Genomic DNA, 57,671 nt, shown 5'->3' with positions numbered 1-57,671 from the left:
CTTTCCACTTGCGATATCTTCTTCTGGTATAATAATATTAAATTCTTTTTTTATATCAAAATAAATATAAAGAAGATCTCTTGCAGACAGTTGAAAATCTTTACCTAGAATACTTTTTTCAAAATACTCCTCTCCTAATTCATTTAAATTAATATTAAACCTATCTTTAAATATTCTAAAAAGACCTGCCTTTACTTGACTTTCTAATAGATTATCCATAATACAATTCCCCCTAATAATACATAATGAGCCTCTATACAATTTCTACATCACCATATTTGCTAAGCTTTTCAATTAATAGTTTTGCTATTTTATCAGAATCATTTTCGTCTAAAATATTTAAAACAGGTATATTACTCTGACTATAACCCTTGTTCTTTTCACTTATAGCTTTATAATCCAAAGATATATGAGATATTCTTTTTTCCTCATAGGCTCTAACCCAATCAAACTGTGCATTCGCAATGTTAAATATGTCTATATTAAACCCAAGCTTATATTTTAATGAATTATTATAAAACTCAAAACCATCTACCTTATAATCTTCATAAAACATGCTAAAAATTACAAAGTCGGGGAGAACCGCTTGAGAAACTTCAAAAGCAAGTATACCAAACTTATTAGTATATGTACTGTTATACGGCATTATACCTCCAGGCACACCAATGATAATGATATCTGGGTTTTCAGTATCCTCAATTTTCTTTATAAATCTATTAAACATCAATATCTTATTGACCTCTGAGATGTTACTTTCAAGCATAAATGATGGAAAAGAATGAAATCCCATCATATCGCAATAGGTTCTTGTTCCTACCTGACTTATTTTATAGCCTAATTCATGAATTTTTTCTCTTAGTGCTAGTTGTATTTCAAACTTATTCGTTCTTTCAGCTAAACCAATTACAAAAACAATAGGAGTATTAATCTCTTCTATATTTTCATTTTCAATATATATATTATCAGCTAGTACATCTTGAGACCTGCCGTAGTATTTAAAGTAAACTCCTTCATATCTGCAAATGCACTCTAATTCTGTAATAATATTAGTTTCCAGCTGTAAAAAACATATAATATTTTTTTTTGATTTTATAGCCATTTTAATTTTATTATAAATATTTTTTTTAAAATCAAGCGGAAAATATGAATCAATAAATACAACTGTATCACATAAGCCCAAGGAATCTTCAAAATCCGATGATACAGTCATACCAATATCAGGACCATTGTCTGCAATACCAGCATCTTTCCCTGTATACCCCCACCCATTTGGAGATACAAGGCAAGATATTTCATATCCTTTTAGCAAGTCTTTATGTCGCAAAATTGGACTAAATTGTATATTATATGGATATATCAAAAGTCTTTCGTTTTTTACCATTTATTATGTCCTCCTCGTATTATATTTTCCAATCTGCCACATCCATAATATTTGAATTTAATTCTTCTCCAAATTCTCTTAATGTACAAATATCTTTTAATAAATTTTCAACAGAATACCTTACTGCATTACAATTTGTAATCTTCTTTTTCATTGTTAGTTTATCAAGTTCGTCTGCTGCTGCTGCACAAAGGTTACAAAATCTAAGAGCCCAGCAGTTAACGCACTGTTTCTCACTTATCTTTCCAATATTAAGTAAAGTTTCTACTTTATCAACATCAAATCCTGTATCTACATTACCTATTCTCATTTGTGTTGACGTTTCGCTAACCCTTTCGCATGGGTAAAAATCACCATTCACATCCATGAATAATCTCTGCACTCCTGGGATACATGGTCCCCCATGGTGAATTTTATCAGGCAATTCTTTCGTCATTTCCAACCTAGTATATGTGTCTATTAATTTTCCGTAATACCTCCATATTAGCTTTGAAGTATACTTTTTATCTAAGCACCCAACCTTCGATAAAAACAACTTAAAATACTCATATCTAAGGTTACTAATATATGCATCCGATGCTTTCTTTTGATCTTTTGAATAAATATCAGATATTTCTGTTGACATTAGCTGAGATTCCTTAATCATATCAAAATCCGCAAAGAAATTATTAACACAACTAAAGTCATTTTCTGGATCTAATACTGCATTAAAAGATACGCAGTCTTTTAAATAATCTGGAAATTTAATCATTATCATTTCCATGTTTTCCATTACCTTTTCAAATGTTCCTTTACCTCCATGACTGAAAATCCTGTTTTTATTATGTACTTCTGAAGGTCCATCAAGGCTGATAAGGAGATATACCCCATACTTTTGAAAATAATCAATAATCTCCTCCGTTAAAAGAGTTGCATTTGTAGTAATTGTTATATGGGTTTCTTTTCCTTCTCCTTTTTCCTCATAATATTCAATACATTTTTTTATAAAATCAAATTCAAGTAGTGGTTCTCCACCATAAAATGCAAGAAAGATTCTTTCATTATCTTTTGAGTGTTCAATAAGGAAATCTATGCCTTTTTTTGCTGTTTCAAAACTCATTTTAGCATTTTCATGCCCTCTATTTTCGTAGTTTCCAGAGTAAACACAATATTTGCACCTTAGATTACATTGGCGCGTTATTTGCAATGTAATCATTTTAATTTTATTATTTAGGTGATATTTTAAAGTCTCACTTATAGGATTATACATTTCCTTAGGCCTCTTCGGAGATAAAAAACCAAGTTCACGCAAATGATTAATTGACTCAATAGCTTGCTTATTATAAGTCAAATCATCTTGATCAGATTTTTGAGTGTCTTCGATAATCTTATATTGGTCTTCTGTCAATCTAAGAATTGCATTTTTATTTATGTCGTATAAATAATATCCTCCTGGAGTGGTAAATAAGTGTATAAATGGATCAAGCATAATATATTCCTCCTAAAAATTATAAGATAACCGGAATATATAGAACTATATTCCGGTTAAAGTTCTTACTAAGCATAGACCCAATTAGTATTTCTAGTACTAGATGATACAGAAGAACTATTATATCCAATACTTGATGAACCTGTTGTAGCTATCGCTGAAGTATTTCCACCACAAGTTGTTGGGTTACAGTTACATCCGCAATAGCAAGTACAAGTCGTAGTACAACTATATGACTCTAAAGTCTCTTTCACTTCATGAAATTTTTTACCTAATTTTTTCATACTTTCACCTCCTTATTTTTGTTTTTGGCATAAAGTTCGCGAATCCTTTTAGCCTTTTTTTACTTTTGTATCCTAACTATGTATCCATCCATGGAATATAGGAACAAAACTTATCTACAATATTAAATAGAGTTCCTCTTATTAGACCTATTCTTTTAAACCAGACACCTTAAGTTCTCTGCAATTATGTTCCAAATCACTAAGATTTCTATATTCTTTGATATTTCCATATTCCACCATCCAAATCTTATCCACCTTCGATAAAATATCAGGCTTATGGCTTATCACCAGAACAGTACTGTCTTTAAAATCAGTAGCCAATAATTGATTAACATATGCTTCTGATTCCATATCATAATTTGCAGTTGCCTCGTCAAGTATAAGAATTTTTGATTTTCTCGCAAAAGCTCTCGCCATTGCTATTTTTTGGCGTTGTCCCCCAGAAAGATTTGAGCCGTTTCTGCCAACTTCACTTTTATACTTTAATGGCATCTCTTTAATAAAATCATAAGCACCACTTTTTACAGCAGCCTTTGTAATTGTTGCTTCATCAGACTTAGTTCCAATAGAAATGTTTTTTTCTATAGTTGTATTAAAAAGATATAAATCCTGACTAACCACAGATATTAAACCTCTATAATCCCGTAGTCTTATATCATCTATATCAATTCCGTCAATTAATATTTTTCCTTCATGTGGCTTATAAAATCTTAGCAAAAGATTAATAAGAGTACTCTTCCCAGAGCCATTTGCTCCAATAATTGCAACTTTTTCTCCAGAATTTATTTTTAGATTAATATTATTGAGAATTTTTTCATCATCATTATATGAAAAGCTTACATTTTCGAATTTTATATTTCCTTCTACTTCGTTCTCATCCAATCTTAATATCTTTTTCTTACTATCATCAACCTCTGTTTTCATATCAAGAAAATCAAAAAAGCGTTTAGCAGAAGGAACTACATTTGAGAAGTTGTATCCAATATTTAAAATCGCTGAGATTGGCCCTATAACATAAACACTATATGTTAGAAAAGCAAATAAACCTCCTATAGTAAGTTCATTCTTAAATACCATATAAGCACCAAATATACTCAAAACACAATTGATACCTTGAAACACTATGCTTTCTGAACATTCATTAAATTTATCCATAAATGCAATTTTTATATTTATTTTTACAATATTTCTTTGTTTTTTAATAAATTCTCCTGTTTTTATCCTATCTAATCCCCATAGCTTAACTTCTTTTATTCCGCTTATTATATCACCAAACCAAGATGCATAATCACGACTGTATTCCATAAAATCATTAAACATTGATTCTCGTTTTTTTGCAAATTTCTTTACTGTAAAGTATCTTACAGGAACAACAAGCAATACAATAAAAGTAAGCTTCCAATCAATTATCAGAAGTCCTATCATACCACCAATAATCCTAAATACCTGTGATAATATAATAAATGTACCTTTATCACATATTCTGGATATATTTCCAACATCCATTCCAATATTGCTCATAGTCTCAGAAAAATTGGTATTATTAAAATACTGTATTTTGAGTTTTTGAAGATGTTTAAAAGCCATTTTTGTAAGAGAATACTGAAAAATAGAGTTGACATAGGAATAATATTTTGTTTCTAGTAATCCAATGGTTTGCTCGAGCAAAGCAATGGCTAAGGTAATCAATGATACCTTAACTACAATGCTAAAATCCTTTACAAGTAATCCATTATCCATAACTTGCTTGCTTAATAATGGATAAAGCATGCTAATTCCAGTAGAAGTAAGTATACATATAAAAACAACACTGATCTTTTTAATATATGGCTTTAATAGTTTTAAAAGTCTTTTTATAATAACTCTGCTTTCGTTACTAATCAGTATCATCAATGTACTCTCCAAATTACCCTTACCAGCACTTTATAAATATTTTGTATAATATGGTATAGCAAAATGATCCAAGAATTAAACATTACCAAAGGATCATAAGATAGTAGCTTAGCCCAATAGGTCTATCTTATGGGCTTCTACATTTTTTTACTTTTTTATTATATCACTCGTATTATTCTTGTCAACCATTTATTTACTTTTTAACATTATAATTAATATTATAGGTTTTTTTATATTTTATTGAAAATTATAGCAAATTTAATTTCAGATTAATTATAATATATTTTAATTATTACTAGATATCTTCTTGGAATAACTTCAATGCTTAATATGCATACTACTATTCTGAAATATTATTCTTTTATTGAATTCAGATTCTGACACGACTCCCTCTCATTTTTAATATAATTTAAAATATTATTGAATGTATTAAACTTTCCTTCTATAATAAAGCTTTCAGAAATTTTTATGTTAAACTCTTTTTCTACATCAACAAATATGTACAGTAAATCTCTTGGAGCAAGCTTAATGTTTGAACCTAGTAAATAATCATTTTTTGCTTCCATTTTAGTAAAATCCAGTCCAAATCTATTAATAAAAATATTTTCAAGTTCTTTTTCAATATTTCTTTTACATGTTAGCACAATGCTACCTCCCCAAAAGTAATTTGAGAAATTTAAAATCCTTCATTATTATTATTCTATACTTACAGAAGAACTCAAAACACCTCATATGTCTTAACATTTTCAACCTAATTATTAAATTAATCGAAGCTTAACACTAATTTTTACAAAACGAATTTTTATAGTTCTATTTTGTTAAGAACATATATCGCAGATTTTATAACTACAAAAGTCTTCCTTATGTTATTACAAAGATACAACCAAACTGCATTGCCATATAAACATTAATGCCTTTTTGAAATACCAAGTTGCATTACAAGTTTGCTATATCAGCAATTATTTATTCTCCTAGAGACACAATATCAAATAAATATATCTCAAAACAGCGAACCAAACCATTCTACCCTGCACAAAATATCATATAGCAGGTACAATATCAGCATTTCCCGTTAGTTTTCTGATTACATTGGCTGAAAGAGTTTTTGCATCCTCCCTATTCAATATATTTGTAACAGGTATATTATTATTTTTGAAGTTTTGCTTTTTTAAATCAACTAATTCAGATTCTACAGTAAGATACTGCATAGACTTCAACATTTTCGAACCATTAAAGTCAAAAATATTGTTAGATAAATTGAAAAAGTCTGTCTCAAAGCCAAGTTTATAACGAATAGATAAAGAAATCTTCTCAAAATAAACTGGCAGATAGTCTCCGTATAGAGTACTAAATATAGCAATATCAGGTAATATAGCTTGAGAAATCTCATATGCAAAAATACCAAAGTTATTATTAAATTCTTTATTAAACGGCATTAACCCACCTGGAATGCCTATGACTATAATGTCTGGCTGTTCATCAAGTTCAATCTTTTTAATATAATTATTAAATAAAATTATTTTTTTCGTTTCTGATAAACATGTACTATACATAAAATCAGGAAATGAATGTATTCCTAGCATCTCACAATAGTGTCTTGACCCTACCTGTGAAACTTTATACCCTGCCTCTATAAGATTTTCACGAAGAGAGAGTTGTATTTCAAATTTTTGTGTTCTCTCAGCTGCCCCCAAAACAAAAACTACAGGTACAGTAATTTCCAAAAGACTATCTAAGTTGCTCATATCTGAACTCTTATTTAATCCTTTAAAAGGACTAAAGTATTTTAAATACTTACCTTTACTCATACACTTTTCATTTATCTCATTAAAAAATTCGTCTTCAAGATTTAAAGTACAAATGATATTTTTACCCTTATCTGCTGCTACTTGTATTTTAGAATAAACTAATTTTTTAATATCTAATTTGTTATATGACTCCATAAAAAGCACGGTATCTACTGAGTCAATCAATTCATTAAAATTACTATTCACATTTAAGCCAATATCTTCTCCACCATCTACATACCCTGCATCCTTTGAACTAAATCCCCATCCATTAGGAGATGCAAGCGCTGTAAGTTCGTATTGGCCCATTAAATTAATATGTCGGACAATAGGGCTAGATTGAATATCAAATGGATAAATTAATAGTTTCTCTTTACTGTTCATGTGCTTTCCCCCAAAAATAAATTCATTAAATGTACTAAATAGACACCATGTCTAAAACAGGAATATTATTCTCATCAAAGTTATGTCCTAATTCTCTTAATACACAATAATCCTTCAACTCGTTCTCCAGAGCTAATTTTACACCTGTGCATCCAGACAATTTCTTTTCTTTAGAGAGCCCTGTTATATTATCTGCTGAAACAGCACATAACTGACAACGCCTAAAAGCCCAACAATTTTTGCAGTTTTCTTTACTTAACTGGCCAATATTCATAATATTCCTAACTCTATCTATATCAAAGCCATAATCAACATGTCCTATTTTCATTACATCGGAAGTTTCGCTACACTTTTCACAAGGAAGCATATTTCCGTCAACATCAATAAATAATCTCTGTGCTCCTGCAATACATGGTCCACTCGGATGTGCCTTATCAGGCAACTCTTTTATTTTTTCCCAATCATCCTGCATTTTTGCCTTTAAAACATAATACTGACCTGAAACAAGTTTAGAAACATATTTTTCATCAAGCCTTTTAATTTTTGATAGATACATTTTAAAGGTCTCATATTGACGTTTTAAAACAAAATCCTCCTCAGGAATATTGGAATCTTTTATATAATTTTCATTAACATATGTTGACATCATAATTGTGTCGTTAAGAATTTCAGAGTTAAAAAAGAATTGGTTAATGCATTCAAAATCATTTTCAGTATCCATTACAATATTAATTAACATGTTTTTCATGTAATCAGGATATTTTAACTTTATCATTTCTATATTTTTGATGATTACATCAAAGGTACCTTTTCCATTAGCTGAAAATTTCCTGTTTTTATCATGTGCTTTTTTATCACCATCAAGACTTACAGTAAGAACCAAGTTATGCTTTACAAAGTAATCAACAATTTCTTCTGTGAGAAGCGTTCCATTTGTAGTCATAGTGAAACTGATGTTTTTACCTTCTGCCATTTCTTCTGCATATTCTATACACTTTCTAATCAGATCAAATTCAAGTAAAGGCTCTCCTCCATAAAATCCTAAATTTATACGTTCACTTTCAGTTGAATGATTTATCAAAAATTCAATAGCTTTTTTGGCAGTTTCAAAAGTCATAGTTTTATTTTCATGGATACGATTAAAGTATTTACCTGAATAAGCACAATAAGAACACCTTAGGTTACAATTTCTTGTTACCTGTAACGTAGCCATCCCAACTTTTCTGTCCAGATAATACTTTAATGTATCATTTACAGGATGAGATATCTCAGATACACGTTTATTTAATAAAAAGCCATTATTCCTTAAATAAATAATATCCTTATCCTGCTCAATATTCGCAAAGTCCTGTTTATCCTTTAATACTCCCCAAAGCTTTTCATATATTCTTCTGCCAATTTTCAAAATATAGTTTGTATTGACATCAAATAAATAATATCCTCCTGGTGTCTGAAATAGATGAATAAAAGGTTTATCTGAGTTCATAGTTCCTCCTTAAAGTCATTTGTGTTGAGATATATTCATCTATAGAGAAAGTTACTTGTTATTATATAGATATCATCCGTTGAAAAGTAAATCTTCTAACGGATGATATCTTATTCCACAAATCATTACTGCTAGTCAGTACTTTCAGTAGATTCACACTCTCATACTCAGCAATTACTATTGCTAATGCTTCTATGTATTCATTACTAATATTGGAGTTATTTTGAGTAATAATTGTTACTGTTGTACTCTGCAGTATAACCAGCAGTTACATGAGAGTGACATGGACCAGAGCAATTATAATAACATGTTGAGTAACAATTTGCTGCATATGCCTCTAAAGTTTCTGTTTCTGTAATCATTTTTTTACGTAACTTATTCATACAATAACCTCCTCTCAAATTATTTTCCATTTCAAATGTAAATCATGGCCATAATCACTTTAAATGGTTCTATATGAATTCTAAGTAACATTAATTGTTATTTAGAAAATCATTAGTGTATTTTTAATTTAGTAAAGTGTTTTGAAGCATATGAGATTTGTAAGAAAAGCGTTTTGTCTTAAACAAGTCTACTACTTGCTCAAATAAAATAAAGAACAATAGTAACTGAAAAAATTTGATTACAGTATCAAAATCCCTATTAATTAGTCCAAAGTACACCATTTGTTTATATTTATCCATTTGCCATAATAATCCTAAAATTTTTTAATTTATTTTATATTTCTTAATTTTTATACTAGTATTATAACTTTTGTTACAAATACTTTCAACCTTTTCCTTACATTTTTTTAAAATTTTAACATTTACATGTAATACAAACTCTATATATAGCATTAAAAATAGAATTGAAGCAATATTATTGCTTTAATTTTGCTCTATATCATTTGATAACATGTTTACAGTGTTGGTAATTTATCGTATCTGAAAAACACACTTCAGAAGCCCAAATGCATTATTGATTTCTTTCGATTTGCATTTAATAGCTAAACTCGTACACTGTCAATTATATCTACGTTTAGATTCTTACTCTATTCATTAAGGTATATAATGCATCTATCATCTATAGATTTGGCACATTGTTCAGCCGTTATTTCCCCTCCAATTACTTCTTTAAGTCATCCTTAACAATCCTTCTAATTCCAACAAATGTAAATTCACATTTATGCATATTAGCTATTGTACTCTTTAATTGATTAGAGAGTTTTTCAGGTATTGCTATTATTTCGAAAGGTCCTTTTTCACTGCTAAAAGTACCAAAACCTTTTGAGTTGTCAGAATAATATGATAATTCCTCTTCAAAGGCCGCATTATTTACAGTTGCATAGTGATTATAATTATAGTATTGTTTATAAAATTCTTCTGATAAAAGCTTCTTTATATACTCAAAAGCAGCTTTTTTATATTTACATTTAGAATTTATACCAAAAGCATCATATGGAATAGAATTTACAGCTTTTTTCGTTTTAAAAGCTGGTATTGGATACACCTCCATATCCTCACCCAAAAATTTCTTATTAAAATGAATTATTTAGACATAGTTCCTGTACGTTCCCATAGCCAAAAGCACCACTATTCTTCATTATTACTTTACCACTTTCTAACAAATCCGTCCTAGTAACATCAAAATTTTTTTGAAGCTCTGCAGGACATATAGCAGGATATATTTTTTCTTTATATACCTTTAGTAATTCAGTGAAATCTGCAGAATTGAAATTTGATTTTTTGCTGTTGATGTCATAAAACTTAACTTCGCTTCCCTGCACGAATTGATTAAAATATGGAGCAGCATCCAAATCTGATTCAAACAAATATATCTCTGTTCCTTTGTTTCTATCAATGAATTTGCTTGACACCTCTATCATGGTATCCCAGTTCCAATTATCCTTATCAATTTGTATACCATTTTTATATAAAACACTTTTAGTAGTGTAAAAAATCAACAAAGTATAATCAATAGGAAGTAAATATCTCTTTCCATCATAAATACTTATAGTTGAGAAAAATACTCTTCATCACTCATTCAAATAAAGCATTACCTTATCCTGAATAATCTTTGCAGTCTGTTCTGCGCTATACTTCCCATCAATAAAAGCTTTTACCTCACTGTCCATAATATTGTAGATTTGAGCATCTACAGTATCACATATGCTAATACTATCTATTTCCTTTAGCTGTGCTTCTACTTGCAGCTTTCTTTTTTCTCGGTCATAAATCTCCTCAACTGCTTGGTCACCTAGATTGCTTATAAAACAATTTACGTTATTTAAATAAGCCTTTGTATTAACCGGAATGTATGGAAAATCTCTTTTCATAATGCTGATACTTTGATACTCATCTGACAGTAATAATTTAATAAATTCATACGCTTCGTCCTTATGTATACATTTTGAATTAATAGCTAAAGACACCATAGGTTCTAGCAAAATGGTTTTCTTACTTGTATATTGAGGGAACAAATATAAATTGGTTTTTTGGTTAATAAAGTCCCTAAACCACATGGGGGAAGCTACACTGTTATCCATTATTAGGGCAGTACCATTCTCAAATTCAGGGCAGACTGTACTTATCTCAAGGAGATCCTCACTTCCTGTGTAACTAGCAGAAACATCTTTTGCTAATATCACTGTAGAATTTAGCTTTTTATAAATATTTATTAACTCTATAAATTCTGAAGAATCAAACTTCGCATCCTTCTTTACATAGTCAATAAAGTTTATTCCACTAATTTTAACTATATCGCTTAAAGCAAAATCCCAAGTTACAATAAACCCTTTTCCCTTATTTTTCTGCGTATACGAATATGCCTCATCTGCAAAGTTTGCTAGTGTCCAGTTAGGACCTTCCGTAGTAAAGCCATTCTCTTTTAATGTCCCTCCCTTTACAAAAAAAGTACTAAAGTCATACCCTAAAGGTATATAAAACCTTTTGCCGTTAAATACCCCGCTCTCCAGTACCTTTTGGTTATAATCTGAAAGCTTGAAGTCCTTATCTTTATCAATTAACTTATTCAAATCATAAAATATTCCTGAATTAACCATCTTATTAACTGCAACAAATAATCGAGGCTCAATTCTTAGTATGTCTGGTCCTTCACCTACAGCTAAACTGGTGATGTACTTATTTCTATATTCCTCATTAAAATTAATTAAATCATCATAACTAATGCGTACATTATCGTGAGTCTCATTAAATTCCGAAATTGCTGCAAGCAAATAATGTTCATTTTTCATAACATCTATTTTTATTTCTGCCTTTGATTCTTTAGCTTTGCTTTCATCACGTACAGCCTCTTCATTTGAACAAGATGTAATTGGCACAAATGCTATTATTAATAATAAAACGGCTATATAATTTTTTACTTTATAATTTATTATTTTCATTGCTGCATTCCTTTCTTTCAATTTTTCAATATTATCAGTGTTTTAGTTATAGGGGGCTCTCACATTTTATTCATTTAAACAAATTGATACTCGTCCATCAATAATTTTAGCTGTTTCTTCTGCGGTTCTGCTTCCCTTTATAAATTTGGGCAACTCAGTTTCAATTGATAAACAAGTCTTTAACGTCTAAATCACTCATTCAAATACAATGAAACCTTCTCATCAATTACTTTAGCTATCTGCTCAGCTGACTTTTTCCCGTTTAAATAGTCAGGAAGCTCTTTATTAATTATATCTAGCACACTTGCATCAAGAAATGAACAGCTATTTACAGTTTTAAAAAGTTCCTCAATCTGAGAATCTGGTCTTATAATTTTAACAAGCTCAAGCTGCTCTTTAAATGCGGCATTATTTACTGGCACATTCAATTTATCACTCATTTGATTTTCTTTTGATAATATGCCCTCTATATAATCAAAAGCTTCTTGTTTATATCTGCACTTAGAGGTAATGGCCAATATTCTGTCAACCCATGCATTAGTATCTCCTTTACCATCTAAAGTGGGATATGGCAAAATTATTGCATCCTCGCCAAACGCTTTATTATAGTCATTGAAGCCAAGGCTGTCTCCTACTCCAGTACAAAAACTAGATTGAAGCACACTCAGCATTTCCATTTTTTCAAATTCATTTTGACTTGTGTATTCTTCAATGGGACAAACAAGTGGAGCAATAGTTTTGTAAATTTTCAGCAGTTTAATAAATTCAGGTGTATTAAATTCTGATATTTTACGCTCGTAATTTACATAAGGTTTTGAATCAATTAATAAAACACTAAAATCAAAAGAAGGTGAAATGAAATATTTACTTGCTCCTGTTCCTTTTTTAAAATACTCCTTTTCAGCATTTATCAGTTCATCCCAGGTCCAGTTTATTGTATTTAGCTTAAAATCACCCAAAACTGCCTTATAGGTATAAAAATAGAAAAAAGTATAGTCAATGGGCATCATATACCTTTTCCCATTATAGGTACATGAATCCATTACTATTTGGTTGTAATCTTCAATTTTAAAGGATTTATCTTGAGCAATTAGTGGATTGAGGTCGCATAGAACTCCACTGTCAAATAATTTGCTAATAGGCGGCAATAAATACATAGGCATAAATAGAATATCTGCGCCTGTCCCAGCAGCAAGCTGTGCCTTAAATTTTAAAGCAAAGTCTTCAATTTCTGAATTCTGTATAGACTTTTCAATTACTTTAATATCATTATGTTCTTTCTTAAATTCATTTAATGCCCTATCATTAATAGACTTATCCTGCTCAAGATAATAGACCTCAAGAACATTGTCTGGAGCACTTATATGTTTAGGTGTCCCTCTTTTTTCACAACCAGTGTTTAGAATAAGCAATGTTACAACCAATACTAAATAAATATATTTTTTATACATGTAATTCCCATCCTCATTTGATTATACAATAAAGCTTCACCAGCATTGAATACCTTTAATAAGCAGCATTATCAAGAATTGTGTTCTCTCTTTGTCTTATATAGCTATTTCATATTATAACTATTCCGTTAAGATTTTATTGTTATTATTTGCAACATTTTGTATGTAATGTAATTATCAATTACTAACTCAACTCTAATACCACAAAATCTTTATGTGTTCAAGCAAATCGCTGTTTTGTTACCAAAGATTCCTTGTCAGTATTGTAGTATTTGTTTAGCCTTTTTCAAACTAATCAATGTTATTTGTTACCCGATACAAATCTAAATTATAGCTAGTGCGTACATGGTCACTCTCGAGTCTTTAATTAGTCATTGATTTAGTGACCTTTTCATCTCACCAACCATGATTTATTGAGATTGTGGTTAAAAACACTTAAAGCAAGCAGAAATATCTTTCCCCGCAACTGAAGTCTAAAAATGCCTATAACAACTCCCTCTCCTTAAAACTCATATATCTGTTGCCTGCTGTAATAATATGATCAACAACTGAAACTGATATAGGCTCAAGAGCTGCTTTTATTTTTTTTGTCAATTCAACATCTTCTTTCGAGGGATTTAGGCTTCCGCCAGGATGGTTGTGTGCAAGTATTACGCTGTTAGCTTGATGCCTCAGAACCAATTCAACTACCAATCTAGGATATACAGGCACTTCATTTAATGTGCCCTCATGCAGCAGGCAAGCATAATTTACCCTGTTCTGCGAATCCAAACAAATTACGTAAAACACTTCATATGTCCTTCCAGCAAATAAGGCTATTGCATATTCGCCTGCCTTGGTTGTGCTGCATAAAGAAGGCTTTTCTCCCCATTTACCTTTGAGGTATCTTCTTGATAATGAGGGTATCATTGAAATAAGAATAGCAGTATTTTCACTAACTCCACATCTTTTACATATATCCTTTGTATCAGCTTCAAACAAACCTGCCAAAGAACCATATTGGCTTATCATTTTATGCGCCAGTTCATTTGTATCCCTCATAGGTATACAGTAAAAAAGCAACAGTTCAAGCACTTGATAGTCCTCAAAGGCATCTATCCCCTCTGCTAAATATCTCTTTTTAAGTCTTTTTCGATGTCCTTCATGTAGTTTCTTTTCCATAGATTCCTCTTAACTTTAAATATTTTATATTTTTAAGTTTTAAACAAGATAAAACAAACTGAAACAAGCTTATTGCAATACTTTAGTGCATAAATATCTGTTCGCAAAGCGCTTATCAAATTTGTCAAAATTATATTTTAATCTCTCAAAATCTTTATAAGGTACTTGTAATCACTGAATGGTCAGACTTCTGTCAATTAGAATTGAATTTCTTTTAAATGTATTTCTTTACTTTCTTGAAAATAGGATATTTAAGTTATGATATAACTACTTGTCCTTAATAAAAAGTAGTAATTGTATGAATATAATAATAGCTATAACACTTGATACTGTAATGGATTATGCAGCATTTCTAAATGAGAAGTTTGAGTTAATTACTAATTGAACCTTTTGATTTGAATATTTGACGAGGAACAGACAAATACAAATAGTTTAAATTAGATATATTTTTAAAACTACTATTTTGTTCCTTAGACAATTATACCTTATATTTTTGTAAAATAAAAGGCCAAGTTAAAAGTATATTTATCAACAAAGTTGACAGTATATTTACCAACACGATATTAATTCCAGCACACTAATAACTATGTACGGGCAATGCTGAAAGACAGCTTAAGCATTGAGATAAACCATCACTAAATAATATATTTATCTAGGCAGCAAACATTTGATAATCCTCTCTCATCTATAAAATTCTAATTAGCGAAAGTTGATTTATTTTTATTATTTTGTAATGTTTGTCCCTATAAATCATATTAATAATAATGGGGGATGATTTTATGGAAATAATGAATCAGGAATATTTACATAATTTAGAATTAAAAACTGAGGTGCAAGTATCAGAGTATATGCTTGAACTTGCAAAAGCTAAGGCAAGAATTGATGCTGAACTATATTATAAGAACTCCATAGCACTTCGAAAATCCAATTCACATATTTCATTTATTTACTCTTTTCTTTTAGGAACAGTCGGAATTTGTATAGGTTTTTGGTTAAGCCATTTTACGAAATAATTTATGTAATATTTCTTGTTTTGTAACAACGCCTAGCACACTATAAACCATGGATGGTGATTGTGGAAAATATCTTAAAGCATTGATGGGCTCAAAATTCAAAAGTACACCATGCAAGCACTAACCATTTTTTAGAATTATATTGTTTGCAAATCATTAGTAATTCTAGTGCAGCTATAAATTATAATTGCTAAGTTTGAGTAAATTAATCAAGAGACAATTTCTACTTTAAAGAGAAAGAAACCAACTATAACAATCAAATGCTATAATTGGTTTCCATTCTTATAACTTAAAATTTATTAATGTGATTACTACTTTCATTTATACTGCTTTTTAGCCTCTTCCAAGAAGCTTGTATTACTTATTCTTAGCAGCAAAGCGCTGTATAGCTTTAACTATTTCAACAATCGGAATAACAGAAGCTGCTATAAGGACAGAATACATAAATTCTATGCTGCTTATGTGCTCAAATTTAAATGCATTTGCCAGAAAAGGTACGTAGATAACAAGCATTGTCATAATAAGACTGGCAATACCCGCTCCCCATAAAAACAAGTTCTGATTGTTAATCTTAAATATACTTCCTCTATGGCTGCGCATATTAAAGCTATGGAAAATTTCTGCAAAGCTTAATGTTAAGAACGCCATTGTTATACCATCGGCGCTCTGCGCTACTTCCCATACACCTGATTCAATACGATGTCCAACAAAATACGCAATAATTGTTAATGCTGCCACTAGTATTCCCTGATAAACTACATCCACACCAAGTCCATTAGCAAAAATCCCCTCTTTTGATGAACGAGGCTTTCTCTTCATAATATCAGCTTCGCCCTTCTCCATACCAAGAGCAAGAGCAGGGAAGGTATCAGTTATGAGATTAATCCATAGTAAATGTATAGGCTGTAAAATAACAAACCCACATAAGGTTGCAAAGAAAATACTTAATACCTCACTCATATTTGATCCTAATAAGAACTGTATTGTTTTTCTGATATTATCATAAATCCTTCTTCCCTCTTCAACAGCACCTACGATTGTTGCAAAATTATCATCTGCAAGTACCATATCTGCAACATTCTTCGTAACATCAGTTCCTGTTATTCCCATACCAACACCAATATCAGCACTCTTTATGCTTGGTGCATCATTAACTCCATCACCGGTCATTGCAGTAATGGCTCCTTTTTTCCTCCAAGCATTAACTATTCTTACCTTGTGTTCAGGCTGTACTCGTGCATAAACCCTATAATTACCAATTGTTTTTTCAAGTTCATCATCACTTATTCCATCTAACTGAGTACCTGTAATTGCCTGTGACTCATTTTCAAGAATACCAAGCTGCTTAGCAATTGCAATTGCCGTATCTCTATGGTCACCTGTAATCATTATCGCCGTAATACCTGCACTCTTACATTCAACAATGGCATCCTTTACTTCAGAACGAATTGGGTCAATCATACCTGTCAAACCTATAAAGGTCAAATCCTTTTCAAGTGTTTCCGGTTCAAATTCTGTTGGAGCCTTGTCATAACTTCTTTGGGCTACACTAAGTACACGAAGGGCATTGCTTGCCATGTTTTTATTTGCATTTTTTATTTCATTAATGGCAGCATCGTCAAGAGGCATTACTTTACCATCCTTAAGATAGGTTTTACAGCGCTTCAAAATTTCATCTGGCGCTCCTTTTGTGTACTGAACGATACCGTCTGAGGTTTTGTGAACTGTACTCATCATTTTACGCATACTGTCAAAGGGCGCTTCACCTATTCGAGGAGCATTTACTTTAAGCTGTGGCTTTGGAAGACCTTCATTATATGCAAAATTTACAAGAGCACATTCTGTAGGTTCACCAGTAGCTTCATTATTGCTGTCTAGTTCAGCATCAGAACATAATGCCATTGCCTTTGCTAATAGCTTTGTATCATCACCATAATGTTCAACAACTGTCATCTTATTTTGAGTTAGTGTACCTGTTTTATCACTGCATATAATCTCAGCACATCCTAAGGTTTCAACTGCCGTCAATCGTCTTATAATGGCATTACGTTTTGACATATTAGTAACACCAATTGATAACACAACAGTAACTACCATTGCAAGACCTTCTGGAATAGCTGCAACTGCAAGGCTTACCGCTATCATAAATGTATCTAAAACAACTTCACCACTTAAATTCCCCGAACGAATAAGGCTGAATGCAAAAATAAAAGCACATATTCCAATGACTAAATAGCTTAATACTTTACTTAGCTGAGAAAGCTTAATCTGAAGCGGTGTCTGACCCTGTTCAGCTTTTGTAATGGCATCTGCTATCTTACCCATCTCTGTATCCATACCTGTAGCTGTAATAACTGCTTTGCCACGGCCATATACAACAGTACTCCCCATATATGCCATATTCTTTCTGTCACCTAAAGCTACATCAACACCATCAAGTCCAAGCCTTTCAATCATTTTATTGACAGGAACACTTTCACCAGTGAGTGCTGACTCTTCTATTTTCATACTTGCATTTTCAATAATTCTTCCGTCTGCAGGAACTGCATCTCCTGCTTCCAAAAGAATAACATCGCCAACAACAATATCTTCACTTTTCACTATTGATATCTGACCATCACGGAGCACCTTACTAGTTGAGGCAGACATTTCCTGCAATGCCTCGATAGCCTTTTCGGCTTTACTTTCTTGATAAACTCCTAATACAGCATTAATGATTACAACTGACATAATAATTATTACATCAGTAAAACCTTCATTTGAATAAGCAGCAGTAAATCCTGAAACTACTGCAGCTGCTAGTAAAATAATTATCATTGGATCTTTTAGCTGCCCTAAAAACCGCTGCAAATAAGTAACCTTTTCACCCTCTTTCAACTTGTTCTTTCCATTCTCAGCAAGCCTTTTATCTGCCTCTGCCGAAGTCAAACCACCTTCATTACTTTTTACAGCTTTTAATACCTCTTCTTTTTCGCTGCAATAAAACTTCATTATACATTTCCCCCTTATATGTTGTTTTATTTAAATTAGCTTGCCCACATATGCACAAAAAAACTCATGCATAGAAGGCATTTGCCAATTCTACACATGAGTCTGGTCATTTAATCTAAAGCCAAGCGATTACGCCATGATGTTGACTTAAAACACATTATTTAATATGTGCTAACTACTCCCTCATGAGTTATTCAATTTTAGATTATGCTAACATGTTTTTCTATATATGTCAATACCAAAATATAAATAAGTTATCTTGCAATAAATAAAAGATTATTTTTTATTAATACCTGCATTTTATATGTAAAGGTATCCTGCTCTATATCTAAATAAAAAATATATATTACCTGCCTTCAGTAAAATAATTAGTATATTAATAAAAATCAAAACCACTTTATATATTATGTTTTATAGTATTAACTTTCCAACCTTAATTCATGTCAAGGACATATATTTATATCATACCATATATATTTTTTCATTAACTTAAGAACTAGAACTTGCATTAAAAAATGTATTTCTCATTTTGGGTATAACAAAGAAACTCATTTAATAAGAATCTAAATACTTGCTAGAATAGCCAAACTTTGATGTGTAAATATTGAGTAGTTTTTATAATTACTTTTTTCTCCATAAATAATTCATCATAATATTGTCAATCACATCGCTAATATTTTCGTTATTTTTTTTGTCCACTTTTTCCGAATATGTAAGTATATTTATAATTTCTGAGAGTACTCTTTCCATTTTTCTATCTATAATATTGTCTTTGTCTGTTGTATCGTATAGCATTTAAAACCTCCTGTGATTAACTGGATTTTTCTATAATCTATACCATGTGCAGAAAGGGTGGGAAGGGGGGAAATACATGAGCCCCACCCCTATATTAATGCATAACTACCTATTTAATATTGTACTAATGCCTTTTATATAAACTCATGTTTTCAGGAAATGAAGTTTATGAGACATACAACAGTCTATATTATACAGAGCATTATGTATCAAATTTGTAGAATTGAAATAGCCGAAGTGTACCAAAATTTTTGATAGTTTGTCGATAATTTTTATAAAATTGGTACACTTCGTACCATTATTATATAACTATATTAGAATTTCGTCAACTATTTTTTGGAATATTTTAGAATTATTTAGTATTATTTCAACTATATAATAAGTTATCATGCTGATTCCCAAAATTCTGAGAAAAATAACGAAATTATGTATTTTTAACACTATAAATTGCATGGGAAACAATAGTACATTTTCCTGTTAGTAAAAAGGATTGATTTAAATAACATCAGTCCTTATAATTATTTATTGAGGTGATTAAAAATGTCCGTCTTTTCAGAGAGGGTCAAGAAATTGCGTAAAGCCAAAAAGCAATCTCAAATCGAAGTTGGAAAGGCTTTAGGCAAAAGCAGAGAATCCATATCAAAATATGAGCTTGGCGAAAGAGAGCCAGACACCAATGTTATTGCTTTACTTGCAAAGCATTTTAATGTTTCTTCAGATTATATGCTTGGAATCACTGACGATTCCGAAATAGAAGCAGTTGATAATAGCAAATTTTTTGGTAGGAAACTATCTGCATTTGAAAGCTATCTGAAAAACGATAATTTTATCCCTTATTTGCAGTTAGCAGTAATAATGAAAGATTCGTAAGCGTCAAACCAATGGACACCTACACATGATAGTATTGGGATGATAAACTGAGCCCAAGGGGGTATGAGTATATGGGCTCAGTTAAACGAACTAATGAGGAATGGATTAAATTATATGAACAGCAACGCATGAGTGGTCAAACACTGAAAGCGTGGTGTGCAGAGAATAATATTAATCTTTCTACAATGTCAGATAAGATTAGTAGGTTAAAGAAAGCTGGTCTTCTTTCTGAGCAAAATTCTCGTCGGAATAGAAAAACAAAGGTTGAAACTAAATGGGCAGAAGTGACATCCTTAGCAACAGATACTGAAATACAAGTAGAAATTAACGGCTTTACAGTTATTGTACCTGTAGACTTTAATGAAGCGGCATTTATACGTGTCTGCAAGGTGTTGAAACTATGTTAAATACAAGAGACAAACGAATATATCTTGCCTGTGGATATACAGATATGCGTAAGTCAATAAACGGACTAGCGGCAATAGTCGAAGGTAGTTTTAGACTTGATCCGTTTGGTAGGGCGCTATTTGTATTTTGTAATCGTAATCGAGATAGATTAAAAATTTTAGAATGGGATGGGGATGGCTTTTGGCTGCACTTTAAGCGATTGGAAAAAGGGCATTTCAAATGGCCATTAGCAGGAGATGAGCAAACTATGATGCTTACATCTGAAGAAATGGAATACTTGTTAGGAAGTCCACGTCTCACACAAAAGTTAAAGCGACAGGAAATAAGAGCAAACACCGCTATATAAAAACAGAGTAAAACAGCTGAAACTATGGATTTTCATGGATTTTCATGATATAATAGGAACATGAAAAACGATGAAAAAATTACAATTTCAAAATCTGAATACATATCAATGAAAGAACAAATTGCAGAGCTTTCAAAGAAAGTAGACTGGTTTATGGAACAGGTGCGCCTTGCAAAACATCATCAATTTGGTGCTTCCAGTGAAAAAAGCCAATACGACCAAATCAACCTATTTAATGAAGCTGAAGCAACTGCAGATGAAGCAAAGGCAGAGCCAGAGCTTGTAGAAATAGAACGCCATTACCGCAAAAAAGCAAAAGAAAATGCCGATAGACTTCCACCGGATTTGCCTGTGGAAGTGGTTGAGCATACTCTTCCGAAGGATAAACAAAAATGTCCAGAATGTGGCGAGGCTCTACATATTATGGGTAAGGATGTCCGACGTGAATTAAAGCTGATACCTGCAAAAGCAGTTATTGTAGAACATGTTAGGTATACATATGCTTGCCGAGATTGTGAAAAAAATGCTTGTGGGGTTCCAATCCTTAAAGCACCTGTAGACAATCCCGTTATTAAGGGCAGTTTTGCATCACCAGAAGCTGTAGCACAAATAATGACACAAAAGTTTGTTATGGGAGCACCTCTGTACCGACAAGAGCAGGATTTTCGTAGAAATGGAATATATTTATCACGGCAAACCATGTCAAACTGGCTGCTCAAATGTTCCGAGGATTGGCTGGAGCCAGTATATAACGCATTACGAGAAATACTCTGTACACGCGAAGTACTTCACGCTGATGAGACTACGCTTCAAGTACTACACGAACCTGAAAAGACAGCTCAAAACAAGAGTTATATGTGGATGTATAGGACAAGTGGTGAAGAACAGCATCCTATTGTGTTATATGAATACCAACCAGATAGACGAGCCAAGCATCCTGCAGAATTCCTCAAAGGTTTCCGCGGATATCTTCATGCCGATGGATACAAAGGATATCACAATTTGCCTGAGGGAATTACAGTTGTGGGATGTTGGGCACACGCAAGACGCAAATGGGACGAAGCACTCAAAGTCCTTCCAACAAAAGATAGGGAAAACTCTGCAGCCCTCCAAGGTAAGAGGTACTGCGATGGACTGTTTGATATTGAGTGCAGTTTACAAAAATTAAACTCGAATGAGCGCTTTCAAAAACGTCAGGAACTGGCAAAGCCTTTGATTGACGAATTTTTTGCGTGGCTAAAATCTTTAAATCCTGCACCCAAAACCAGTTTGGGACAGGCAGTTCATTATATGATTAAACAACGTAGATATCTGGAGCGTTATCTTCTTGACGGCAGACTAGAAATTAGCAACAACCGTGCTGAGCGTTCCATCAAGCCGTTTGTGATAGACAGAAAAAACTTCCTTTTTGCAAATACACCTCGTGGGGCCAAGGCAAGTGCTGTAATTTTCAGTATCATAGAGACCGCAAAAGAGAACGGCTTAAATCCTTATGCTTATCTTGTGTATATTTTCAAAAATGCTCCCAATTGGGATATTCACAATAATATTAATGCACTTGAACTTTTACTTCCATCTAACGTGCCAGAATCATGTAATAGTGCTGCTCGATAGGTTTTGTCAAGGTGCTTTTCTATTTGACGCTTACAAAGATTCCAATATTGAAACAGATAAATTCGAAAAACTTATACGCAAGTATATTGAACAAGAAAAACAGCAAAAACACCCATAAAATTAGGTGTTTTGCTGTTCCTTTTATTTTTAATCAATAAAACTTTTGAGATTAAAGTTTGTTACGTGATGCCAAATGCTTTGGAGCCTTTGGCTGATAAAATGTCGAACTGCTTGCAGAGCAAATACCAGAAAGCGCAAGCTGTGTAATAATTATTGACAAAGGTGCAAGTAACAGCTTAATTTTTGACTTCATATTCTCAATCCCCTTTATATTAAATTTTACCCATTAAGGTCATCTATAAGTTTAACTGCCTCATCCACTTGATTATTTACCAATAAGGTACGTATTTCATCAAAAGCAAATTTTACATCATCCTCAAAATCATTATATTTATTATAGGATTTTATAACTAAACCGCCTATCACTGTATATATTAGTTTTAAAATTAATACATTAAGCACTAATACTATTACAAACATTGCAACAGAAAATACTATCTGATATACGAACTGTAGATTATCAAAAATGGATACAAATACAAAATATAATAATTGTTCGCCAAACACCAACAATAAAAATGATACTAGAAACAATTTGTGAAACTTTTTACTTATACGTGTAACAAGTAAAATATCATGCTTCCATAAGAATACTGCAACTAGCATCTGAATAATTCTCTGTGGTGCAGAAAGAGGTACATACCAATAATATGCATTTTGAAAATTTTCCATCCCTTGAAACCCGTATGTAATCACATATGGTGTATACAGAACTTCTGTGGTAGTAATTATCATAAAAAAAAATGCTGTTCCAAACAAAGCATATACCAACTTCATCCTGTATATAATCATTATTATTATTGTATATGCAATAATATGCAATGTCATACTTGTTATAATGTTAGGAGATATAGGCCGGATAATACATGAAGAAAGAAGCATTAAAAATAAGGTAGATAAAAAACTGATAGCATTATTTCTATTTAATTTTAATTTACCTTTTTGTCCTGTAATAAGCAAGGCTATTATTAAATTTAAAAATGCTTCAGGTAATGATACAAAAAACAATATGTATAAATTCATTACCATCAAAAATCACCCTCTATATATTAGTTTTAATTTTAGTATATGATATAAAATTTACAAAGTCAATTGCAAAAGGCAAAAAAAGTCAATTTGTATTAACTAAACACCTATAATAACAATCACAAGCACTTTTAAAACTATAATAATATATAAATTCCACGTCTGAAATCAACTTGTTTTACGTTCTAATGCCAGTCTATGCTCAATCTTTTCAAAAAAGCTGTGTCCTACAGGTGTAATCCCAAATATCTCAAGCATAACACTAAAGCATAATGCAAGAGTATACATTTTCATTTCGTACATTGTTAAAACAAAGACCAATATCAGCCATATAATCATGTAAATTATTGATAGAATCTTGAATCTCCGTCTTTCCATTAAATCAGTAATTAATCTATTTGGGCTGTCTTTTGGGGCATATTTAATCAATAAATATATTCCTGTAATAAACGTCAATGTGATTAATACTACTATATCTCTAACACTCCAATATTGATGAGTGTATTGGGCAAGCGAGGCTGCTGCAATAAATAACCCTATTGTAACCACAAGACACTTGCCATAGGTTTTCATATGGAAGCCCCCAGCCACCTTCCTCAGCAATGTAAAGGATATTGATATTATAAGTGCAGGAATCAATACTCCAAAAACAATGGAAGCAGCTATTAATGAAATAATCTTAACAGCACTGCCAATAGCTATCTGAAACCCATAATAATATACAGCTTTCTTTTGGTGATCCTCTTCTAGCATATGCGATAGATATTTCGCACATGAGTATGACCATTTTCGTACAAACCTCACATTAACCTCCACGCCTACTTTGGTGCAAAAACTTATATAAAACTAATATTCATCTATAACTGAATAACTTTTATTTATTTCAGTTATAGATGAATATTTATTTTACTTAATATAGACAAAAATATATTATTTGCTTGAAATAAAGCTTAGATAAAAAACAGATTCATTCCAACAATAGGCCGAAAAGAGCATTATTACTAAGTAATTCACTTATTTCCACACCACTTGCTATAGTTTTAAAATTGTAGACTACATCAGGCTTTTATATCAGTGTGCGGGATAATAATTTTATATACTTCAAGACAACCCATCAATTCTTTGCATCATATCATCACTAAGCCTTTTTACATAATAGTCAGGGCTTGTAAATTTAATACCTTTTATATGATTTTCCAATACTTTTAAGGTTGCTTTAAAAGCAATAGTAACATCTATATGGGGACTTACAAAAACATAACCGCTCCACTTATTAGAATTAAATGCCTGCGCCCAATTTTTTGTATACGACAGCATATCTGTAGGAGTTTGCTCTTGAGAATTTCTATAAATTATCGGTGTTGCAAAAATCATCTGTTCATCAATTGATTTTGGCACTACGACATGTATATCAAATAAACTTATTCCTGATACTGGAAATTGGCAATTTAATTTTTTATACAAATCCAGTATGCATTCATATATGTCCTTCCTTATCCACTCCGTGTACTCCTTGTAGTTCTTTTTACTAAAATTAGCAATAAAACTCTTATATTGTGCTATATAATTTTTCTGTATATCAGTAAACTCAAACAAATCTGTAGCAAAATTTAAAAGTATTTCTGCCTTTTTATTTCTGTCTTGTTCACTTTCCAATTCATTTATACATTTTTCTATGTACTCTTTTTCATATTCTTGTTTTTGGATTTCAGTACAATCGGGCTCCAATACTCTACTATTTATTTCAAAGCATCTCTTTGGTAAATATCTGTTCTTGACTCTTCTTACAAAAAAACCCAAATCATGAGTACAGTTATACTTATTGAAAGGTATTCTGCTATCCTCAACCAGTGCTTCAATAGTTTTATCTGTATACCATAAAAAATCACATGGATGTTTTACAATATTTAATTCCATTAATGCAAGAGCTATATCTTTAGCCATAACTTCTGTTGCTAAAACCTTCTGATGGTGGTAAATATAGTTGTTAAGCATTAATTTACTAAATGTTATTTCTTCTACAGCTGTTATTCCAGCAATATCAACTACTAATTGATACTCATTTGTATTTTCTGGTTCTCTGATTGTAATTTTATATAACAAACGTTCTATATCAAAAGTTAGAGGTAAGCCTGATGTATAGCTATCTCTCTTTATGTAATCTAATTTATCAGCATCAATATCACCATTAATAATTCTAGTCAGAAACGAATACTTTTTTCCATGCTTGCCTTCAGATCTTCGTCCATAATTGGGCACTCCAATTATCATATTCCCAATTCTAACCATTAAGTCATTAATTGTACCTGATGCAGATATGTATTGACTATTTAGTATACTGTTATGCGTTAAAAATGCTTTAAATGCATCTGTATTAATAATTATGTACGAAAAAATCTCATGAGGCTTAGGTTTTACTCCGAACTTTTTATTAAAGTATTTTTGTAGCATAATAAATTCAGGAAGTGTACCGTAAAATGCTTCTGATAGGTGTGAATAAAAGCAATGGCCAATATCATGTAATAAGGCTGCCAGCCTCACATCCATTACTTCATAATCTGATATATTAATAAACCCTAATTTTTGGTTTCTAAGACTTTCAATCATTCGAGATGCTATTGCCACTACTCCAAGTGAATGTTCAAACCTAGAATGTCTTGCAGCTGGATATGTAAATACCCCTAAACCGACTTGATATATATCCCGTAACCTTTGGAATAAAGGAGTATCTATTATTGCAATTTCCCAACTATTAAACTTAACGCAACCCCATATTGGATCATTTATCACCTTATCTTCAGAGAACTGATGATAATCAGTCCCTGCATGAACACTCAAATACTCTTTAACAATATCATTAATTCTTTCCAAGAAAGAAGAGTAAATATTTTCATCAACATTTGCTTCTATTTTTGTAACCACACAATACACCGCCACTCATTTGTCTATTTACAGTTTATTTCTTTTATAAATACTTCTGTAAACTCCTCTATTTCAGCACGATATTCCTCAGGGCAATCTTGAATCATTTCATTTGCTGATTCTTTGTGCATTTTTAGTATTATTCTTTCATACCTAGGATTTGCCTTGCTTATCGCACCTAAAATCTGAAGCATAGAAATTCCTTCTTCTAAATCATGGGAACATACTGTTCCACAATTATCAATTATATCAATATCAATAAACAAATCGATAAATCGTTCTCTATATTTTCCTACCACAGAAAATAATTTACTACTAGATACAACGTTAATATTTTTAGTTTTTAAAATAGAAAAAAAAGTGCTAAGAAAATCTATTGCAGAAAAAACCTTAACACTATTATTTTCAACTATTGAATGCATAAGATTATGCTCCTTTTAAATATTTACTAAAATAGATACTCAAATAACACTTAGATAGTATTCCTCATATAATAACATTAAAATCATATTCATATTTATAATAGAATATGATTATTATTGACACTCATATAATATATAATTCACTACAGCATCCAAAATACAGTCTTATATGGTATCATAAAGCAAACACAATGTCAATATACTTTTAATTATAATGGTAAATATTGATAATGTCAACAAAATTAGTTTAAACACTACATCTTTCATATAGTTACTATTGTCTAATATCAGTTTGTTAGTATCGGATAATCAAATCTTTTTAACTGAGAGTTATTAGCTTTTATCTTTATCTTTTGTACTTATTAATCAACTCAATAAATCTAAGTTCATTGATGTATTTCTTATATACTTAATCCTCTTCAACAAACTCCCATACAGGACAGTCATTTTTAAGAGCCATACAATAACACTAAATAAACCTAAAACAGATATAAAAATACCTAAAAAAGTAAGCCAAAAGTTTACACGATTAATAGTGTGCTCTGCCGTAGCAATAAGATTGCCTTCTTTATCCTCTAAAGACTTAATGATATCCTCTTTTCTTATACTCTCCTTATTTATATTATCTAGTAATATTCTAAGTTCTTTATTCTCTTTACTCAGTTGCTCATTTCGCTCAGACAACTCATTTATTTTACTAGAATAATCAAAATTTTCTGCAAATGTTACCATTGGAAAAGAACCAGCTACAAAAATAATCATAATTAATACAATCAAAAAGGTTAAAAATCGTTTATCCACAGTACTGTCTCCTATGTAGGAATTATACTTATGTAATTTCCACATAATATTACAATTTCCTTCCTAATTTTATAAAAACAGTAAACTTATTTTATCATAGGATTTTTAACACACTTTACACTTTTGTAATTTAAATAACCACCCACAGTACTTTTTTGAGTTTTAGAACTTAATATAATATATATCTTTTACAAATTAGTACTCCAACCTTGGCAATTAAGATAATCTCAAACCACTTTTATTAAAAGTGTATTTAGCCATATCAATCCCCACTGGTTACTACTATATTTGATATTTTATATACAATAAAAAACCGACCCACTATTGTTATTGATATGTACCCCCTTTGCTGGATTTGCTCAGTAAAGGGAGTACATATCATTTATAACTGTTGGAGGTCTCTTCATAACTTCATTCTCTCGGTTAAAGAATATTAGATTTTTATTAAAACTATTAGCTATAAATAAACACTATCTCATTGAGCAGATATTAGCCTGCGAAATATATATCATAACATCATAGAAGTTTCTTTTACTCCTAGTAACACTACTGCCTATTCTATTTTTCCCGTATCATATGAGAGATTAATATACTGTTTCATTTAAATTTGACATATAACATTTCTTCTCATTTAAGCTTTCAGTTAGTATCCTTTTATGCCGCTAAACCACCATAATTACATTTGACGATAAATGGATATATATCCATCTTCCTTTATAATATTATTAATCTTAGAAAAAGTGGCATTACCAAAAGCTCCGTCCTCTTTAATGATGATAGGAGATATTGTAGAAGAGTAGTCTTTAACTTTAAACGTAATATAAGCAAAAACACCATCCTCGTCAATCAATTCATCGCCTATGGTATTATCAAGGTATACAAAACTGATTACGCCCTTAGAATTATCAACCCTACTGGAAAAGTTTACTGCTAGATTTTTAACTATTGAGCCTGCCTGTACTGATACCGCTTCAACTATAGAAGGGTCATAGCTTATATAAAAATTACATGTTCCAATATCTCCCACGTTAGCAACATTTGTAAATGTAATTGGTATACTAACCATATTACCTAGGCTAGCTTTTGCTGTTCCTACTGTTACTTCAAGAGGAAGTTCTACGCTTGAATCAATAACTTTTACACTCAAAATTGGATTGTTTGTTACACCAAAATCAAGGATAAGTCTCGTTGTACCACACTCAAGATTGTTTATATAGCTTGCAAGTAATGTTAATGTATTTCCAGATACCGTGTAGTCAGTTCCCTCTGTCAATCCTATAATTCCATTAAAAGGATTTCCATTTGGAGTGAGCTCTACAACTATGTTTGATAAATCATTTTTATCTACTATATTATAATTAGGATTTATTGTTGGTGTTCCTGCACTAACTTCTATTACTAACACAGGATTTTTATCATCAAGACCAAAGTCAAAAATCAGTCTATTTTTACCAGGTTCAAGTCTGTTAAGATAACTACTATGTAGTGTTAAAGTATTCAATGACACTGAATAATCATAGCCTACTTTCAAGCCATAAATACCAATAAATTTATTCCCATTTGGAGTAAGTTCTATTAATGTGCTTATTGAAGTGCCTAATTTAAAATATATAACTGAAGGATTTATTTTAGCCTCAGAAAGAGAAGTACGATAAATAGTAACGCTGCCATTTCCCGAACTTACAGGCATTTGATTTACGTTGGAATCTACAAACGCTCCAATATCCATAATTGTAACAGGCGTTGAAATTTTTGCTTCAGCAGGAGTCTTGAGTTTAAAATTGATATTTGCAAATACACCATCTTGGTTAATTAATTCACTTCCTGATGTATAATCAACAAATAAAAATCTGATAGCTCCACTAGTTGTACTAATATTAGTACCAAAATTCACTTCTGAATTTGTTACTATAGGACCTGGTTCAACAGATACTACTTCTAGTAAGTTAGTATCATAACCTACTCTAAAATCACAACTCGCTATATTGCCTAAATTAGCAACATTATTGAAGCTAATAGGAACTTTTACCATTTCACCTTCTTTTCCAGTTATTTCTCCAATTGATAAATTAAGGCTTAGATTGTCTTCTATGACAACACTGCCATTGTTGAAATTAACATTTACTATCTTTTCATACTTTCCATCTCCAAATACCCCACCCTCTTTAAATGTTATAGGTGTTTTGTTATTTACAGATTCTAATATCTTAAATGTAATGTTTGCTAATATTCCATCAGTTGTAATAAGTTCATCACCTATTGTATTATCTAAAAATAGCATTCTAATTGTGCCAGTACTAGAATCAATTTTTGTGCTATAGTTCACATCAGGATTAATAATAATGTCACCCGGGGTCACTGATACTGCTTCTAAAATAGTATTATCATACTTAACATCAAATAAAAAGGTTCCCACATTTCCTGCATCCTTCACATTTGAAAGTGTCACCGCCACTGTTACCATATCATTTTTATTACCAGTTGCAGTCCCAATTCTCACATTCAAAAACTTATGTGGGCTTGTTTTGGTTTCTAATATTAAGACAGGATTTTTTGCTACACCAAAATCAAAGGTAAGTACCTTTGTCCCCAATACCAGTGTTTTTAGATAACTCTTAAGAATAGTTACGGTATTTCCTGATACTGTATAGTCAATTCCCTTTGTTAGTCCAGTTATGCCTCTAAAAGTATGTCCATTTGGTGTAATAGTTACAGGTATGTCTGTTACGCTATACATATCAAATGAGACTGAAGTTGGGTTAATTTTAGGGAATAATTCTATCGCCGTTATGTCAATATTTCCTGGGGTTAGATTTACATAAGGTATTACGTTTATAGAGCCATCTGCAAAAGCAAATTTATCATCAAATTTCACAGTAGTTGTTCCGCTCAATAACGTTTTAAATTGAATATTTGCTAAAACCCCATTAGAAGTAATCAACTCATCACCTAGGGTATTATCAAGAAATACAAAACTGATTGTCCCCTTATCGGTATTGATGTTTGTAGAAAAGTTAACATTAGGATTTTTTATTATTTCTCCAGCAGTCACAGACACTGCCTCTAAAAATGCTTTGTCATATTTTATATAAAAGTTAAAGGTTCCTACATTTCCACAATACTCTATACCTGTAAGCGTAACCGGTACATTTATTATACTGTCTGGCTCACCTATGACATTTTCTATTTTTAAAGTAAGAGGATGATCGTGTCCGGGCATAACTGTTATTGCTAATACAGGATTTATTGTTAAACCAAAGTCAAAGGTAAGCTGTATAGTTCCTGTTGGAAGTTTGTTGAGATAGTCCTTTGATATTGTTAACTTATCACCTGATATTGTATAGTCTATTTCAGGTACTAAACCCATAATACCTTTGAATGTATTGCCATTAGGTGTTATTGATACTACTACGTCGAGAGAAGTATCTTTTTCAAATTTTATATATGAAGGTGAAATTGTGGGCAATATTTCAGGACTTTTTATAGTAATGCTTCCGTTGATTGTATTTGCCATTAATTCAAGTACACCAATAGGGTCAGTATATGGTTTCTTAACGAATTCCAATGGTGTTGTCTTTGCTGTCGCAGTGGTCTTTATTTTGAAGGTCACTAGAGCAAACTCACCATCTGATTCAATCATCTCATCACCTATAGTGCTATCTAGGTATATAAAATTAATTTCACCCTTGTTTGAATTAATTGTGCTGAAAAAATTATTTTGCGAATTTTTAATTATAGAGCCTGGTGCTACTGATACTGCTTCTAATAAAGTATTATCATAACCTATGTAAAAATTACAAATTCCCACATTACCTGCTTTTGCTACATTTTCAAATGTAATAGGTACTGTTACTGTATCACCTGGTGAACCCACAGCCGTTCCAATTTTTGCATCAAAAGGAAGATTAGGTGTGGTATCTTTAATTGTTAATGTTAATTCGGGATTATTTGTTACGCCAAAATCAAAGGTAAGCTTCATATTTCCAATTGGTAAGCTGTTAAGATATTCTTCTTTTAGAGTAACAATGTTTCCTGATAATGAGTATTCTTCTCCCTCTGTCAGTCCAACTATTCCTTTAAATGAATTCCCAAATGGTAATAGAGTTATTGTTACATCTGAAGATGTATACTTGTCATATGTAAAAACTGTAGGTGTTATTGTTGAAGTACTGATATTAGTTACACCGCCATATATGAGAACTCCTTTCATATAAGCGGAAATTTTATCGTTGTCACCATATGTACTTAAAGTCATAAATGAATAGTCATTTGACATATCATAATTTGTCCAGTCATTTCTTGCCACTCTGGTTTGGATTTCAATATAGCCTCCCGCTGAAAGAATTCCAGCATCATCTTTGAAACCTACTTCAAAATATGAATCGGCTTTTGAAACAGCAGGGCTTAATTTACCAAATGTACCTGTTACCTTATCAGTAACACCAGTGTACGTCCACCCATTTAACATACCTGCATGATCACAATAGAAATTCTGTGGCGTATCAAAATCTGCAGTGTAATAATATCTTAATTTCAAATCTGCTAAGTCTATACTTGAACTTCCGTTATTAATCACCTTAAAATTAGCATTTATCGTATTACTTGATGTTGATGCATTTCCATTATTATTAAACAATATTTGTAAATCACCTGCTGCTTGTGCATACAATCTTGGAGTAAAAACAGATAATGCCATTAATAGTGCTATTAAGCAAAATATCTTCTTTTTTAACATTACTAAAACCTCCTAATAGTTATTTTGTCTGGTAATACCACTTTCTTTATTTGATTTCAGTTTCATTAATCACCCCCTCATTTTTTGAATTTAATACCTGCTTAACTTCATGTATAGGGTGTGCACAGCCAAAAAACCGACCTCCAATTGTTAATTATTTGATATGTACCCCCTTTGCTGGTTTTTCCCAGTAAAGGGGGTTTATATAATTAATCTAACTGTTGGAGGTCTTCTCATAACTTCACGCTCGCGGTCATTATTTATAGAATTTAACATTACCTCTCATTTAAGTTTTCAGCTGATATTCTTTAATGCCGCTAAGCAACTATTATTACATTTAATTAATTATTATTAATCCATCTTCTCTTATAACATTATTAATCTTAGAAAAAACAGCATCACCAAAAGCTCCGCCCTCTTCAAGGATGATAGGTACTGTTGTACCATGACCGCCTATAATCTTAAACGTTACACTTGCAAAAATACCATCCTCTTTAATCAATTCATCACCTATGGTATTATCAAGGAATACAAAACTGATTTTCCCCTTAGCAGCATCAACTCTACTAGAAAAGTTAATGGCTGAAGATTTAACTATTGGACCTGCATTTACTGATACCACTTCTACCTTAGAAGGGTCATATACTAAATAGAAATTGCATGTTCCAATATTGCCTGCATTAACAACCTTTGTAAAGATTATTGGTATAGTAACTGTTTGACCTATATAACCTTGTGCCATTCCTGCGCTTACTTTAAGAGGAAGATCTAAGCCTGAATCAATTACATTTAAATTCAAATTTGAATTGTTTGCTATACCAAAATCAAATATAAGTGTCTTTAAACCTAATTGCAGCGTATCAATATAACTTTTAAGTATCGTTACTGTATTTCCCGATACTGTATAGTCAACACCCTCTGTTAACCCTACAATTCCTTTAAAAGTATTTCCATTTGGAGTAATATTCACAAATAAGCTTGTAAAATTATATTTATCTACTGTAGCAAGATTAGGACTTATAGATGGTATTCCTGGCTTAACATTTATATTAAATACAGGATTATTGACACCAATGCCAAAATCAAAAGTCAATTCTTTTGTTCCAATTTCAAGGCTATCCACATAACTCTTAAGTATTGTTACTTTATTTCCAGCTACTGTGTAGTCAATTCCCTTTGTTAACCCCACAATTCCTTTAAAAGTGTTTCCATTTGGAGTAATATTGACACTTATGTCTGTAAAAGCATTTATATACATATTCTTATTAGTAGGAGATATCGATGGTGTTCCTTTTTTTATTTCTATCTCAAGCACAGGATCTTTATCACTGTAGACAAAATCAAAAGTTAATTCCTTTATTCCAACATTTAGACTGTTTAAGTAATCCTTTGATATTGTTACAGTATTTCCTGATACTATATAATCAGTACCATACAACAAAAGTGGAATTCCAAAGAAGTCATCTCCATTTGGAATAAGAGTTATTTGTAAGTTATCGGTACTGCCTAATACAAAAGATGCAGTTGAAGGATTAATTTTATACTCAGGACTAGTAGTGCGTATTACAGTAACACTTCCACTTATTTTATTTATTGGCATCATGTTAAGATTTGGACCACCAATAGTTCCGATTTCCTGAATTGTAACAGGCGTTGTAATTTTAGGTTCAGAAGGATTCTTGAGCTTAAAGTTAATATTTGCAAACACACCATCTGTGTTAATCAATTCACTTCCTGCTGTGTTATCAAGAAACAAGAAGCTAATAACTCCATCTGTTGTATTAATATAACTATTGAAATTATCATTTGCATTTGTAACTATAGAACCAGGCTCTACTGATATTGCTTCTAACAAATTAGCATCATAAGCCACTTTGAAATCACAAAACTCTATATTACCTAATTGTGCTACATTTTCAAAGCTAATAGGCACTGATACTACTTCACCCTCATTACCAGTTACGTCTCCAATTGATATCTTGAGTTTGCTGGTATTATCTATAGTAACGCTTCCATTGGTAAAAGTAATGGAGTTTATTTTTGCCATATTTTCATTTCCAAAAGCTCCACCTTGTCTAAATACTAAAGGTGCTGTTGTTCCTGAAGTTCCCAATATCTTAAATGTTATATTAGCTAATACTCCATCGGTTGTGATAATTTCATCGCCTATAGTATAATCTAAAAATACAAATGATATAAAACCATTATTAGCATTAATTAATGAAGAGAAGTTTGTAATAGGGTTTGTAATAATATCACCCGGTTCTACTGACACTGCTTTTAAAAGATTCTTATCATAGTCCACATAGAAGTTAAAGGTTCCAACATTATTAACATCCTTCACATGTGAAAGTGTGATTGGTACTGTTACAATATCACCCTCAATACCTGTTACATTTCCGACTTTCACATCTAGCGGGAACCGTTCCCCTATTACTGGATATATTGTTAAAACAGGATTGACTTGCATACCAAAATCAAAGGTAAGTTCCTTTGTTTCCAACGACAGTTTAGCCAAATAATTTGTTAGTATTGTTACACTATTACCTGATACGGTATAGTCAGTACCCTCTGTTAATCCAATAATTCCATAAAAGGTATTTCCATTTGGAGCAATATTTATATCTAAGTTTGTAAGATCATCTATAAATACATACCTATAATTAGGATATATAGCTGGTGTTCCTGCATTAACTGTTATTTCTAAAACAGGATTTTTCTCACCAATGCCAAAATCAAAAGTTAGTTTGAATATTCCCACTTCAAGACTTCTCAGATAGCTATCACGTATTGTTACAGTATTTCCTGACACAGTATAATCAGTTCCCTGCCTCAATCCAGAAATGCCATTGAAAGTATTACCGTTTGGAGTAAGAGTTATTTTAAGGCTATCTGTACTGCCTATTACAAAAGATGTATTTGAAGGGTTTATTTGAGACTCAACAACAGTTGTGCGTATGATAGTAACACTGCCATTTGTTTTATTTATTGCAATTTGATTAAGATTTAGTCCAGTAAAATCTCCAATTTCTTTAATTTCTACTGGTGTTATGACTTCAGCTGCAGAAGGAGTCTTTAACCTAAAGTTAATATTAGCAAATACTCCATCTTCGCTAATGGATTGGCTATCTTCTGTTGAATTAATGAATAAGCTGATAACTCCACTAGCTGCACTGATATCAGCTGTAAAGTCAACTCCTGCATTAGTAACTATAGAGCCTGGCTCTACTGAAACTGCTTCTAGCAAATTAGAATCATAACCCACTTTAAAATCACAAGCCATGACATTATTCATTTCAGTTACATTATCAAAGCTAATAGGTACACTTACTATTTCACCCTCTTGTCCAGTTACCTTTCCAGCTGATACATTAAGTATAATAGTTTTATATATCATAATACTTCCATTGTGAAAGTCAATATCTCTTATTTTAGCAAAATTCCAATCTCCAAAAACTCCACCATCATTAAATACTATCGGAATTGAGGTACCTACAGCTTTTAACACCTTAAATGTCATGTTCATTATTATACCATCGGATAAAATAAGTTCATCTCCGATTGTATTATCTAGAAATACAGCTGAGATTTTACCAGTATTTGAATCAATTCTGCTAGAAAAGTTTACATTGGGATTTATAATAACATTACCTGGTTCAACAGATACTGCTTCAAGTAAAGTTTTGTCATATCCCACGTAGATGTTAAAGGTTCCTACTCCTCCTACATTTCTAACACCTGAAATAGTAATAGGAACAGTTACAATGTCTCCTGGCGCACCATAAACAGTTCCAATTCCTACAGTTGTAGGACAAGCTAACATCTCAGTAGTTAGTTTCAAAGTAGGATTTACTTCCAAACCAAAATCAAAGGTAAGCATCTTTGTACCTGTTGGTAATTTATTAAGATAACTTTTAAGTAATGTTACTGTATCTCCTGATACTATATAGTCCACTCCCTTAGTCAGCCCGCTTATACCCTTAAATACATTTCCGTTTGGAGTAAGAGTTACTATTATGTCAGATGCTGATCCATAAATGTAGGATGCACTTGTCGGAGTTATTTTGGGTGCTTCTATTTCAGGACTTTTTATAGTAATGCTGCCATTGATTGTATTCGCACCACTACCAAATTCTAATGGCTTAAATTCCAATGGTGTTGTAGTTGCAATGGCGTCATTTTTTATTTTAAAAGTAATTAAAGCGAAATCTCCATCTGTTTTAATCAACTCATTACCTATAGTGTAATCTAGGAAAACAAGACTAATTAAACCCTTGCTTGATTCAATTTTACTCGAAAAATTTATTGCAGGATTTGTTACTATAGAACCTGGTACTACTGATATTGCTTCCAATAAAGTATTATCATACCCTATGAGAAAATCGCCCATACCTACATAGCCAGCTTCTGCTACATTTTCAAATGAAACTGGTATGGTTACTGATTCACCTGGTAATCCCACAGCCGTTCCAATTATTGCATCAAAGCTAGGCTTTGGTCTTGTATCCTTAATTGTTAATGTAAGTTTTGGATTTTTTGCTGCACCAAAATCAAAGGTAAGTTCCTTTGTACCTTTTGGCAAAGTATTAAGATACTCCTTTAGTATTGTTACTGTATTACCAGAAATTGTATAGTCAGTTCCATTTGTTAATCCAGTGATTCCATTGAAAGTATATCCGCTAGACTCTACTGTTACTATAACATCTTCAGGTGCTCCTTTATCAAATGTGGCAGATGAAGGAGATATTGCTGCATAGTCAGGAATCGTTATAACAACACTGCCATTATATGTATTCGCCATTGATTCAATACTACCAGGCATAGCATATGCCTTTTCATCAAATTTTACTGGCGTTGTAATAGCTGGTGCAGTAGACTTTATTCTAAAAGTCATCTGGGCAAAATCACCATCTGATTCAATCATCTCATCACCTATAGTGACATCTAGGAATATAAAACTAATTTGACCTTTGCTTGAATCTATTTTTGTTGCAAAGTTACTTACTGGATTTGGTACAATAGAACCTGGTGCTATTGATACTGCTTCTAACAAGGTATTATCATAGCTTATGTAAAAATAAAGAGATCCTATTTTACTTGCCCTTGCTACATTTTCAAATGTAATAGGTACTGTTACTGTATCTCCTGGTAAACCCGTAGCCGTTCCAATTTTTGCGTCAAAAAGAACCTTTGGAGTGGTATCCTTAACCGTTAATGTAAGTTCTGGATTATTTGTTTCGCCAAAATCAAAGGTAAGCTTTATATTTCCAATTGGTAAGCTGTTAAGATATTCTTCTTTTAGAGTAACAATGTTTCCTGATAATGAGTATTCCTCTCCCTCTGTCAGTCCAACTATTCCTTTAAATGCATTCCCAAATGGTAATAGAGTTATTGTTACATCTGAAGATGTATACTTGTCATATGTAAAAACTGTAGGTGTTATTGTTGAAGTACTGATATTAGTTACACCGCCATATATGAGAACTCCTTTCATATAAGCGGAAATTTTATCGTTGTCACCATATGTATTTAAAGTCATAAATGAATAGTCATTTGACATATCATAATTTGTCCAGTCATTTCTTGCCACTCTGGTTTGGATTTCAATATAGCCTCCCGCTGAAAGAGTTCCAGCATCATCTTTGAAACCTACTTCAAAATATGAATCGGCTTTTGCGACAGCAGGGCTTAATTTGCCAAATGTACCTGTTACCTTATCAGTAACACCAGTGTACGTCCATCCATTTAACATACCTGCATGATCACAAAAGAAATTCTGTGGCGTATCAGAATCTGCAGTGTAATAATATCTTAATTTCAAATCTGCTAAGTCTATACTTGAACTTCCGTTATTAATCACCTTAAAATTAGCATTTATCGTATTACTTGATGTTGATGCATTTCCATTATTATTAAACAATATTTGTAAATCACCTGCTGTTTGTGCATACAATCTTGGAGTAAAAACAGATAATGCCATTAATAGTGCAATTAAGCAAAGTATCTTCTTTTTTAACATTACTAAAACCTCCTAATAGTTATTTTGTCTGGTAATACCACTTTCTTTACTTTTAATCAGCTTTTTATCACCTCACATTTTTTGTATTTGATACCTACTTAAATTTTCTGAAGCTTAGTAACTGTTTTGACATGCTGAAAAATAAAAGCTACTTACCCAACTTTTCCACATAAAAGTCTATAAGTGTTCAAGCTTATCAATGGTTTGCTTAAAATAATTCACAAAATTATCTATTCTTTCATTTGAGAAGCTGAATACCCGTAATTTTTAAATGAGAAAGCTGATTTATTTGTTTTAAATTAATATAATTAAAAGTAAATTAAGTTTACTAAACATAATAAATCTTAAGTGTCACAAAAATTGTTCATAGAATCACATTTAATTGTTTAATATTGAAATCAAAATAGTCCGGCTATCAAACTCAATTGCTGCCAATTAAGTTAACTTAAAATCTATAATCTAATCTGGAAATGACAAAGTAAGCGTAATATGTATAATAGATAACTATAGTCGACTAAAGCAAGTAAACAATAAGTAAAATTAATATTATTTAGTAAAATAATTATATCTTCTAATAGTTATATGCGTTTGTATTTTTCTTTTTAATATGGTAATATAATACATTATTTTAAATATACAGATTAATTATGGGTAAATCCAACTATTTATACGGATATTGTTTTATCTTTCCTAATATTATTTACCTAAAATATCTGGTTCCGCACAACAGCCGCAAGCTATGCGCTCACGGCTGATATTTTGGACAACTCTTTATTAAAAATCTCTTACAATTTCTTAGTTAGAAGATAAATCTTCAACTTTGCATAATCAAGTGCATCTATTTTGCCGTCATAGTTTGTGTCAGCATTTTCTTTCCTACTGCAATGCTATTGCGGTAGTACTTTAGAGGTTCGTCGGCAAGAAAGTTGTAGAATATATGCGGAAACAACAGCTCGAAAAAAACTTTATTCTTCACTTATATACATGCGTTAGTAAACTCCCCTTTAGTTAGCCTGATTTAACTTTTTTGTTAGTATATACTTTTGATCACTAGTGTGATTCATCTTCACTGGACACTTCCGCACAAAAAAAAGCTGTAGAACTGAAAAACTCTATTCTACAGCTTTTATCATCATTAAACTTAAACATTACTTTCGCAGTTGGAAATTGCAGGCAGATGAGAATTACCAATGAAAAGTTGAGTTATAAATAATTGCATGAATTAGACCATTACTAATTTCTTGCAATTACCTCAGCAGCAAATCAATGCTAATTCTCCTGCATAAATAAAATTTCATGTACGAAAGTTTATTTAATTATACTAGACAAAAATCCATTTATAATTATCTAGAATTATTGCCCAGTTAATAGATATATCTTTAGCCTTGCATAATCTAATGCATCGATATATCCATCCTTGTTCATATCAGCATTTTCCTTATTTATAGCAGTTGAATTATTTAAAATGTACATCTTTAAAATCGCAAAATCTATAGCATCAATATTTCCATCTGAGTTCACATCACCTAATGTAACATTAACAGACTCTGGGAATAGCATAGCATAAATACCATTTGCTATCGCAAATTCACTCTGAGCCCAGAAACGGTGATATCTCATGGTTGGAACATCTCCGCCATTTAAATATGCCTCAACTTTTGGCCAATCAGGATCCTGTTTGTATTTTGAACGAATGTCTATGAACCTGATACCTGGTTTAATTGCATCACCATTAGGCATTTTACCTGAGAATGTTGATGGAACATATACTTCCTGATTAAAGCGGCTATAATCTGTACGAGGCTCTGGTACACAAATACCCTTTTCATCCTGATAGTTGTTCCACATACCGTCTAACAGCTTCTGAGCACTAACTCTTGAGGTTTCATCCCCTGATGCTTTAGCATAATAGGTTAAGGCGTTTGCAAGCGAAGATGCAACTCCAAGGTCAGTACCATAATTAACTATTGATACGTGTAAATTTGGATTTCCAGTATACTGCCCATTCCATGTATCAGGCTGACCTTCCCAATCAATTGTATTAGGAATCTGGAAGGTTCCATCTGCATTAAATATTATTACAGAATTAACCCATTTTGCCCATTTATCTAATAGAGCCCTTACTCTTTCATCTTTAGTGCGATAATAGTATTCAGCTATACGCTGCATTGACCATGCTTGCATTCCCATCCATGTATTACTGCCTGGATCAGCATATACAGGGTTTTCTACATAACCCATACCATAGAATGTAGATGTTCCTGCTGGCCATGTCTCGTAACGACCATTATATGAGTTACTAGCTCCACCTGCTATAGCACCCTCAGCAGATTGAAGCCACTGATAGAATTCTAACTGCCTGTCTAAGCTTTTACCCCAATCTGTAGCACTATTTGCTGCCTTTGGTTTGAAATCAGAATCTGATGATAATACCCAAGCAGCAAATGGGTTTTGATACCCAAAGTGATTATGGCTGCATCCTATTATCCACGACCAATCGGCTTCAACTCCGCCTCCCCATGCATAGTACCAAGATAACAAGTAATGACAAGCATCATATCCTGTACCTGCTGTTGAAGAAGCCCCAATCTTTCTGAAATACTTATCAAACATTGCATATCTTAAATAGTCACCCATTTTTGATGCTTTAGAAACGTAGGTCTTTATATCAGCACCTCTTTCCTTAGCCCATACATTTGCCCAATAAGTAGCCTGAATTGCACGAGCATCAGCATCAGGAGCATTTGTATATTTAAATTGCTTTGAATATGAACTATCTCCTGTAAAGAGGTTTAAATAACCGTTCGGTCCTCCAAACTTCATCGCATCCCAGCATGGCTGAGGAATAGTTTCCCATGTGGATTCCTGTTCACCTCTTTGGAAGGTGTTTATATATGAATTCTTTGAAGTTCCATCGCCTCTATTTCCAAAGCCATACCAGTTATCTACGTCTAAAAGCCAGTGCATACCGTAGATCATACTGGTTCCATAAGCACTTTTTAATCCAGAAGATATTGGGTCCTTACCTACAGGGGCACTTGAATCCAACTGTGCTGGATACTTGCTGGGATCCTGCCATTCTGGCGCATAAGTCGCAGGCTTGTTAGGATCATATCTGCTCATAGCAGAATTAGGTTGATCTTGAGAAGATGGAATTATATACTTTTCAGCAATATCCCATGATTTTTTAAAGCCCGAAAAATCTCCTGTAAACTTACCATTTACTGCTTCTAGCCACATATAATAGCTGAATGCTTCACTTGTGGTAACATGTCCATAGTCAGGGGCCTCAACCATCAGTGTTTCAATTGAATGATACGGAACGCCATCAGGACTAAAATACCCATTTGAGGTATCTTTCAGCTTTTTATACATAGTTTCGAAGCGGCTTTTATACTCTTCATTTACAGGATCATCAACAGCTGAATATGTACTTGAAGAAGTAATTATTGATAAGGACATTGCGCCAACTAAGGCAATTGCTCCAAACCTCTTTAGCTCTTTTTTCATAGAAACAAGCCATCCTTTCTATTTTGTTTTTTAGGCTGCTGCATAACTTAACTGCTCACCTTTTTTACTTTATATAAGTTGAGTCAAAATGTTATGCAGCAGCCCTCTTCCTTTAAATCACATTCACGTCCACATATAGCATTACTCCACTAATCTACCAGCATGGACTGCCTCCTCATGTAAATCAACTATCATATTAAAGACTAATTTACGCTGCCTTCAATGTAAGTTACTTCAGCCAGCTTACTGAAATTACCATCACCAAAAGCTCCACCCTCTTTAAAGTTTAAAACAGTATTCGAACTGTCAATTACTTTGAAGGTGATTGTAGCCAATACACCATCTGTAGTAATTAGTTCATTGCCTATAGAGTTATCCAAGAAAAGAAAGCTTATTGTGCCATTATTAATACTGCTTGAGAAATTTACTGCTGCATTTTTTACTATAGAGCCAGCAATTACCTTTTGAGCCTCAAGTTTTTTGTTATCATAGCTTATATAGAAATTGCATGTTCCAACATTACCAACCTTGCTTACATTTGCTAAGGTAATTGGTATTGTTATTGTATCCCCAACATTACCTGAAGCCTTTCCTATTATTACACCTAGTCCTTTAATAGTAGGAGTTGTGTCTACTATCGTCAATGTAATTACAGGATTGCTATCTGTTCCAAAATCAAATGTAAGTGCTTTTGTACCAACAGCTAAGGTTGATAAGTAGTTCTTTGATATTGTTACTGTGTTTGCTGATACTGTGTAGTCAGTTCCATTAGTTAAGCCTGTAATACCTTTAAAAGTATTTCCATTAGCTGTATATGTAACTACTACATCTGCAGGAGCATATTTGTCAAATGTTGCAGTAACAGGACTGATTGTTGCAGGTTCAGGTTTTGTATCTACTACATTAATTGTCAATACAGGATTATTTTCTAATCCGAAATCGAATACTATCTCCTTTGTTCCAACAGCAAGAGTTGACAGATACTTCACTGAGAATATTACTTGATTTTTTGATAAAGAATAATCTACATTCTTTGTCAATCCTGTAATTCCCTTAAGTGTATTCCCGTTATAGGTTAATGTTACTGTAACGTCTGCTGGCGCTTTTTTATCAAAGGTTACAGAAGTAGGATTAACTGATGGAATCCCAGGTTTTGTATCTACTACTGTTATTTTCAGTACAGGATTATTTTCTAATCCAAAATCAAATACTATCTCATTTGTTCCTACAGCAAGAGTTGACAGATATTTTACTGAGAATATTACTTGATTTTTTGATAAAGAATAATCTACATTCTTTGTTAATCCAGTAATTCCCTTAAGTGTATTACCGTTATAGGTTAATGTTACTGTCACATCTGCTGGCGCGCTTTTGTCAAAGGTTACAGAAGTAGGAGTAACTGATGGATCTTTAGGTAATGAATCTATTATATTTAATGTCAAAACTGGATTTTTACTTCCTACACCAAAATCAAATATAAGCTCATTTTTACCTACAGGAAGAGTTGAAAGATAGTTCTTTGATATTGTCAGCCTATTATTTATTAAAGTATAGTCAGTACCTATTGTTAATCCAGTAATACCTTTAAAATTGTTACCATTAAAGGTCAAACTTACTACTATATCTGATGGAGCCGCTTTGTTAAAGGTTGTTGCAGTAGGAGTAATTGATGGATTAGTATCTTTTATTACAACACATCCATTTGTATATATAGCATCCTTTATCTTAGTCCAATCTGCATTACCAAAGGTTCCAGACTTGAATTCTACTGGTATTGTACCAGGCAATGCATCTTCATTTACCTTAAACTCAATATTTACAAAATCACCATCAGCCTCAATTAATCCAGTTTCTGTGGCTGTTATGTAGATAATGCTGATTGTACCGTTATCATTAATATTATAGAAGAAGTTATCAGCCTCATTTGGAACTATTGAACCTGAAGTTACTGCTGTTGCTTCAAGTATGCTAGCATCGTATGATAATACTATATTACCAACTCCTACTTTGCCTACCTTTGCTACATCTGATAGACTAATAGGAACCTTAATTGTTTCTCCTGCCTTACAGGTTACAGATGCTATTGTTGCATTCAAAGTACCAGTAATTTCAGTAACTGTTATTGTTAATACAGGATTCTTTGCTACACCAAAATCAAAGGTAAGAACTTTTGTTCCTGCTGCAAGGCTATTTAAGTAACTCTTCAGTATAGTCACAGTGTCTCCTGTTACTGTATAGTCTGTGCCTGCTGTCAAGCCTGTAATACCCTTGAAAGTATTTCCGTTAGGTGTAAGTTCAACCTTTAAGTCACCTGCTGTTCCTTTGATAATTGCTGCTGTTTCAACACTTATCTTTGGATCTTGTGCAATTACCTTATTTATCTCAACACTTCCATCAAACAAGTTAACTGTTGTTAACTTAGCCATTGAACCATCGCCAAATGCTCCGCCTGCTTTAAATGCCACAGGTGTAACAACCTCTTGTGTTGTATCCTTAATCTTAAAGTCAATATATGCAAATACACCATCTTCAGTAATCAACTCACTGCCTATTGTATTATCGAGGAATAGGAAGCTTATTGAACCATCCTTATTAATACCATTTGAGAAGTTTACAGCTGCATTTTTTATAATTGGGCCTGCATAAACTTTTGAAACTTCCAGCAAGCTATCATCATAAGACACATAGAAGTTACATGTTCCTACATTATTTACTTTTGCAACATTTGCAAAGCTGATTGGAACTGTAACAGTGTCTCCTGATTTTCCTGCTGCTGTGCCTATTGTTACATTCAAGTTTTTGGTATCAGCTGGCGTAATTGTTAATGTCAATACTGCACTTCCTGCTGTCCCAAAGTCAAAGGTAAGTGCTTTTGTTCCTTCTGCAAGGCTGTTGAGATAGCTCTTAAGTATTGTTACAGTGTTACCTGATACAGTGTAATCAGTTCCTTCTTTTAAGCCGGTAATACCATTGAAGGTGCTTCCGTTAAGTGTAAGTGTTACATTTATATCAGATGCTGTGCCCTGTACAAAGGATTTTGACGTAGGACTGATTGTAGGCTTATTGTCGTTCATGTTTATTTCAACACTACCGTCAATAAATACCACTGTTGAAAGCTTTGACATTGTACCATCGCCAAAGGCTCCTCCTGTCGTAAATGCTACAGGTGTTGCAATTTGTTTAGTTGTATCCTTAATCTTAAAGTCAATATTGGCGAACACACCATCTTCAGTAATCAACTCACTGCCTATTGTATTGTCAAGGAATAGTAAGCTGATTGATCCATCCTTATTAGTACCACTTGAGAAGTTCACTGCTGCATTTTTTACAATTGGACCTGCTGTTACTGTTGAAACCTCCAGCAAGCTGCTATCATAAGTCACGTAGAAATTACAAGTTCCCACATTATTCACTTTCGCGACATTTGTAAAGCTAATTGGAACTGTAACTGTTTCTCCTGATTTTCCTGCTGCTGTTCCTATTGTTACATTCAGGTTCTTAGTATCAGGTGGTGTAATTGTTAATGTCAATACTGCACTTCCTGCTGTCCCAAAGTCAAAGGTTAGTGCTTTTGTTCCTTCTCCAAGGCTATTTAAATAACTCTTGAGTATTGTTACAGTTGTTCCTGATACAGTGTAGTCAGTTCCTTCTTTTAGGCCGGTTATACCCTTGAAGGTACCTCCGTTAGGTGTAAGTGTTACTTTTAAATCAGATGCTGTACCCTGTACAAAGGATTTTGAAGCAGGGCTGATTGATGGCTTGGCAATCATGTTTATTTCAACACTACCGTCATTTAAGACAACTGTTGTAATCTTAGTCATTGTTCCATCGCCGAATGCTCCGCCTGCCTTAAATGCTATAGGTGTCTCAACTTCTTTTGTTGTGTTCTTTATCTTAAAGGTAATATAAGCAAATATACCATCTGTTTTAATCAATTCATTACCTAAAGTATTATCAAGGAATAAGAAACTGATTGAACCATCGCTATTAATACTACTTGCGAAGTTTACTCCTGCATTTGTTACTATTGGACCAGCTTTTACTTCTACAGCTTCTAATAGGCTAGTATCATAGGTTGCATAGAAGTTACATGTTCCTACATTTCCTACTTTTGATACATTTGCAAAGCTAACTGGTACTGTTACTGTATCTCCTGATTTACCAGCTGCTGTTCCAATTGTTACATTCAGGTTCTTAGTATCAGGTGGTGTAATTGTTAATGTCAATACTGCACTTCCTGCTGTCCCAAAATCAAAGGTAAGAGTTTTTGTTCCAGCTGCAAGGCTATTGAGATAACTCTTAAGTATAGTTACAGTACTTCCTGACACTGTATAATTTGTACCTTCTGACAAGCCAGTAATACCTTTAAATGAACTAGCATCAGACAGGGTTACCTTTAAATCTGAACTAGTGCCTTGTACAAATGATTTTGATGTAGGAGTGATTGTCGGTCCAGAAATTGGGCCATTTATTGAAACAGCACCATCTATTAAGTTAACTGGATCCAATTTTTTCATATCTCCATCACCGAAGGCTCCACCTGCCTTAAATGCTATAGGCGTTGTAACCTCCTTTGTTGTATCCTTTATTTTGAAGGTAATATTGGCAAATACACCATCTTCCTTAATTAACTCGCTGCCTATAGTATTATCTAGGAATAGGAAGCTTATTGAGCCATTATTAATACTGCTTGAGAAGTTAACACCAGCATTTTTCACTATTGGACCTGCTGTTACTTCTGTAGCTTCCAATAAGCTTGTATCATAAGTTGCATAGAAATTACAGGTTCCTACGCTTCCTACTTTAGATACATTAGAAAAGCTTACAGGTACTGTTACTGTTGCACCGGACTTTCCTGATGCTGTACCAATTGTAACCGATAAATTATTATTATTAACAGGTAATACTGTTATGTTTAATTTTGGATTATTTGATACACCAAAGTCAAAAGTCAGAGATTTTGTTCCTGCTGTAAGACTATTAAGATAACTCTTAAGTATTGTTACAGTAGTACCAGATACTGTATAATTTGTACCCTGTGTTAATCCTGTTATCCCCTTGAAGGTATTACCATTAGGTGTTAGAGTTACTTTTATATCTGATGCACTACCTTGTGTAAATGATGCTGTTGAAGGGCTAATTGTTGGATCCTTCTGTTCACCACCAGGTATTGGTTCTTTACCATATACTAGTTCTGAACCTATATATGCAGTTATTTGATTCCAATCTGCATATTCGCCTAATGCTTTATATGAGTAGTCATTAGACTGATTATAATTGCTCCAATCATTTCTAGCCACTCTGCTCTGTATCTCAACTGTTCCTCCAGGTGATAAGCTTCCTCCACCTGAAAAACCTATTTCAAAATAAGTATCTGCAGTTGATGTTGTTGTGCTCATCTTTACAAATTTACTTGTTACATTACTTGTAACAGCAGAATAATTTCCGTTATTAATCAAAGCCGCATGGTCACACCAAAAAGTTTGAGCTGTATCAGAATCTGCAGTATAATAATACCTTAACTTTATATCTGTTAAGTTAACTGCTTGATTACCACTATTAGTAACTTTAATTCTTGCATTTATCGTATTAGACGTAGTTGCTGAATTACCGTTATTAAACTGTACTGATAAGCTTGTACTTGCTGCAAAAGTATTGATTGCAGATGCAAATATTGTTATTAACATGCATAGCACCATAAGACAAGATAATATTTTTCTCCGCATAGTGTACCTCCCTGTTGTTTTTATGTGTATGAAAACCAAACATTTCGCCATTTGTATCTTTTAGGCTTTTCTCATGTATTCAGTCGTTCACAATCCATTACAGTTATTTGAAAGGCTTTTATCAAATAAACTTTTAGTAATTAAAGATTGATAACTAGCTGAATTATAATTTCACCCCCTTAATATAATTTTGGCTAGTTGGTTTTTCATAACTACTAAATTTTATTTAGCTTTTATTTAAGTAAAATATGTAACCACTTACATATTTTTACTTATGCTGATATATATATGCGTTGGAAAAATTTACCTTGCGATGGTCAAATTTATATTTTTTTATAATTTTGTAAATATTTTCTAATTTAATTTACATCAGTAAATATTTCCTCTTTAGCTTTTACTTCAACTAATCTTATATTTAGTTAAATTTAGTTAACTTTAACTCGCTGTGCTTATTTGAACTTAGCTCGCTGATAAATTACTAGGAGTATACAATTTAAATAAGTTTATACGGGAGTACCAGTAAGCCAATACTATAGTTTACCCCGTGAGGTTCATGAATTAATTAGCTAACGCATTAATTTATCTCGTTATGCTAGTTTACTTTAACCTAAATTCGCAGGTAACTACCTATTCCTTTCTCTGGTACGCAGGTACAACTTAGATAAATGGGCTTTTTGGTAATTTCCCGTACTAGACTTATACTAGCAAATGTGCTCTAGCTTCGCTGGACGCACGTAACAAAAAAAGATACACAAGCACTAACCTGTGTATCCTATAATTTAATATATATAATAAAGATATTTATTTTATTTATAGTCTAGTTGTTTAACAGCAATACTTTTAACTTTGCAAAGTCAATTGCATCTATACTGCCATCATCGTTCATATCAGCATTCTTTAAATTAATTTTTACAGTAATGCCTAATAAGTGCTGCTTTAATACTGCAAAGTCAATGGCATCAATAGTACCATCCTCATTTACATCACCAATATTAACAATTGGATCTGGATCTTGAGGATCTTCTGGCTCTTCAGGGTCCTGAGGATCTACTGGGTCTTCTGGATCTGGTGTATTATAATACTCACCTAGAGAGATTCCATTTTTACCAAGAGGTATTACATGGTCAAGTCCGATGAACTTACCTGATTTTGTTTGCCATAATGCAGGCTTTAAGAGTCCATACTTCTCCATATCCCATGTTGACCAATCGTTTCCGATTAATCCTCCAGTATCACCTGAATTAGGATTTATGCACCAAAACGTGTGATGAATACGATTGTCAATCATATAATCTCTTAAAAGTGTCATCCATTTTTGGTTCTTGCCTTTATCCATGTGTCCTCCCCACTCACCTATGAGAAGAGGAGCTATTCCCTGGTCATTAATATATGCCCAAGTATCATACCAATAGTCGTCTAATAATGTTTGTGTTGTAAAGTCTTTTTCAAACCATGATTGTGCATATACTGATGGACCATAGTCATGTGGAGAGTATACAATCTGACTGTTTAGAGGACCTAAATCAATAGGATAGTCCTTTACACCTCTTAAGTTACCACCCCACCATGCTCCATACCATGGAGAAGCGTCACCAGATGCTCCAAAAATATCAGGAGTATCAAATGTATAACCTTTTTCAGTCTTTGGATATTGCTCAATACCTTCAATCATTATTAACAGTTTTGGATTTTTTGCAAGTACTGCCTTTGCACATTTCTCAGCAGCATACTTCCAGTTATTCTCATCTGTAGAATTATCCCATTTAGCAATATCAGAAGGACACTTATTTCCTGTATATCCACGTTTACCGTGTGGTTCATTTTTTAAATCAAATGCCAAAATAGTATCATCATTTTTATACTTATCAGCAAGCCAAGCCAAAGTATCTATCCACATATCAGTAGTAACTACTCCTGCTGTAGATGTACTTTTTCCATACCATAATTCATAGTTATGTCCTGAATTGTTAGCATCTGGACTATGTACATCTATCATTACTTTTATTCCAAGTTCTTTACAATATCCAATTATGTAATCAAATATCTCCATACTGTTTTTTACATCATCAGTTGTAGGATCATAAAAATCTGGATTACAAACATGATAAGGTGGATTATTACTAGCAGTTACACTGGAAACTGGATTTGGCTTGCCTTTCATCCAGCTATATAATAATTCCGTAGAAATAGGAATTCTTAAAAATCCTATTCCTTTATCTGCTACACTTGTTAAAATATCTTTAACGTCATACCAAGCGCCATGAAATACATTTTCACTACAGTTAAAGCCAAACCAGTTAGCACCTGTCAGCCAAACCTCATTGCCATACATATCATATATCTTATTCCCCACGCAATGAAGCCAGTCATCATTATTGCTATCAACTGCATTAACATTAGTTCCTAAACTTGTTAAACAAATAGTAGAAGTTAAAGCAAGTGCAGTAAATAGCGATATAATTTTTTTCCCTTTTTTCATAGAATCATTCCCTCCAAAAGTAATTGAAAATTATAAAGTATTACAATCACTAACAATAAGCAGCATAATAGTGCGCATACAAATTAATTTTTTATTAAAAGCCTCCTTTCTTAGAAAGAGTATAATTATGCTTCCTATGTTAATCAAAACTTGAATTTTAGTGGTTCACTGAACACATTCTCTTTCAATTTCTGTTTCAATTTCAAATGTGATAAGTAAGAACCAATTGTATATGATGATAATAATTATGTCTATGCTTCATAAATGTACAAATTCCACTAAAGTTCAGCATATAAAGCTGTTCTTATGCTATTTTGTCTAATAACATTTGGCACAATATACCTAATTTAAGTTTACCCTATATAGCATAACAATTCAAGTTCAAAATACATATTTTTGTAGAAATACTAAATATTTTGCATGTTTTCAGTATTATATGTTAAATAAATTTGAATTATGACATAACCATATATCCATGCTTAATGTCCTTCAACAGGAAAAACAGTGATATCTTTTAATAGATACCTTTTTATCAAAGCATAATCCAGCGCATTAACAGAATCATCCCCATTTACATCTGCTGACCTTAAATCTTTTATTAATGATGTATCCTGTGTTAATAGGAATTTTTTTAGAAGTGCAAAAATAAATCTTGTAAAGCATTTTTAACCATTCTTAATTTCGTTAGGGCTGTTGCACAGCAGTTCTTAATCATTATGTATCTATTAATAATAAATCAGAATACAATCAAAAATTTGATTAATCTGCTTATACAACAGCCCTCTTCAGGTAAACTCAATCTTCCAGTTTTTTTGATGCAAAAACCCATTCTTCAAGTATCACTCAATTCAAATTTATACTCTCATTTCTTCTACCGGGAAATACTTAATGATTCCTAATAAATACTGCTTGAGCAATGCATAATCTAAAGCATCAACAGAACCATCTCCATTTACATCTGCTCTCTCTACATTTAATAAAAAATCACCTTGTGATAACAAGTATTTCTTTACAGCCGCTAAATCTAATGCATCTATACTATCATCATCATTAATATCTCCAAAGAAAGGTGGTGGTGGCGGCGGTGTCTTAATAACATTCTCATCTAGGTAAGCAGATACCCATACCAGTGGTGCATTTAAATTAAGTTCAGAATCATTTGTTGACCAAGAATATATATTATCCATAAAGCATTTCTCTGGCGGTCTCGTCCTTGAGTTCCAGCCAGTACCCTTAACCCAAGAATCCTGCAGCCCAGAATTAGGTCCACTTGACAGAACACCTGCAGGTGGTTTAGGTGTTGAATTGTCATCTTGGTATGACCAATACATATGATGTGGATTTTCAAGTGGATTATCTCCATATCCAGTTATGTAACTCTGTAACATAGGGTTTCTTCCTAAGATATAGTCCATAGCACTAGTCATTCCATTTAAATATTTAATATTTCCACTTAACTCATATGCATAAGCCATTACAATAGCTTCATTCAAAATATATGAGTTTGAGCAATATGGGAAGCCCCTCGAACCAGAATTATCAATAGCACATTCCTCAATTGGCACACCATATCCCTGTGAATCAGCTATAGCTATAAACTTATCAGCAGCCTTTATTATGTTTTCTTTAATTGTTTTAAAATCTGAAACTGTTAATTTAGTTGGAGCCATAGATAGTGATAGCGTTCCCATTCCAGCAGTATTACACCAATCAAAGCAACCTGTTGTGTCAATGTCTATACCTTCTGTTAGCTTAGTAGGAACTTCTAAGAAGTGCTGTGAATTCTTTATATAGTCCAAGTACTTAGCCTTTCCTGTTGTAATATATAATTCACTTGCTGCCCAGTAAAATTCATCGCCCACATAATCATCACCATATTCCTTATCTAAAACTCCATATGTGAATGGTACAAATAGTTCCGGGTTAGCAATAGCTGCATCCCATGCTGTTTCTGCTGCTACAAGACATTGGTTAGCAAATTCGCTATCATAATTTTTAAAGAGACGTGAAGCTTGAGCCGCAACTGCAGCTAAATCCAATGTAGCAGCAGTACTTGGTGGCTGTAAAAAACGAACTGTTTCTACTCCTGTCAAGGAAAGAACACGTCTATCGCTCACCTTATGATGTACCATTCCTGATAATGATTTACCTGCGGGCACTTGCATTTTTAGCATTGCCTGTAAATTATAACGTGCCTCATCAAGAATATCTGGAATACCGTTTCCGCTCTCCGGAATATTCATAGTAATGTCTGCATAAGGTGAAACTTCAACATTTCCATTATACAATGCTTGCTCATATTTATTCATCAAAGTCCATGTTGCTATACTGCTATTAACCACACACTTTCCGTTGCCTTCGTCATCATTCCATCCACCAGTAATATCAAGAGTGTAATTATCAGTATTACTATTTCTAGGATCAAGACTAACAACATCCTTTGGATTTATCGCACTACGTGAGAGTTCACTTTTGTCTGCATAAGGCATCTGGATATTAATTCCACTCCTATTATGGTAGAAATACTTTATAGCATCATATTTCAAATCTGAATATAATTCATTACTAATATCAAAAGGCAGACTCTCAAACTCTCCTGAAATCAGCTTATAGCCACTACCTACAGTCATGTACGACGAAAAGTCTATTATGTGTACATTGTCGCCTGATGAGGTATCAAGCCCTTTTACTTTTGAACTGCCTGATGCGACAATCTTACCTGCACTATTTACTAAATTCCAACTTACAGGAGTTGTTGAATCAGAAACTAAAGTAGCAATCTTATTTAATGTTGGGAAATATCCTTCTTGGTTCACACGAATTTCATTAGTTGGCTCGGATGGAAGTGGCGGAGGCGGCGGTGCTAATAAATCTATAAGATATATATCATCAAAAGCTACTGTATACTGCTGCTCAGATAAACTCATATCTCCTCCTAGAAAGAAAGAAAATTCACAAACATCTTTTGTAGCATTATACATTGTAAAATTCTCTTCAACCGTTAAAGGTACATTGGCCTGTAAATTTATTGGAGACCAGCTTCTGTTATTATAATTCCAGTATTCTTCAAAAGGTTCTCCTTGGTCACCAACTTTTGCATAAATCTTGCAATTTTCTGATGCAACTACAGTAAATTTAACTTTATACTGGTGACCCTTTTCAATTGTAAGCCCCCTATGGCGAAACATAATATCCCATCTGTTCAATCCCGCATTTAATATTGTAATTTTGTACTTGCCATCTGAAATGTCGGAAATAGCTTTAGCTGGTTCATTAACTACTACGTGCCATGGAAGGCCCTCTCCTTTGTCAAAGTTGCTTGCAATTACTTCCCAATATGCAAATGAATCTGTTATAGGAAACGCAGAAATTAATATTGCAATTGCCAGTAAAAATGCAGCTTTCTTAAAAATAAAACTCTTCATAATTCCCCTCCTAATTAATTATTGATTTTGAAGATGTTTTCTAATAATAAAAACCCATTATTAATTCCTCTTCTCAAATTTCGTCTAATTAATAGTCATTTGCTCAAAGTTCCATCATTACCACTAGCTTGACATGCAATTAATATCAATTCCCCCAGATTATAGTTTCCTGTTTCATATTATTAAAGAGTTTACAAATTTTCAATATCTGTATTCCCTTTTATATATAAGCCAAATTTCTATAATCAAAAGCTTTTTTCAATTATGGCTTGCTTAACTATAGTAAATATTAATCCATTACGAAAGCTGCACTTAGCCTCCTACTGGAAAAGTAGTAATACTACCTAATAAAAACATTTTTATTAATGCAAAATCCAGTGCATTAATAAAACTATCTCCATTTACATCTGCATTAAATCTATTAATTATCAGCGACTCATTTTGAGTTAAAAGAAATTGTTTAATTATAGTTATATCTAATGCATCAATACTATAATCTTCGTTAACATCTCCAAATAAAGGTGGTGGTGGTGGTTTAATAATATTCTCATCTAAGTATGCTGATACCCATGCCAGTGGTGCATTTAAATTAATATCTAAGTTATTTGTTGACCATGATTCTGCACAATCCATAAAGCATTTCTCAGGTGGAATTTCTGCTACTTTCCATCCAGCACCCTTAGTCCAATCATCTTGTAACCCAGAGTTAGGTCCGATTGATAAACAACCAGCAGGGGGGTGAGGTAAAGAGTCATCATTTCGGTAATCCCAAAAGATGTGATGTGGATTTTCAAGAGGCTTATCACCATATCCAGTTATGTAACTCTGATTCCTAGGATTACGTCCTAATAGATAATCCATAGCTTCAACCATACCATTCAAATATTTATTGTTCTGATAACTGTAATCAAATGCATAAGCCATAACAATAGCTTCATTCAATATAAACGAATTTGAGTTATATGGGAAACCAACTGTACTTGAAACTTCACCATTGCTATTTGTTATTAATCCATCTATTGTGCATTCCTTAATTGGTACACCATAGCCTTGTGAATTTGCTATTAATATAAATTCATCAGCAGCTTTTATTATATTAGCTCTAGCTGTAGCAACATCTGAAGCAGATAGTCCATTTGTGAACATAGAAAGTGATAACGTTCCCAATCCTGCAGTATTGCACCAGTCAAAACAGCCTGTTGTATCTGCATCTATCCCTCCAGTTAAAGTTGTAGGAATCTCTAAATAATGTGTTGAATTCTTTATATAATCTAAATATTTGTCTTTACCTGTTGTAATGTATAATTCGCAGGCAACCCAATAGAATTCATCACCTACATAGTCATCTCCATATTCTATTATCCCCTGGATTTTGTACTGTAATGTTGTATACCACCTGAAATATCAAAACTTGCTTTGGCTGGGTCGTTTACTACAATATGCCACGGAAGACCTACTCCTTCATTGAAGGTATTATTACTAATTAATTCATGAGCTGCAAATGACTCTGTTATAGGGAAAACAGATATAAACATTACAAATGCTAATAATAATGCTATTTTTCTATTTAGAAATTTTGTCATACCTTACCTCCTTTATTTTTAAGACTATTGTCTTAACGAAGGCTGCTGAATTATAACTTATATAAAGAATCAAATTTGCTTTTACGTATATTTGTCATTAAGTCAAAGCCTGCAATGAAACAAAACAAGTTACAGTGTTTTTTCGAGTTTTAGACAAATACTAATCAACTTTCCCAGCTATTACTAACCAGGAAAGTTGATTCTAAATTTTCTGCCAGCAAAAATATATTAAATGCTATATAATCTAATTTTTTATTGTATTATTTATTAATTATTTAAAAGTACCTTCTTAAGTGTAGCAAAGTCTAATGCATCAACTGCGCCATCTTCATTCATATCTGCATTCTTTAAGTTTATAGAAGTACTTGAATTTAATAGATACATTTTAATTGCAGCAAAGTCTAATGCGTCTACTTTTCCATCATCATTTGCATCCCCGAGAGTAACTTGTGGTGCTGATTGAACTCCCCACATCTTGAAGTTACCGCTAACGTGAAGCATTCCAAGGAAGTAAAGCATTCCGTCATAATAACGGTATTGGCCACTTGGTATTGCAGTATTCCAGAGTTCTTCTACAAATTCTTTTGACCTTGATGTATTAGTTGCCAATGATGCTACTGCATTCATAGCAACCAGTCCTGGTGAATGGTCATTGTTTAATTTTGAACCTGATAATGTATAATTACTTGCATATGTCTTTATACCTTGTCCATAGAAGAAATTCTGTAATCTATCTGCGAAAGTAGTTGCCCAGGAGTCTTTTCCAAACCATGCATAATCCACTGCTATATTTGATGCAGTACGCCATGCATCATAACGGAAATCTCCATGTCCGCTGCTCCATGATACTTCTTTTGGAGCACCGCTGAATTCAGCATAGTCAGGTGATAAGCCCGTAGTTGGATGTGTAGTCTTTTTGAAGAAATCTCTACTAGTTGCTGCAATCTTTGACCAAAGTGCATTGTCTGAATCATCCCATAATGCCCATAATTCATAGAATGCAGGAAGGTGATAGGATGGATCTGTGAAATCGTAGTTACCAGCAGTTGGACAGAATACAACTTGATTAGCATTTTTATTAAACATGTTATAGCCTTGTCCGTCATCTGACTGATGAAGCATAGCATCAAGTATTATCTGAGCCTCTTTATTATAGTCAATTCCTGTGCTGTTATCTCCCCAACGCTTTGACGCAAAAAGCAGTGCCATTGCAAAATATTCATCACCATCAGATGCTGGAGTAGAGTCCATAATTCCTCCATTGAAGTTACACTGCCATGCAAAGAAGCCTTTTAATGCACCACTTTGATGCTGCATATATCTCTTTGACCATCTCCACAAATTGTCAAATTCCTTCTGCTTGTCCATCTGTACACAAATCATCATACCATATGACATACCTTCACTTCTAACATCACCGTTAGCAACGTCCTTTATGTAAGCCATATCATTTCCTACAGGGTAATATAATCTCTCATTGTTATCATTTCCATAAAACAGTTTATCCCATGCTGCCTGTAGTTTTGCATCAACCTGTGCTTGTGTCTTTCCAATCTCCACAAATAAGTTTCTGTAAACTCCTGTCTCATATGCTCCTGCTGCTTGAGCTTGATTACTTGCAGGTAATAATACAGATACAGAAACGGCTACTGCTAATAAACCTGAACATAATTTTCTTAATTTCAAAAAAAACACCTCACCTTTCAATTTTGATTCTAAATTGTCTTATAAATATTTTCTAATTTTGCTAAGTTTAGAACCAATTTGCCCAACTTGATTCAAATCAAAGCCGTGTGAGTCTGATATAACCATATCAGGGTAAATCCAATGTTTTTATGTTCCAAGAAAAATAGTCAGAGCATCCTTGCAGGATTCATTTGTATAGTAATTAATCCTATTAAAAAATACTCTATAGTTTTCAATTCATTCTTATAACATTCATTAGTGAGGAATACTGATTCTATTGGAATGTGATACATAAGGCAGTCCCTTCTACTAACCCAAGTATCAATGCCACTATATGCTTCCCAATATTTTTCAAGTAGATAATGACTCTAATATTATTCTCCCTTCCAGTTCAAAGATATAGTCAAAGCGCGTGACTTGCACTCTACTTTACTTTCTTTGTTCCAAAACAATACCAGACTCATAAAAAATTCCCATGTTTTTATTATCATTAATCCCCTTCT

The 57,671-nt window shown here is 32.6% G+C and carries 37 protein-coding genes and 1 pseudogene (1 of these 38 running past the window's edge); 5 read left to right on the top strand and 33 right to left on the bottom strand.

The features are described from left to right. The 14 genes from EHE19_RS01950 to EHE19_RS01885 all read right to left on the bottom strand — a co-directional run. Window positions 1–219 carry the 5' portion of a peptide maturation system acyl carrier-related protein gene (locus EHE19_RS01950; protein WP_137697672.1) on the bottom strand. Its footprint begins 69 nt before the window's first position, so the window shows 219 of its 288 coding nt (coding positions 1–219); the start codon lies at window positions 217–219; its stop codon lies beyond the left edge, outside the window. A 34-nt stretch (window positions 220–253) separates the two neighbouring features. Next, window positions 254–1,381, bottom strand: coding sequence for a TIGR04066 family peptide maturation system protein (locus EHE19_RS01945; protein ID WP_137697671.1), 1,128 nt, complete (start codon window positions 1,379–1,381; stop codon window positions 254–256). A 19-nt stretch (window positions 1,382–1,400) separates the two neighbouring features. Continuing rightward, entirely contained in the window at window positions 1,401–2,849 is a 1,449-nt protein-coding gene (gene ccpM / locus EHE19_RS01940; protein WP_137697670.1) for a Cys-rich peptide radical SAM maturase CcpM, read from the bottom strand. 68 nt (window positions 2,850–2,917) lie between these two features. Continuing rightward, window positions 2,918–3,133 carry a CLI_3235 family bacteriocin precursor gene (locus tag EHE19_RS01935; RefSeq protein WP_137697669.1) on the bottom strand — a complete coding sequence of 72 codons (216 nt, stop codon included), beginning with the start codon at window positions 3,131–3,133 and terminating at the stop codon, window positions 2,918–2,920. A 147-nt stretch (window positions 3,134–3,280) separates the two neighbouring features. Then, window positions 3,281–5,023: an ABC transporter ATP-binding protein gene (locus tag EHE19_RS01930; protein ID WP_137697668.1), complete on the bottom strand. Its 1,743-nt coding sequence runs from the start codon at window positions 5,021–5,023 to the stop codon at window positions 3,281–3,283. 356 nt (window positions 5,024–5,379) lie between these two features. Then, on the bottom strand, window positions 5,380–5,670 hold the full coding sequence (locus EHE19_RS01925) for a peptide maturation system acyl carrier-related protein (protein ID WP_244648311.1): 291 nt from the start codon (window positions 5,668–5,670) through the stop codon (window positions 5,380–5,382). Between the two features lie 396 nt (window positions 5,671–6,066). After that, window positions 6,067–7,197, bottom strand: a complete 1,131-nt coding sequence (locus EHE19_RS01920; RefSeq protein ID WP_137697666.1) for a TIGR04066 family peptide maturation system protein — start codon at window positions 7,195–7,197, stop codon at window positions 6,067–6,069. Between the two features lie 34 nt (window positions 7,198–7,231). Continuing rightward, window positions 7,232–8,683 carry a Cys-rich peptide radical SAM maturase CcpM gene (gene ccpM / locus EHE19_RS01915; protein ID WP_137697665.1) on the bottom strand — a complete coding sequence of 484 codons (1,452 nt, stop codon included), beginning with the start codon at window positions 8,681–8,683 and terminating at the stop codon, window positions 7,232–7,234. A gap of 218 nt (window positions 8,684–8,901) precedes the next feature. After that, on the bottom strand, window positions 8,902–9,066 hold the full coding sequence (locus tag EHE19_RS01910; protein ID WP_171003573.1) for a CLI_3235 family bacteriocin precursor: 165 nt from the start codon (window positions 9,064–9,066) through the stop codon (window positions 8,902–8,904). A 721-nt stretch (window positions 9,067–9,787) separates the two neighbouring features. Next, entirely contained in the window at window positions 9,788–10,177 is a 390-nt protein-coding gene (locus EHE19_RS01905) for a hypothetical protein (RefSeq protein ID WP_137697663.1), read from the bottom strand. Window positions 10,178–10,199: 22 nt separating this feature from the next. Then, entirely contained in the window at window positions 10,200–10,547 is a 348-nt protein-coding gene (locus tag EHE19_RS01900; protein ID WP_137697662.1) for a type 2 periplasmic-binding domain-containing protein, read from the bottom strand. A 150-nt stretch (window positions 10,548–10,697) separates the two neighbouring features. Continuing rightward, entirely contained in the window at window positions 10,698–12,065 is a 1,368-nt protein-coding gene (locus tag EHE19_RS01895; RefSeq protein WP_137697661.1) for an ABC transporter substrate-binding protein, read from the bottom strand. Between the two features lie 191 nt (window positions 12,066–12,256). Beyond that, a complete protein-coding gene (locus tag EHE19_RS01890; protein ID WP_137697660.1) occupies window positions 12,257–13,516 on the bottom strand; it encodes an ABC transporter substrate-binding protein in 1,260 nt (419 codons plus the stop codon). Window positions 13,517–13,999: 483 nt separating this feature from the next. Beyond that, on the bottom strand, window positions 14,000–14,677 hold the full coding sequence (locus tag EHE19_RS01885) for a JAB domain-containing protein (RefSeq protein WP_137697659.1): 678 nt from the start codon (window positions 14,675–14,677) through the stop codon (window positions 14,000–14,002). Window positions 14,678–15,456: 779 nt separating this feature from the next. Here EHE19_RS01885 and EHE19_RS01880 point away from each other — a divergent pair. Then, a complete protein-coding gene (locus EHE19_RS01880; RefSeq protein ID WP_137697658.1) occupies window positions 15,457–15,690 on the top strand; it encodes a hypothetical protein in 234 nt (77 codons plus the stop codon). Between the two features lie 357 nt (window positions 15,691–16,047). Here EHE19_RS01880 and EHE19_RS01875 read toward each other — a convergent pair whose 3' ends face one another. Both EHE19_RS01875 and EHE19_RS01870 read right to left on the bottom strand, forming a co-directional pair. After that, complete coding sequence (locus EHE19_RS01875; RefSeq protein ID WP_137697657.1) at window positions 16,048–18,681, bottom strand: calcium-translocating P-type ATPase, PMCA-type; 2,634 nt, start codon at window positions 18,679–18,681, stop codon at window positions 16,048–16,050. 621 nt (window positions 18,682–19,302) lie between these two features. Beyond that, window positions 19,303–19,476 carry a hypothetical protein gene (locus EHE19_RS01870; protein ID WP_171003572.1) on the bottom strand — a complete coding sequence of 58 codons (174 nt, stop codon included), beginning with the start codon at window positions 19,474–19,476 and terminating at the stop codon, window positions 19,303–19,305. Window positions 19,477–20,016: 540 nt separating this feature from the next. Between EHE19_RS01870 and EHE19_RS01865 the strand changes: the two genes are divergently transcribed. The 4 genes from EHE19_RS01865 to tnpC all read left to right on the top strand — a co-directional run bounded on the left by EHE19_RS01865 (window position 20,017) and on the right by tnpC (window position 22,714). Continuing rightward, window positions 20,017–20,346: a helix-turn-helix domain-containing protein gene (locus EHE19_RS01865; protein WP_137697656.1), complete on the top strand. Its 330-nt coding sequence runs from the start codon at window positions 20,017–20,019 to the stop codon at window positions 20,344–20,346. A 71-nt stretch (window positions 20,347–20,417) separates the two neighbouring features. After that, window positions 20,418–20,753: an IS66 family insertion sequence element accessory protein TnpA gene (gene tnpA, locus EHE19_RS01860; protein ID WP_190530278.1), complete on the top strand. Its 336-nt coding sequence runs from the start codon at window positions 20,418–20,420 to the stop codon at window positions 20,751–20,753. Then, the gene (gene tnpB / locus EHE19_RS01855; protein ID WP_137699309.1) at window positions 20,747–21,100 is read left to right on the top strand and encodes an IS66 family insertion sequence element accessory protein TnpB; all 354 of its coding nucleotides are present in this window, start codon (window positions 20,747–20,749) and stop codon (window positions 21,098–21,100) included. Before tnpA ends, tnpB begins: the two co-directional genes overlap by 7 nt. 60 nt (window positions 21,101–21,160) lie before the next feature. Continuing rightward, window positions 21,161–22,714 (top strand): IS66 family transposase, encoded by a 1,554-nt coding sequence (gene tnpC / locus EHE19_RS01850; protein WP_190530276.1) that lies wholly within the window; start codon window positions 21,161–21,163, stop codon window positions 22,712–22,714. 169 nt (window positions 22,715–22,883) lie between these two features. On the opposite strand, the gene EHE19_RS01845 is transcribed toward tnpC, so the two are convergent. The 17 genes and pseudogenes from EHE19_RS01845 to EHE19_RS01765 all read right to left on the bottom strand — a co-directional run bounded on the left by EHE19_RS01845 (window position 22,884) and on the right by EHE19_RS01765 (window position 57,168). Beyond that, window positions 22,884–23,027, bottom strand: a complete 144-nt coding sequence (locus tag EHE19_RS01845) for a cyclic lactone autoinducer peptide (protein WP_137699270.1) — start codon at window positions 23,025–23,027, stop codon at window positions 22,884–22,886. 26 nt (window positions 23,028–23,053) lie between these two features. Then, window positions 23,054–23,863, bottom strand: coding sequence for a hypothetical protein (locus EHE19_RS01840; RefSeq protein WP_137699271.1), 810 nt, complete (start codon window positions 23,861–23,863; stop codon window positions 23,054–23,056). A 165-nt stretch (window positions 23,864–24,028) separates the two neighbouring features. After that, entirely contained in the window at window positions 24,029–24,664 is a 636-nt protein-coding gene (locus EHE19_RS01835; protein WP_137699272.1) for an accessory gene regulator ArgB-like protein, read from the bottom strand. Window positions 24,665–24,961: 297 nt separating this feature from the next. Further along, window positions 24,962–26,782, bottom strand: a complete 1,821-nt coding sequence (locus EHE19_RS01830; RefSeq protein ID WP_137699273.1) for an HD domain-containing protein — start codon at window positions 26,780–26,782, stop codon at window positions 24,962–24,964. A gap of 23 nt (window positions 26,783–26,805) precedes the next feature. Further along, window positions 26,806–27,204: a hypothetical protein gene (locus EHE19_RS01825; RefSeq protein WP_137699274.1), complete on the bottom strand. Its 399-nt coding sequence runs from the start codon at window positions 27,202–27,204 to the stop codon at window positions 26,806–26,808. Window positions 27,205–27,570: 366 nt separating this feature from the next. Next, complete coding sequence (locus EHE19_RS01820; RefSeq protein ID WP_137699275.1) at window positions 27,571–28,005, bottom strand: hypothetical protein; 435 nt, start codon at window positions 28,003–28,005, stop codon at window positions 27,571–27,573. Between the two features lie 676 nt (window positions 28,006–28,681). Next, complete coding sequence (locus EHE19_RS01815; RefSeq protein WP_190530459.1) at window positions 28,682–32,740, bottom strand: cohesin domain-containing protein; 4,059 nt, start codon at window positions 32,738–32,740, stop codon at window positions 28,682–28,684. Window positions 32,741–33,077: 337 nt separating this feature from the next. Continuing rightward, a complete protein-coding gene (locus tag EHE19_RS01810; RefSeq protein ID WP_190530457.1) occupies window positions 33,078–38,759 on the bottom strand; it encodes a cohesin domain-containing protein in 5,682 nt (1,893 codons plus the stop codon). Between the two features lie 785 nt (window positions 38,760–39,544). After that, window positions 39,545–39,625 (bottom strand): annotated as a pseudogene (locus EHE19_RS20100) (dockerin type I domain-containing protein); the annotation flags it as partial. A 487-nt stretch (window positions 39,626–40,112) separates the two neighbouring features. After that, window positions 40,113–42,269, bottom strand: coding sequence for a glycoside hydrolase family 48 protein (locus EHE19_RS01800; RefSeq protein ID WP_137699058.1), 2,157 nt, complete (start codon window positions 42,267–42,269; stop codon window positions 40,113–40,115). A gap of 203 nt (window positions 42,270–42,472) precedes the next feature. After that, window positions 42,473–47,995, bottom strand: a complete 5,523-nt coding sequence (locus EHE19_RS01795; protein WP_171003656.1) for a cohesin domain-containing protein — start codon at window positions 47,993–47,995, stop codon at window positions 42,473–42,475. 817 nt (window positions 47,996–48,812) lie between these two features. Beyond that, complete coding sequence (locus EHE19_RS01790; protein WP_137699057.1) at window positions 48,813–50,474, bottom strand: cellulase family glycosylhydrolase; 1,662 nt, start codon at window positions 50,472–50,474, stop codon at window positions 48,813–48,815. 479 nt (window positions 50,475–50,953) lie between these two features. After that, the gene (locus tag EHE19_RS20095; protein ID WP_137699062.1) at window positions 50,954–51,121 is read right to left on the bottom strand and encodes a dockerin type I domain-containing protein; all 168 of its coding nucleotides are present in this window, start codon (window positions 51,119–51,121) and stop codon (window positions 50,954–50,956) included. A 207-nt stretch (window positions 51,122–51,328) separates the two neighbouring features. Then, a complete protein-coding gene (locus EHE19_RS01780) occupies window positions 51,329–53,899 on the bottom strand; it encodes a glycoside hydrolase family 9 protein (RefSeq protein WP_137699056.1) in 2,571 nt (856 codons plus the stop codon). Between the two features lie 312 nt (window positions 53,900–54,211). After that, on the bottom strand, window positions 54,212–55,198 hold the full coding sequence (locus tag EHE19_RS01775) for a glycoside hydrolase family 9 protein (protein ID WP_244648375.1): 987 nt from the start codon (window positions 55,196–55,198) through the stop codon (window positions 54,212–54,214). A 59-nt stretch (window positions 55,199–55,257) separates the two neighbouring features. Then, window positions 55,258–55,482 carry a hypothetical protein gene (locus tag EHE19_RS01770; RefSeq protein WP_137699054.1) on the bottom strand — a complete coding sequence of 75 codons (225 nt, stop codon included), beginning with the start codon at window positions 55,480–55,482 and terminating at the stop codon, window positions 55,258–55,260. Window positions 55,483–55,749: 267 nt separating this feature from the next. Beyond that, entirely contained in the window at window positions 55,750–57,168 is a 1,419-nt protein-coding gene (locus tag EHE19_RS01765) for a glycosyl hydrolase family 8 (protein ID WP_137699053.1), read from the bottom strand. Window positions 57,169–57,671 lie beyond the last annotated feature (503 nt).

The sequence above is a fragment of the Ruminiclostridium herbifermentans genome, assembly GCF_005473905.2.
Classification (GTDB): domain Bacteria; phylum Bacillota; class Clostridia; order Acetivibrionales; family DSM-1351; genus Ruminiclostridium; species Ruminiclostridium herbifermentans.
Note: the sequence above shows the minus strand (reverse complement) of the source record. Positions and strands in the feature narration are given on the sequence as shown.

What these genes read in the sequence shown, in the direction of transcription:
- EHE19_RS01800 (WP_137699058.1), bottom strand. Translation starts at nt 42,269, where the DNA reads ATGAAAAAAGAGCTAAAGAGGTTTGGAGCAATTGCCTTAGTTGGCGCA.
- EHE19_RS01930 (WP_137697668.1), bottom strand. Translation starts at nt 5,023, where the DNA reads ATGATACTGATTAGTAACGAAAGCAGAGTTATTATAAAAAGACTTTTA.
- EHE19_RS01895 (WP_137697661.1), bottom strand. Translation starts at nt 12,065, where the DNA reads ATGAAAATAATAAATTATAAAGTAAAAAATTATATAGCCGTTTTATTA.
- EHE19_RS01880 (WP_137697658.1), top strand. Translation starts at nt 15,457, where the DNA reads ATGGAAATAATGAATCAGGAATATTTACATAATTTAGAATTAAAAACT.
- EHE19_RS01815 (WP_190530459.1), bottom strand. Translation starts at nt 32,740, where the DNA reads ATGTTAAAAAAGAAGATATTTTGCTTAATAGCACTATTAATGGCATTA.
- EHE19_RS01910 (WP_171003573.1), bottom strand. Translation starts at nt 9,066, where the DNA reads ATGAATAAGTTACGTAAAAAAATGATTACAGAAACAGAAACTTTAGAG.
- EHE19_RS01875 (WP_137697657.1), bottom strand. Translation starts at nt 18,681, where the DNA reads ATGAAGTTTTATTGCAGCGAAAAAGAAGAGGTATTAAAAGCTGTAAAA.
- EHE19_RS01870 (WP_171003572.1), bottom strand. Translation starts at nt 19,476, where the DNA reads ATGCTATACGATACAACAGACAAAGACAATATTATAGATAGAAAAATG.
- tnpB (WP_137699309.1), top strand. Translation starts at nt 20,747, where the DNA reads ATGTTAAATACAAGAGACAAACGAATATATCTTGCCTGTGGATATACA.
- EHE19_RS01865 (WP_137697656.1), top strand. Translation starts at nt 20,017, where the DNA reads ATGTCCGTCTTTTCAGAGAGGGTCAAGAAATTGCGTAAAGCCAAAAAG.
- EHE19_RS01795 (WP_171003656.1), bottom strand. Translation starts at nt 47,995, where the DNA reads ATGCGGAGAAAAATATTATCTTGTCTTATGGTGCTATGCATGTTAATA.
- EHE19_RS01905 (WP_137697663.1), bottom strand. Translation starts at nt 10,177, where the DNA reads ATGGAGGTGTATCCAATACCAGCTTTTAAAACGAAAAAAGCTGTAAAT.
- EHE19_RS01790 (WP_137699057.1), bottom strand. Translation starts at nt 50,474, where the DNA reads ATGAAAAAAGGGAAAAAAATTATATCGCTATTTACTGCACTTGCTTTA.
- EHE19_RS01945 (WP_137697671.1), bottom strand. Translation starts at nt 1,381, where the DNA reads ATGGTAAAAAACGAAAGACTTTTGATATATCCATATAATATACAATTT.
- tnpC (WP_190530276.1), top strand. Translation starts at nt 21,161, where the DNA reads ATGAAAAACGATGAAAAAATTACAATTTCAAAATCTGAATACATATCA.
- EHE19_RS01845 (WP_137699270.1), bottom strand. Translation starts at nt 23,027, where the DNA reads ATGAAGTCAAAAATTAAGCTGTTACTTGCACCTTTGTCAATAATTATT.
- EHE19_RS01920 (WP_137697666.1), bottom strand. Translation starts at nt 7,197, where the DNA reads ATGAACAGTAAAGAGAAACTATTAATTTATCCATTTGATATTCAATCT.
- EHE19_RS01885 (WP_137697659.1), bottom strand. Translation starts at nt 14,677, where the DNA reads ATGGAAAAGAAACTACATGAAGGACATCGAAAAAGACTTAAAAAGAGA.
- ccpM (WP_137697665.1), bottom strand. Translation starts at nt 8,683, where the DNA reads ATGAACTCAGATAAACCTTTTATTCATCTATTTCAGACACCAGGAGGA.
- EHE19_RS01935 (WP_137697669.1), bottom strand. Translation starts at nt 3,133, where the DNA reads ATGAAAAAATTAGGTAAAAAATTTCATGAAGTGAAAGAGACTTTAGAG.
- EHE19_RS01890 (WP_137697660.1), bottom strand. Translation starts at nt 13,516, where the DNA reads ATGTATAAAAAATATATTTATTTAGTATTGGTTGTAACATTGCTTATT.
- EHE19_RS01780 (WP_137699056.1), bottom strand. Translation starts at nt 53,899, where the DNA reads ATGAAGAGTTTTATTTTTAAGAAAGCTGCATTTTTACTGGCAATTGCA.
- tnpA (WP_190530278.1), top strand. Translation starts at nt 20,418, where the DNA reads ATGGGCTCAGTTAAACGAACTAATGAGGAATGGATTAAATTATATGAA.
- ccpM (WP_137697670.1), bottom strand. Translation starts at nt 2,849, where the DNA reads ATGCTTGATCCATTTATACACTTATTTACCACTCCAGGAGGATATTAT.
- EHE19_RS01810 (WP_190530457.1), bottom strand. Translation starts at nt 38,759, where the DNA reads ATGTTAAAAAAGAAGATACTTTGCTTAATTGCACTATTAATGGCATTA.
- EHE19_RS01840 (WP_137699271.1), bottom strand. Translation starts at nt 23,863, where the DNA reads ATGGTAATGAATTTATACATATTGTTTTTTGTATCATTACCTGAAGCA.
- EHE19_RS01900 (WP_137697662.1), bottom strand. Translation starts at nt 10,547, where the DNA reads ATGATAGAGGTGTCAAGCAAATTCATTGATAGAAACAAAGGAACAGAG.
- EHE19_RS01825 (WP_137699274.1), bottom strand. Translation starts at nt 27,204, where the DNA reads ATGCATTCAATAGTTGAAAATAATAGTGTTAAGGTTTTTTCTGCAATA.
- EHE19_RS01770 (WP_137699054.1), bottom strand. Translation starts at nt 55,482, where the DNA reads ATGACAAAATTTCTAAATAGAAAAATAGCATTATTATTAGCATTTGTA.